Origin of the sequence: Pseudomonas lurida (assembly GCF_013522705.1) — a bacterium.
Taxonomy (GTDB): Bacteria; Pseudomonadota; Gammaproteobacteria; order Pseudomonadales; family Pseudomonadaceae; genus Aquipseudomonas; species Aquipseudomonas quebecensis.
Map to the genome: position 1 here is coordinate 1 of NZ_JAAMRE010000034.1, position 57,671 is coordinate 57,671.

The 57,671-nt window shown below is 62.0% G+C and carries 46 protein-coding genes and 1 pseudogene (1 of these 47 running past the window's edge); 24 read left to right on the top strand and 23 right to left on the bottom strand.

What is annotated here, in order from left to right; genetic code table 11:
- The first annotated feature begins 395 nt into the window (after window positions 1–395).
- The 5 genes from mrdA to G7025_RS23145 all read left to right on the top strand — a co-directional run bounded on the left by mrdA (window position 396) and on the right by G7025_RS23145 (window position 7,047).
- Complete coding sequence (gene mrdA / locus G7025_RS23125) at window positions 396–2,288, top strand: penicillin-binding protein 2 (protein WP_181081347.1); 1,893 nt, start codon at window positions 396–398, stop codon at window positions 2,286–2,288.
- 270 nt (window positions 2,289–2,558) lie between these two features.
- Window positions 2,559–3,014 carry an SRPBCC family protein gene (locus tag G7025_RS23130; RefSeq protein WP_181081348.1) on the top strand — a complete coding sequence of 152 codons (456 nt, stop codon included), beginning with the start codon at window positions 2,559–2,561 and terminating at the stop codon, window positions 3,012–3,014.
- A gap of 225 nt (window positions 3,015–3,239) precedes the next feature.
- Window positions 3,240–5,597 carry a DNA polymerase II gene (locus G7025_RS23135; protein WP_181081349.1) on the top strand — a complete coding sequence of 786 codons (2,358 nt, stop codon included), beginning with the start codon at window positions 3,240–3,242 and terminating at the stop codon, window positions 5,595–5,597.
- A 71-nt stretch (window positions 5,598–5,668) separates the two neighbouring features.
- Entirely contained in the window at window positions 5,669–6,301 is a 633-nt protein-coding gene (locus G7025_RS23140) for a glutathione S-transferase N-terminal domain-containing protein (RefSeq protein WP_181081350.1), read from the top strand.
- A 164-nt stretch (window positions 6,302–6,465) separates the two neighbouring features.
- Window positions 6,466–7,047, top strand: a complete 582-nt coding sequence (locus tag G7025_RS23145) for a DUF4174 domain-containing protein (RefSeq protein WP_181081351.1) — start codon at window positions 6,466–6,468, stop codon at window positions 7,045–7,047.
- A gap of 40 nt (window positions 7,048–7,087) precedes the next feature.
- On the opposite strand, the gene G7025_RS23150 is transcribed toward G7025_RS23145, so the two are convergent.
- From G7025_RS23150 to inhA, 13 genes are all read right to left on the bottom strand, one after another.
- Window positions 7,088–8,116 carry an acyltransferase family protein gene (locus G7025_RS23150; RefSeq protein WP_305437243.1) on the bottom strand — a complete coding sequence of 343 codons (1,029 nt, stop codon included), beginning with the start codon at window positions 8,114–8,116 and terminating at the stop codon, window positions 7,088–7,090.
- Between the two features lie 28 nt (window positions 8,117–8,144).
- The gene (locus tag G7025_RS23155; protein ID WP_181081352.1) at window positions 8,145–9,551 is read right to left on the bottom strand and encodes a lipid II flippase MurJ; all 1,407 of its coding nucleotides are present in this window, start codon (window positions 9,549–9,551) and stop codon (window positions 8,145–8,147) included.
- Entirely contained in the window at window positions 9,551–10,978 is a 1,428-nt protein-coding gene (locus tag G7025_RS23160; protein ID WP_181081409.1) for an O-antigen ligase family protein, read from the bottom strand. The genes G7025_RS23155 and G7025_RS23160 overlap by 1 nt, the downstream gene beginning before the upstream one ends.
- A 2-nt stretch (window positions 10,979–10,980) precedes the next feature.
- Window positions 10,981–12,084: a glycosyltransferase family 4 protein gene (locus tag G7025_RS23165; RefSeq protein WP_181081353.1), complete on the bottom strand. Its 1,104-nt coding sequence runs from the start codon at window positions 12,082–12,084 to the stop codon at window positions 10,981–10,983.
- The gene (locus G7025_RS23170; protein ID WP_181081354.1) at window positions 12,075–13,292 is read right to left on the bottom strand and encodes a glycosyltransferase family 4 protein; all 1,218 of its coding nucleotides are present in this window, start codon (window positions 13,290–13,292) and stop codon (window positions 12,075–12,077) included. The genes G7025_RS23165 and G7025_RS23170 overlap by 10 nt, the downstream gene beginning before the upstream one ends.
- A gap of 8 nt (window positions 13,293–13,300) precedes the next feature.
- On the bottom strand, window positions 13,301–14,629 hold the full coding sequence (locus G7025_RS23175; protein WP_181081355.1) for a GH39 family glycosyl hydrolase: 1,329 nt from the start codon (window positions 14,627–14,629) through the stop codon (window positions 13,301–13,303).
- Window positions 14,619–15,809: a glycosyltransferase gene (locus G7025_RS23180; RefSeq protein WP_181081356.1), complete on the bottom strand. Its 1,191-nt coding sequence runs from the start codon at window positions 15,807–15,809 to the stop codon at window positions 14,619–14,621. Before G7025_RS23180 ends, G7025_RS23175 begins: the two co-directional genes overlap by 11 nt.
- Complete coding sequence (locus tag G7025_RS23185; RefSeq protein WP_181081357.1) at window positions 15,809–17,800, bottom strand: GumC family protein; 1,992 nt, start codon at window positions 17,798–17,800, stop codon at window positions 15,809–15,811. Before G7025_RS23185 ends, G7025_RS23180 begins: the two co-directional genes overlap by 1 nt.
- A 15-nt stretch (window positions 17,801–17,815) precedes the next feature.
- Window positions 17,816–18,592, bottom strand: coding sequence for a polysaccharide biosynthesis/export family protein (locus G7025_RS23190; protein WP_181081410.1), 777 nt, complete (start codon window positions 18,590–18,592; stop codon window positions 17,816–17,818).
- 29 nt (window positions 18,593–18,621) lie between these two features.
- Window positions 18,622–19,533, bottom strand: a complete 912-nt coding sequence (locus G7025_RS23195) for a glycosyltransferase family 2 protein (RefSeq protein WP_181081358.1) — start codon at window positions 19,531–19,533, stop codon at window positions 18,622–18,624.
- A gap of 1 nt (window position 19,534) precedes the next feature.
- Window positions 19,535–20,995: a mannose-1-phosphate guanylyltransferase/mannose-6-phosphate isomerase gene (locus G7025_RS23200; protein WP_181081359.1), complete on the bottom strand. Its 1,461-nt coding sequence runs from the start codon at window positions 20,993–20,995 to the stop codon at window positions 19,535–19,537.
- Complete coding sequence (locus G7025_RS23205) at window positions 20,995–22,434, bottom strand: undecaprenyl-phosphate glucose phosphotransferase (RefSeq protein WP_181081360.1); 1,440 nt, start codon at window positions 22,432–22,434, stop codon at window positions 20,995–20,997. The genes G7025_RS23200 and G7025_RS23205 overlap by 1 nt, the downstream gene beginning before the upstream one ends.
- Before the next feature lie 547 nt (window positions 22,435–22,981).
- Window positions 22,982–23,662, bottom strand: coding sequence for an isonitrile hydratase (inhA, locus tag G7025_RS23210; RefSeq protein WP_181081361.1), 681 nt, complete (start codon window positions 23,660–23,662; stop codon window positions 22,982–22,984).
- Window positions 23,663–23,752: 90 nt separating this feature from the next.
- Between inhA and G7025_RS23215 the strand changes: the two genes are divergently transcribed.
- The gene (locus tag G7025_RS23215; RefSeq protein WP_181081362.1) at window positions 23,753–24,739 is read left to right on the top strand and encodes a GlxA family transcriptional regulator; all 987 of its coding nucleotides are present in this window, start codon (window positions 23,753–23,755) and stop codon (window positions 24,737–24,739) included.
- Window positions 24,740–24,963: 224 nt separating this feature from the next.
- Here G7025_RS23215 and G7025_RS23220 read toward each other — a convergent pair whose 3' ends face one another.
- Both G7025_RS23220 and G7025_RS23225 read right to left on the bottom strand, forming a co-directional pair.
- A complete protein-coding gene (locus G7025_RS23220; RefSeq protein WP_181081363.1) occupies window positions 24,964–26,790 on the bottom strand; it encodes a glycoside hydrolase family 15 protein in 1,827 nt (608 codons plus the stop codon).
- A complete protein-coding gene (locus G7025_RS23225) occupies window positions 26,783–27,583 on the bottom strand; it encodes a glucose 1-dehydrogenase (protein WP_181081364.1) in 801 nt (266 codons plus the stop codon). Before G7025_RS23225 ends, G7025_RS23220 begins: the two co-directional genes overlap by 8 nt.
- Window positions 27,584–27,750: 167 nt before the next feature.
- On the opposite strand from G7025_RS23225, the gene G7025_RS23230 reads away from it, so the two are divergent.
- From G7025_RS23230 to G7025_RS23255, 6 genes are all read left to right on the top strand, one after another.
- The gene (locus tag G7025_RS23230; RefSeq protein WP_181081365.1) at window positions 27,751–28,251 is read left to right on the top strand and encodes a sigma-70 family RNA polymerase sigma factor; all 501 of its coding nucleotides are present in this window, start codon (window positions 27,751–27,753) and stop codon (window positions 28,249–28,251) included.
- Window positions 28,252–28,277: 26 nt separating this feature from the next.
- Window positions 28,278–29,228: a FecR family protein gene (locus G7025_RS23235; protein ID WP_181081366.1), complete on the top strand. Its 951-nt coding sequence runs from the start codon at window positions 28,278–28,280 to the stop codon at window positions 29,226–29,228.
- A gap of 97 nt (window positions 29,229–29,325) precedes the next feature.
- Window positions 29,326–31,722: a TonB-dependent siderophore receptor gene (locus tag G7025_RS23240; protein WP_181081367.1), complete on the top strand. Its 2,397-nt coding sequence runs from the start codon at window positions 29,326–29,328 to the stop codon at window positions 31,720–31,722.
- 201 nt (window positions 31,723–31,923) lie between these two features.
- On the top strand, window positions 31,924–32,913 hold the full coding sequence (locus G7025_RS23245; protein ID WP_181081368.1) for a type III secretion effector protein: 990 nt from the start codon (window positions 31,924–31,926) through the stop codon (window positions 32,911–32,913).
- Between the two features lie 138 nt (window positions 32,914–33,051).
- Window positions 33,052–33,366, top strand: a complete 315-nt coding sequence (locus tag G7025_RS26875) for a type III secretion protein (RefSeq protein ID WP_253506358.1) — start codon at window positions 33,052–33,054, stop codon at window positions 33,364–33,366.
- A gap of 190 nt (window positions 33,367–33,556) precedes the next feature.
- Complete coding sequence (locus tag G7025_RS23255; RefSeq protein ID WP_253506363.1) at window positions 33,557–34,465, top strand: hypothetical protein; 909 nt, start codon at window positions 33,557–33,559, stop codon at window positions 34,463–34,465.
- A gap of 58 nt (window positions 34,466–34,523) precedes the next feature.
- Here G7025_RS23255 and G7025_RS23260 read toward each other — a convergent pair whose 3' ends face one another.
- Window positions 34,524–35,675, bottom strand: a complete 1,152-nt coding sequence (locus G7025_RS23260) for an MFS transporter (RefSeq protein ID WP_181081369.1) — start codon at window positions 35,673–35,675, stop codon at window positions 34,524–34,526.
- A 351-nt stretch (window positions 35,676–36,026) separates the two neighbouring features.
- Between G7025_RS23260 and G7025_RS23265 the strand changes: the two genes are divergently transcribed.
- The 5 genes from G7025_RS23265 (at window position 36,027) to G7025_RS23285 (ending at window position 43,159) form a co-directional block, all read left to right on the top strand.
- Complete coding sequence (locus G7025_RS23265) at window positions 36,027–37,013, top strand: diaminopimelate epimerase (protein WP_181081370.1); 987 nt, start codon at window positions 36,027–36,029, stop codon at window positions 37,011–37,013.
- Between the two features lie 317 nt (window positions 37,014–37,330).
- Window positions 37,331–39,379 (top strand): type VI secretion system tip protein TssI/VgrG, encoded by a 2,049-nt coding sequence (gene tssI / locus G7025_RS23270; RefSeq protein ID WP_181081371.1) that lies wholly within the window; start codon window positions 37,331–37,333, stop codon window positions 39,377–39,379.
- Window positions 39,379–40,212 (top strand): DUF4123 domain-containing protein, encoded by an 834-nt coding sequence (locus G7025_RS23275; protein ID WP_181081372.1) that lies wholly within the window; start codon window positions 39,379–39,381, stop codon window positions 40,210–40,212. Before tssI ends, G7025_RS23275 begins: the two co-directional genes overlap by 1 nt.
- Window positions 40,205–40,984 carry a hypothetical protein gene (locus G7025_RS23280; protein WP_181081373.1) on the top strand — a complete coding sequence of 260 codons (780 nt, stop codon included), beginning with the start codon at window positions 40,205–40,207 and terminating at the stop codon, window positions 40,982–40,984. The genes G7025_RS23275 and G7025_RS23280 overlap by 8 nt, the downstream gene beginning before the upstream one ends.
- Window positions 40,985–40,999: 15 nt before the next feature.
- Window positions 41,000–43,159, top strand: a complete 2,160-nt coding sequence (locus G7025_RS23285; RefSeq protein WP_181081374.1) for a lipase family protein — start codon at window positions 41,000–41,002, stop codon at window positions 43,157–43,159.
- 9 nt (window positions 43,160–43,168) lie between these two features.
- On the opposite strand, the gene codA is transcribed toward G7025_RS23285, so the two are convergent.
- The 4 genes from codA to G7025_RS23305 all read right to left on the bottom strand — a co-directional run bounded on the left by codA (window position 43,169) and on the right by G7025_RS23305 (window position 47,560).
- On the bottom strand, window positions 43,169–44,404 hold the full coding sequence (gene codA, locus G7025_RS23290) for a cytosine deaminase (RefSeq protein WP_181081375.1): 1,236 nt from the start codon (window positions 44,402–44,404) through the stop codon (window positions 43,169–43,171).
- A 161-nt stretch (window positions 44,405–44,565) separates the two neighbouring features.
- On the bottom strand, window positions 44,566–45,834 hold the full coding sequence (gene codB / locus G7025_RS23295) for a cytosine permease (RefSeq protein ID WP_181081376.1): 1,269 nt from the start codon (window positions 45,832–45,834) through the stop codon (window positions 44,566–44,568).
- Between the two features lie 213 nt (window positions 45,835–46,047).
- A complete protein-coding gene (gene queD, locus G7025_RS23300) occupies window positions 46,048–46,404 on the bottom strand; it encodes a 6-carboxytetrahydropterin synthase QueD (RefSeq protein WP_181081377.1) in 357 nt (118 codons plus the stop codon).
- Between the two features lie 76 nt (window positions 46,405–46,480).
- Window positions 46,481–47,560 carry a patatin-like phospholipase family protein gene (locus tag G7025_RS23305; RefSeq protein ID WP_181081378.1) on the bottom strand — a complete coding sequence of 360 codons (1,080 nt, stop codon included), beginning with the start codon at window positions 47,558–47,560 and terminating at the stop codon, window positions 46,481–46,483.
- A 193-nt stretch (window positions 47,561–47,753) separates the two neighbouring features.
- Between G7025_RS23305 and G7025_RS23310 the strand changes: the two genes are divergently transcribed.
- Genes G7025_RS23310 through G7025_RS23325 form a run of 4 tightly spaced genes read left to right on the top strand, consistent with a single transcriptional unit; the run spans window position 47,754 to window position 50,351 of the window.
- Entirely contained in the window at window positions 47,754–48,056 is a 303-nt protein-coding gene (locus tag G7025_RS23310) for a PepSY domain-containing protein (protein ID WP_181081379.1), read from the top strand.
- Window positions 48,056–48,367, top strand: coding sequence for a PepSY domain-containing protein (locus G7025_RS23315; RefSeq protein WP_181081380.1), 312 nt, complete (start codon window positions 48,056–48,058; stop codon window positions 48,365–48,367). The genes G7025_RS23310 and G7025_RS23315 overlap by 1 nt, the downstream gene beginning before the upstream one ends.
- A complete protein-coding gene (locus tag G7025_RS23320; RefSeq protein WP_181081381.1) occupies window positions 48,367–49,035 on the top strand; it encodes a response regulator transcription factor in 669 nt (222 codons plus the stop codon). Before G7025_RS23315 ends, G7025_RS23320 begins: the two co-directional genes overlap by 1 nt.
- The gene (locus G7025_RS23325; protein ID WP_181081382.1) at window positions 49,032–50,351 is read left to right on the top strand and encodes a sensor histidine kinase; all 1,320 of its coding nucleotides are present in this window, start codon (window positions 49,032–49,034) and stop codon (window positions 50,349–50,351) included. Before G7025_RS23320 ends, G7025_RS23325 begins: the two co-directional genes overlap by 4 nt.
- Window positions 50,352–50,395: 44 nt before the next feature.
- Here the strand turns inward: G7025_RS23325 and G7025_RS27195 are convergent, their stop codons facing one another.
- Both G7025_RS27195 and G7025_RS27200 read right to left on the bottom strand, forming a co-directional pair.
- On the bottom strand, window positions 50,396–51,151 hold the full coding sequence (locus G7025_RS27195) for a methyl-accepting chemotaxis protein (protein ID WP_370694768.1): 756 nt from the start codon (window positions 51,149–51,151) through the stop codon (window positions 50,396–50,398).
- A 102-nt stretch (window positions 51,152–51,253) separates the two neighbouring features.
- Window positions 51,254–52,543: pseudogene (locus tag G7025_RS27200) on the bottom strand (HAMP domain-containing protein); the annotation flags it as partial.
- A 252-nt stretch (window positions 52,544–52,795) separates the two neighbouring features.
- On the opposite strand from G7025_RS27200, the gene G7025_RS23335 reads away from it, so the two are divergent.
- A complete protein-coding gene (locus G7025_RS23335) occupies window positions 52,796–54,115 on the top strand; it encodes a Na+/H+ antiporter family protein (protein ID WP_181081413.1) in 1,320 nt (439 codons plus the stop codon).
- A 92-nt stretch (window positions 54,116–54,207) separates the two neighbouring features.
- A complete protein-coding gene (locus G7025_RS27285; RefSeq protein WP_181081384.1) occupies window positions 54,208–55,887 on the top strand; it encodes a methyl-accepting chemotaxis protein in 1,680 nt (559 codons plus the stop codon).
- Here G7025_RS27285 and trhP read toward each other — a convergent pair whose 3' ends face one another.
- Window positions 55,888–57,207 (bottom strand): prephenate-dependent tRNA uridine(34) hydroxylase TrhP, encoded by a 1,320-nt coding sequence (gene trhP / locus G7025_RS23345; protein WP_181081385.1) that lies wholly within the window; start codon window positions 57,205–57,207, stop codon window positions 55,888–55,890.
- A gap of 215 nt (window positions 57,208–57,422) precedes the next feature.
- On the opposite strand from trhP, the gene G7025_RS23350 reads away from it, so the two are divergent.
- A protein-coding gene (locus G7025_RS23350) for a DUF2790 domain-containing protein (protein WP_181081386.1) crosses the window boundary here: on the top strand, window positions 57,423–57,671 show its 5' portion. Its footprint extends 18 nt past the window's final position; only the first 249 of its 267 coding nucleotides appear in the window; its start codon is at window positions 57,423–57,425; its stop codon lies off the right edge, out of view.

The window sequence follows — 57,671 nt, forward strand, 5'->3', positions numbered from 1 at the left end:
GAAACGATGCATCGCCGATGGTAGTGTGGGGTTTCCCCATGTGAGAGTAGGTCATCGTCAAGATTAAATTCCGAAACCCCAATTGCGAGAGCAGTTGGGGTTTTGTTTTGGGCGCTCGAAAAGCGCCACGGGCGTCAGCGCGAGTACTGTTATCAGCCATTGCGCCTGCACACGCCTCGTCATTGCTGCGGCTTTACCGCTGTGGTCGACGTACGGTTCTCGGTCACGGCGATACACTGGTTTTCTCGTCTGATGAATAGGCACCGCCGAGTACCGTTGAAGAAATCGATGCAAAGTGTTTCTGCATTTTTGGTATGGTGCAGCACATTTTCACAGGGATTGATCTTTATCCGCAGGACGCGGCGTCGACCTTCTTCAAACGAGATGCTGTAGAAATGCCTGAACCCATACCTATCAAAGACCATGAAAAAGAGAATCGACTGGTCAACAAGCGCCTGCTCGCCTGCGCAGTGTTGGTCATGGGTATCACCTGCGCTCTGGTAGGGCGCATGTACTTCCTGCAAGTGGTGCAGTTCGACTACCACTCCACGATCTCTGAAAATAACCGTGTCCATGTGCTGCCCATCACTCCGACGCGTGGGTTGATTTACGACCGAAACGGCGTAGTGCTTGCCGATAACCGGCCCAGTTACAACCTGACCATTACTCGCGAGCGCACCACTGACCTCAAGAGTGAACTCGATGCCATCGTCAATTTGTTGCATCTACCCACTGAAGACCGTGCGTTGTTCGATAAGGCGCTCAAACAGGCGCGCCATCCTTTTGTCCCGGTGACACTGTTTTACGAGCTCACAGAAGAACAGATTGCCGTTCTGGCAGTGAATGAGTTCCGCTTGCCTGGGGTCGACGTCGAGCCACAGTTCGTCCGGCATTACCCCCTGGGGCCGCACTTTGCTCATTCCATTGGTTATGTAGGACGGATCAATGAGAAGGAGTCCAAAGCACTCGACTCGGTGGAATACCGCGGCACGCAGTCGATCGGCAAAACCGGGATCGAGCGCTTTTACGAGTCCGAACTCCATGGCCATGTAGGCTATGAAGAAGTCGAGACCAACGCTCAGGGCAGGGTGCTTCGCGTACTCAAACACACCGACCCGATCCCTGGAAAAAATATCGTCCTGAGCCTCGACGTCAAACTTCAGGAAGCAGCAGAGCAAGCCTTGGGTGATCGCCGAGGTTCGGTGGTTGCGCTGGACCCGCAAACGGGCGAAGTGCTGGCCATGGTCAGCAAGCCCAGTTTCGACCCGAACCTCTTCGTCACCGGCATCAGTTTCAAGGAATACGCTGCACTGCACGACTCCATTGACCGACCGCTGTTCAATCGTGTCCTGAGAGGCCTGTATGCGCCCGGCTCGACCATCAAACCCGAGGTGGCCATCGCCGGTCTGGACAGCGGGGTCGTCACCGCTCAAACGCGCGTGTTTGACCCTGGGTACTACCAACTGCCCGATTTTGACCATAAGTACCGCAACTGGAACCATAGTGGTGATGGCTGGGTTGATATGGATGCCGCCATCATGCGCTCCAACGACACCTACTTTTACGATCTGGCCCATAAGCTGGGCATCGACCGCTTGCATGACTATTTGGCCGAATTCGGCCTGGGGCAGAAAGTATCTCTGGATATGTTCGAAGAGTCAGCCGGTCTGATGCCGTCCCAGGCCTGGAAACGCGCCACTCGACGCCAACCATGGTTCCCGGGTGAAACCGTGATCCTCGGCATCGGCCAGGGCTATATGCAAGTCACTCCGCTGCAACTCGCCCAGGCAACTGCCTTGATCGCCAACAAAGGTGTGTGGAATCGCCCGCACCTGGCCAAAACCATCAACGGTGTACCGCCGGTAGACGAAAACCCCATGCCCAACGTCGTTCTCAAGAATCCGCGCGACTGGGAACAGGTCAACCATGGGATGCAACTGGTCATGCACGACCCACGCGGCATTGCGCGCGCGGCTGCGCAAGGCGCGCAGTATCGTATTGCTGGCAAGAGTGGTACTGCGCAAGTGGTGGCGATCAAGCAGGGCGAGCGCTACAACCGCGAGAAGACGCTTGAACGCCACCGTGATAACGCCTTGTTTGTAGGTTTTGCCCCGGCCGAACATCCGAAAATCGTCATTTCGGTCATGATCGAAAACGGTGAGGCCGGTGGTCGCGTTGCAGGCCCTGTGGTGCGGCAGATCATGGACGCCTGGTTGCTCGATCAGGAAGGGCACCTCAAGCCGCAATATGCGACACCGACAAAGGCCCCTGGAGATCCACGCGTCTGACTCATGCTTGCCATGTTTCCAATCTCTACGTCCTCATAGGCGAGCCATGGCCAGATGTGCGAAGTGGGCCTTACGCCTGGATCGTCGCTCCACCTTCAGATGTGACTTTTCAGGCTCCGCACTCGATAACGAATCCCCTTACAAAAGCAACTTCCATTCAGTGCGTCAGTCAGATCGTAGAGTCAGGTAATGGACGGGTCATCATCATTGCTTACAACTTGAGGTTGCGCATTGTTTGATGTCACCTAGGGTCAATGGAGGAGGTGACTTATGCACGTATTAGATCGCATAGAGCGAAAAATCCTGCTCAATGCTTCACGTAAAAAAGTATGGGACGCGCTGACGAACGCCGAGCAATTCGGCAAATGGTTCGGTGTCGCCCTCGAAGGCAAAACCTTCGTCGAAGGTCAGATCATCGAAGCACCTATCACCTATCCCGGTTATGAACACGTGGTCTGGAAGGCCAGCATCGAGAAAATCCTGCCACAAACGTTGTTCGCGTTCAGATGGCATCCCTTCGCCGTGGATAAAAATGTCGACTACGACAAGGAAACTCCGACCCTGGTGGAATTCACCATCGAGGACCATGCGCCGGGGATTCTGCTGCGTGTAGTCGAGTCCGGCTTCAATGCCGTACCTGAGGCGCGCCGGCAGAAGGCGTTCAAAATGAACTCCCGTGGCTGGGACGAGCAAATGGGCAATATCGAAAACTACCTCAAAAAATGACGCCGGCCATCGAGCCAACTACTCAAGCGTCTGACTAGGCAACCGTGAGCTATTGCCGGAATGATCACGACGGTCAACTGCGTTTAACAATGCGGGAACACCGAGTGGATGCGGCTTTAAGACGAGGTCAGGTATAAAACCTGCTCGTCATGAGCATTACTTCACGCCCTGAGCCCTGTGCCGCGTAGAATCACCAGCTAAAAGCGATTCCTGAGGTGCGGCACGGTGGAGTTACAGCAGGGTTTTGTCCTGACCCGGCATTGGCGTGATACCCCGGCGGGCACGGAGGTCAGCTTCTGGCTGGCCACCGACCAGGGGCCACGGTTTATTCGCCTACCCGTGCAAACCTCGGTGATGTTTATCCCCGAGGCGCATCGCAAACCGCTGGATTGGCTGCTCAAGGGCGAGCGCGATATCGAATTGCGACCACTGCAACTGTGTGATTTCCATCATCGTCCCGTCCTCGGACTGTATACCCGCCAGCATCGCCAATTGATGGACCTGGAAAAACGCCTGCGGGCCGCAGGTGTCGATGTGTACGAAGGCGATGTACGCCCGCCGGAACGCTACATGATGGAACGTTTCATTACCGCGCCCGTCTGGTTCGGCGGTACGCCGGACGGCACAGGCGCTCTGTCGGACGCGCAGATGAAACCCGCGCCGGACTATCGTCCGCCACTCAAGCTGGTGTCCCTGGACATCGAGACCACCGCCCAGGGCGACCTGTATTCCATCGCACTCCAGGGGTGTGGAGAGCGCCAGGTATACATGCTCGGGCCGCCCAACAAAAACGATGTGGTGGACTTCAAACTCGACTATTGCGACAGCCGCGCCCAATTGATCGAGCGTCTTAATGAATGGCTGGCAACCTACGACCCCGACGCCATCATCGGTTGGAACGTGGTGCAGTTCGATTTGCGGGTGCTCCATGAGCACGCCCAGCGCCTCAATGTGCCATTGCTGCTCGGGCGCGGTGACGAGGCCATGAGTTGGCGCGAGCACGGCAGCCGCAATCATTACTTCGCGGCGGCGGCGGGACGCTTGATCATCGACGGGATCGAGGCGTTGCGGTCGGCGACCTGGAGTTTCGAGTCCTTCAGCCTGGAAAACGTTGCGCAAACCCTGCTCGGCGAAGGCAAGGACATCTCCACCCCGTACCAACGCATGGACGAAATCAACCGCATGTTCGCCGAGGACAAGCCTGCCCTGGCACGCTACAACCTCAAGGACTGCGAACTGGTCACACGGATTTTCGAGAAGACCGAGCTGCTCAAGTTCCTGCTGGAGCGCGCCAGTGTCACCGGCTTGCCGGCTGACCGTAACGGCGGTTCCGTCGCCGCGTTCACTCACCTCTACATGCCGCTGATGCACCGCCAGGGCTTCGTTGCGCCGAATCTGGGCGACAAACCGCCCCAGGCCAGCCCCGGCGGATTCGTCATGGACTCTCGCCCCGGTCTTTACGAGTCGGTGCTGGTCCTGGATTACAAAAGTCTCTACCCGTCGATCATCCGCAGTTTCCTGATCGACCCCGTGGGCCTGATCGAAGGCCTCAAACACCCCGACGACAGTGATTCGGTCGAAGGCTTTCGCGGTGCACGGTTTTCCCGCACACGTCATTGCCTGCCGTCGATCGTCGCGCGCGTGTCCGAGGGGCGTGAAGTGGCCAAGCGCGAACACAATGCACCGCTGTCCCAGGCGCTCAAAATCATCATGAACGCCTTCTACGGGGTGCTCGGCTCCAGTGGCTGCCGGTTCTTCGACACCCGCCTGGCCTCATCGATCACCCTGCGTGGTCACCAAATCATGCGCCAGACCCGCCAGTTGGTTGAGGCCCAGGGTTATGAGGTGATCTACGGCGACACCGACTCCACCTTTGTCTGGCTCGGCCGCGCGCACTCACAGGATGACGCCAGTCGCATCGGCCAGGCGCTGGTCAGGCACGTCAACGATTGGTGGCGCGCGCACTTGAGCGCCGAGTTCGGCCTGCAGAGCGCCCTGGAGCTGCAATATGAAACCCACTTCACGCGTTTCCTCATGCCGACCATTCGCGGCGCCGAGGAGGGCAGCAAGAAGCGTTACGCCGGCCTGGTCGTGCACGGCGACGGCCGCGAAGACATGGTTTACAAGGGGCTCGAAACCGTGCGCAGCGACTGGTCGCCGCTGGCCCGACAGTTCCAGCAGGAGCTTTACCGGCGCATCTTTCACCGTCAGCCGCACCAGGCGTATATCCGCGATTACGTGCAACGAACCTTGAGCGGCGAATTCGATGAGCTGCTGATCTATCGCAAACGCCTGCGACGCCGGCTGGACGATTACGAGCGCAATGTGCCGCCCCACGTGCGTGCCGCGCGCCTGGCGGACGAGTACAACGACCGCCTGGGCCGCCCGCGCCAGTACCAGCGCGGTGGCTGGATCAGTTACGTGATCAGCGTCAACGGGCCTGAACCGCTGGAGGTGCGTCGGGCGCCCATCGACTACGATCACTACGTCACCCGCCAATTACAGCCGGTGGCCGATGCGATTCTGCCCTTTGTGAATGACGACTTCAGCACGTTGGTCGGCGGGCAGATGGGACTGTTCTAAAGCGCTTGCACTGAGCGGTCGCATGTCTGCACGCTTGGCCTTCTTCGACGCGCAATCAAGGAGAATTCCCGATGTACACGCTCTACGGCACCGACGAGTCCGGCTCATGCATGATCGAAATTGCCCTGCAGCGTTGCGCAGTGCCGTGGCATCGGGTGGACGCCAGCTCCTGGCACGAAGGTGAGGGCAGCGATGCCTTGGCGCGCATCAACCCCCTCAAGCAGATCCCCACGCTGGTCACGCCGGACGGCCAGGTGTTAACGGAAAGCGCAGCCATTCTGATCCACCTGGGCCTGGCATTTCCCGATGCGCACCTGCTGAGTGGCGACCGCGCGCAGATCATCCGCGGCCTGGTGTACATCGCGGCCAATTGCTACTCGGCGATTGGCATCATCGACTACCCGCACCGTTGGTTGGGCGACGCGCCGGACGCAGTGCAGGCGCAACTGGTCAGCGGCACACGGCGTCACCTGCATCAGGCCTGGGTGATATTTGCCGAGCAGTTCGCCGAGCAGTTGTTTGCCGACAACGGTGAGCCGAATGCGCTGGGCCTCATGGCGGCGACGGTGTCGCGCTGGGACGCGGCGCGAGAGGCGCTGAGCGCCCTGGCGCCAGGCTTTGCACAAACGCTGGCGCGCGTGGATGCCGACCCCGTCGTGGCCCCCGTGTTTGCCCGGCATTGGCCGCAGTGGAAGGTGTCGTAATGTTTCTGTAATCAAGCGAAACAATCGTCGTGACCCTCCTCAACCCCTTGCATCGCGGACGTCCTGACCTACGCTTTCTCAAAGTGCTGTAGGAATCATCCTTGAATTTGACGGTCGCAGACATGAAACTCAAGAACCCTGCATGGAATTCAAAGGAGGTGCGCATGCTCATCCGGTCGCTGACCCTGGCTACCTTGATGGCGTTTACGGGGCCGCTGTTGGCGGCTGACGATATCAACCCGCTCAAACAGGACCTGGGCAAGGCCCGCCCGCTGGTGGTGGTAGAGCTTGATTCCGGCAACGATACGTTGGCCAAGCTCAAGAAGGCGCTGGACGAGCCGGCCACCAAGCAGTCCTTTGAAGAACGCAGCATGGTGTTCTACACCGTCAAGTTCGGCAGCATCGGCGCCGAAGGCGAGAAGTTCGCCAAAGACCCTAAAGACAACAAAAAACTCACCCCGCCGGAAACCAACGCCTTGATCCGCGCCCTCAAACTTGGCGCCGGCAGCGGTACCAAAGTGATCCTGGTCGGCAAGGACGGCGACAAGAAGCTCGAGAAGACCGTGCCACCGGATACCCTCGACCTCAAGGAATTCTTCAGCGCCATCGACCAGATGCCCATGGCCGAAAAGGAAGCCGCGGCGGCACCTGAGCCGCAACCAGCGGCACCTGCCCCGACGCCGGCCAAGGGCGCCAAGCCTGCCAAGCACGGTAGCAAGCCAACTGCGCAGCCATTGGACGATTAACCTCGCAAGGAGCGAGCACGCTCGCTCCCCACACCTATTCCTAGCGCCTGCGCACCGGAAACGGAAAATAGAAAAACCGCAGGGCCGCCACCCGCTTGATCACTTCCCCGATCAGCAATGGCACCACCACGGCCACCACAAATCCGATGCACGCCGCGGCAAAGTCATGCAGCCCGAGGCGCACCAGCAGGTCCACTGTCTTGTGCTGGATCTCGCCATGGAAGATCAACAGGATCAAGGTGGACTGGCCAATGTAGGTCATCACCCGCGTCAACAGGAGCGACGCCATGATCACCTTCGCAAGTGCCCAGCACAGATACACGCCGATCACCGCCAGCAGGCTGGTCCACAGCCAGTGATCGTAGCGACGCTGCGCCAGGTCCATGGTGGCATGGCTATAGAGGAACACCGCGGCGAACAGCACCACCGACACCAGCAGTGTCAGCCAGGAACCGCCGTGGGTCCGCAGCCAATCGCGAAGTAGGTAACCATACACAAAACACGCACTGCTGATCAGCGTGATGTCCAGGCTGAACGGCAGGCCGGGCAGCACCCAGGTGTGCTCGCCGATCGTGACCGGCAGTTGCCAGAACCAAGGCAGCATCCAGATGCCCAGCAGCAGCGGGACGATCATTACGGTGCAGCTCAGCGCCAGCGACAGGCGCTGGATCAGCCGCAGCAGCACCCAGCTGAACACAATCGCTACCCAGAAGTGCGGCAGGAACCATAGCGCCTGCCACGGTATGGTGCCCACCGTGGCATACAACACGCCACCGATGTCCGGCAGCAAAGGTTGGCCGCGCAGCACATCGCGCACGATCACATACACCAGCATGGTGAAAAAAAATGGTTTGAGCAGGCCGTCCGCCTTGCGCACCGCCATTTCCATAAACGGCTGTTCCGGTTTGAAAAACACCCCGGACAGGAAGAAAAACAACGGCAGCACAAACGATGCCAGGATCGGATACAACACGTCCGGCGATGTGGCGACGAACCAGCTGTGGGCATACACGATCACCAGGATGCCGATGCCTTTGGCGATGTCCATTTGAATCCAGCGATGTTTCACCTCAGTGCTCCCGTTCGATGACAGCAACTCATGCTTTACGCCACGGCTTGAGCCACAGCCCCATACCCAGCATCACTCCCGCGCCGGCCAGCGTGCTCAGCCCCAGTTGCAGCCATACCCCAGGCACCGGGAACAGCAGCGCCGCCAGGCCCAGCAGCAGCGCACTGAGCAGCCAGTGACGAGCCCAGGGCAGAGCGTCGAGCAACGCCTGGCGCTGCATCAACAACAACGCCGTGCAGATCACGCCCGCCAGCGCGGCCAATGGGATGCCCGCCAGGCCAACCATAAACGGCAGGGCGCCCAGCAGCAGTACATTGACCAGGCTGCCCAGCAGCTCGCAGCGCAGCGGCTGGCGAGTGTCGCCGGCGGCGTAGGCGTAACGCGCGAGCAGGGCATTCCATGCGCCGAACACCAGCGGTACGGCAAACCAGGCCAGCAGCAGCGGCAGCGGCGAACCCAGCGATTGGCTGGGCAGCAGCAGCGCCACCAGGCTCGGCGCGGCGGCGACCAGGCCGACGCCCGCCGGCAGGGTCAGCACACTGGCGGTCTGCAGGCCGCGCTTGAGCAGGGCCAGGCGCTCATCGCCCTGGCGTCGGCTCATCATGCCCAGCAGCACCTGATTGAGGCTCATCAGCGCAATCAGCGGCAGGTTCATCAGCTTGCGCGCCAGGTTGACCCACGTCACCGCGCCTTCTCCCAGCAGCGACGCCACCAGGCGCTCGATCAAGGCCAGGCCCTGGCTGGCGCCGTTGCTCAGCAGCAGCGGGCCGATGCGCTGGCCCAGTTCCCGCAGCGGCGCAGCGCTCAGTTGCCAACGCCACGGGCGCCAACCCTGGCGCCAGATCGACGGCAGCAGTGCCAGCGGCATCAGCAGGCTGCCGGCCAGGCACGCCAGCGCCAGTGAGTGCGGCTGTGTGGCGCTGCCCGCGACGGCGAGGTAAGTCACCGGCGGCAGGTTGAACAACAACGAGCCCAGCCCCGCCAGCACAAAGCGTTCGCTGGCCTGCATGGGAATGCTGAACAGGGCGTGCAGCAGTAATCCCGGCACGCACCACGCGACGATCTGCAGGTTATTGGCGGCCAGAGCCGTGGCGCTGTTCGCCAATCCAGGCCCCAGCACCTGCACCAGCCAGGGTGCCAGCCACATCAACAGCAGGCTGGTCAGCAGCGCAATCAACAGCAGGGCCGGAAACAATACCGCCAGCCAGTCCAGTCGCTCGCGCTCCTTGCGCGCCAGGTACAGCGGCAGTGCGGCGGCGCTCAGCACGCCGCCGGCCAACGACATGCGCAGCGCTTCGGGCAGGAACAACGCGATCAGGAACGCATCGCTGCGCTCGCCGGCGCCCCACGCCGCCACCAGCAGCCACTCGCGGGCAAATCCCAGGCACAGGCCCAGCAAGGTTGCCAGGGTCAGCCACGCGGCGGAGCCGAGCATCAGAAGGGCGCACCATCAATCAGCGGTTTACCGTGCGCCACCCGCTTGACCTGCGGCACGCGCGCCGGGAACAGCCGCCGGGCCTCCAGCACATTGATCCCCACCATCAGCCAGAACAGCGCCACCATCACCACCGCGAAACTGAAGTAGTGGTCGAACAGGCCGCTGACCAGCGCCGACAGGATGCCGGCGGTGGTGCCGAGCCACAACGCATTGTCCTTGGTCAGGCGGATCGGGCCTTTATCCGGGCGTGCCTCGCGCCACCAGCGCATCGTCACCGCAACAAACAACAGCATGCCGGCCAGGCCGATCTTGTAGATGTAGTTCAGCCACAGGTTGGAGATCCCCAGCAGGTGCGAACCGGGCACCGGTGGGTCGGCCTTGAACCCGATGCCCAGGGGATAGGAGGCCACCGCCTGCGGGAACATGCGGTACTCGTCGAAGCGCACCTCGGTACTCGCATTGCTCGAGGAAAAGATGGTTGCCAGTCGGTCCTGCAGCGGTGGATAGGCGAGCACCAACGCCACGGTCAGCGCCGCGCCGATCATCAGCAGGCGCCCGGTGTACGGCACCCGTCGAATGGCCATCCACATCAACACCAATGCCAGGCTCACCATCGCCCCACGGCTGCTCGCCAGCAGCAACGCCGCCGCACCCAGACATGCCACGCCCAGGCCGAGCGCGCGTCTCCAACCTTGCTCGGTCATGCCGAAGCAGAACGCCAGCGGCAGCAGCAAGGCCATGATCCCGCCGATGGCATTCGGGTGGGTCCAGGGCGAACCCATGCGCGAGGACATGGCTTCCAGGCCGAACTTGAGCATGTCGAAGTTGGCGTAGTTGAACATTGCCAGAATCGACGCAATGCCGGCGCCGGAGCGGGTGCGCACGAACACTGCGATCGACAGCAGCAGCATCGCCAGGGTGCCCAGCAGCAGGGCGATCACCAGCGCCTCGCGGTGTTTACGTTCCACCAGCAGCCTGGCGGCGAGAAACACCCCTGACAGGTTCAACAACCAGCGCAGCCAGTTGGCCACGCCGCTGGTGTCGGCCTGGACGGTGACCTGCCCCACAATGAAGGGAAACACGCTGAACAGCATCAGCCACAGCAGCATATGGTCGGTGGGCCGCGTCGCCAGGCTCGGCGTGGCCGGCAGGCGTGACAGAAAGCTGTGCCACACAATCGCGCCCCAGGTCAGGGCCAGGATCGCTTCGCTGACCGTGCTGCGAATGCCGAGATTGACCGTGGAGTACGGCATGAACGTCGCCATCCCCGCAAACAGCAGCAAGCCCCACAGCGGGAACCGCAGGATGGTCACCACGCCCGCCAGGCCGATCACCGCCAGGAATGCCTTGGCCGGGGACAGCAGCAGGGCCAGGGCACCAAACAGCAGGCCGAAGAGAATCGCGACGAGACTGGCCAGGTTCACTTTCACTTCAGTTCCTCGATCAGTTCGCCCAGGCGCTGGCGATAGGCGTGGTGATTGAAACGCTCGGCCCACAGGCGGCGTTGTTCGGGCGATTCCTCGGCGGGCCGCTCGCTCAGGGTGAGCATCAACTGCATCAGCGCCGGACCGTCGGTGGGAGAAAAGCGCGGCGCAGTGGGTGGCGTGATTTCATCCAACGAGGTGCCGCTGGCCACCGCCACCGGGGTGCCCACGCTCAGCGCCTCGATCACCGGCAGGCCGAAGCCCTCGGCGTACGAGGGTTGCCACAGGCGTTCGGCGTGGCGATACAGCGCATGCAACTCGGCATCCGACACGCCGCTCAACGCCCGAATCCCCGGCAGTGCGCGCTGGGCTGGCGGCAAATGCTCAAGGCTGCCCACCAGCACCAGTTCCGGTACCGCAGGTGACTGGCGTCGCGCCTGCTGCCATGCCTCCACCAGAAACGGCACGTTCTTGCGCAACTCGCGGGTGCCTACCAACAGCCAGTAGCGCGCGGGCAGTTGGCGCGCCGTGAGGTCGGCGGCCAGCGCGCTAAACCCGTCGACCTGATTGGGCAGCACGCGAATCTTGCCGGAGGCCTTGGGGAACAGCCGCGCGGTCTCGTCCGCGCTGTACCGCGACGGCGTCCACACGCGGTCGGCACTGTGCACCGCGTAGGCAATCGACAGGCGATCGCTGGTCTTGTAGATCAGCGCCTTGAGACGATTGGCGTGGTAGTTCTGCAAGGTGATCTGGAACAGGTCATGCAGCAGCACCACGGTGCGCAGGCCTTGTGGCTTGGGCGGCAACGGCAGGCCCATGTTGAACGTGCTGATGTACAGGTCGATATGTTGCTCGCGCAGTGCACGCGGCAGAAATCCGGCCTCGAAGCGCAGGCGATTGTGCGGCTGGTGCATCGCGGTCTTCGCGCAGCCCCAGACCGGGCAGTGGGCCTGCAAGCGGGTTTCATCGCCCAGGGGCGCGACGGTGAAGCGCTCCAGTTCGATCTCCGGCAGCGTGTACAAGGCGCTTTCCAGCGCATACACCTGGCGACTGATGCCCGATTGCGGCGAGGTGCCAACGGTGCGGTAATCCAGGCCTACACGCATGCGGGCTCCTCGTGGGGGTGCGGCGCCAGGGCGGCATACACCTGCTCCAGCTGGCTGGCGGCAACGTTCCAATCATGGGCGCGGCGCACATAGGCGCGGCCCGCTTCGCCCATCGGCACGGCGGCTTCGGGGTGCTGCAGCAGACGCACCACGGCATTCGCCAGGCCGCTGGCGCTTTGCCCGCCGAGATAGTCCAGACCTTCCACCAGATCCAGCCCCGACACACCTTGCTCGGTGCTCGCCAGCGGCAGGCCGGCGGCCAGAGCTTCCAGCACCTTGAGCTTGGAGCCGCCACCGTGGCGCAGCGGCGCCAGGAACACCGAACAGCGAGATTGCAATTGCAGCAGGTCGGGCACAAAGCCTTGCCATTCGATACGCGGGTCCGGCCAGCGCTCGCGCCAGCTGCCGGGCATGCCGAAGCCGCACACGCTCATGCGCGCCTCGGGGCAGTGCTCCCAGACCTTCGGCAGAATCTCTTCCAGCGCCCACTCGATGGCATCCACATTGGGTGCATATTCATAGTTGCCCAGGAACAGCACACGCTGGGTCGCAGGGTCCGGGCGCGCGCCGGCGAAGTGCGCGCAGTCCACGCCGTTGACCACCACCGACAGCGGTTTGCCGGCGATGGTTTCCAGCACTTGGGCGTCGCTGGTGGTAACGGCCACCACCTGGGCGGCCTGGCGCATCACCCGTTGTTCCCAACGCTGGTAGCGCCATTGGTCATAGCGGATAAACGGCAGCGACCAGCGCGGCAGCCGGTCATAGGTGGCGGCACCGAGGGCCGACTCTACGTTGTGCTCGGTCAGCACGAAGGGTTGGCACTGACGCGCCAGCGCCTGTTCATAAGGCTGGAAGGTATAGGAATGTTCGATCTGCACCACGTCCCAGTGCTCGCTCAGTAACTGCTCGAAGCGCGCCTGCAGCGCTGCCGACAGCCCGTTGACACTGGCCAGCAGCGGGTAGGGTGCGAACAACCCTGCCAACAGGGTCGTGAAGCTGCGCAACGGACGGCGGGGCAGGATGATCACCTGTTCAAGAAACGCCTCCAGCACCTGGCGGTCGGCGGGCGCCACCGGGTGTTTGTCGTGCAGCAGCAGGGTGATCCGGTGTCCGCGCGCGGCCAGGCTGCGCAGCAGGTGGAACTGGCGCGTCTTGCCGCCGCTGGTGGCGGGCCAGGGCGAGTAGGGCAGGATCCATAAAATGCGCATGGCCGTTTCTAATCCCATAACAGAATTTGCAGGTTCGGCTTGACCGGTACGGTCAGCCCTTGAGCGCCGGTGACCGGGGTTTGGGTGCCGCGCAGCGGGTCGTATAACGTGGCGCGGGCCAAGCCGGGCAAGTGCGCGTTGCCGCCCTGGGCCGACCAGAAAAACCACAGCCTGCGCCCGTCGGCGCGCGTCCAGGCGATGCTGAACAGGCCGTCGGGCAAGCGGTCGGCGCCGGGCGGGTCGGCGGGAGTGAGCCTGGGCCCGCTGACGTCGAGGAAATTTTTCAGTGCGGTATAGACCGGCTTGGGATTGGCGTCGATGTCCAGCAAGCCGTAGGACTGGTCCCGCACGCTGGCGCGTTGGTCGAGGTCGCTCAGGGTAAACAGGAAGATTCTGTCGTAGTCCAGCGCGCTCATCAGTGCCAGGCGCCGCACCACGTAGTCGGCCTGGGCCTGCGGGCTGATGATGTCCTGAGCGTCCTTGGGCCCCTTGTAGGTCGACCAGCCCCACTCGGTGCTCCATAAAGTCTGGACCCCGCTGCTCCGCAAAGCCTGGTTGAGCTGGGTAGTCTTGGCGATAAAGTCGAGGTTGGCGGGGTCGTTGCCTTCGGGCAATTGGGTGTAGGGGTGGTAGGACATCACCGTGTTCAGGCTTGCCACCCCCAGCGCACCGAGCGCCTCGAGCATGGACTGGCCGTTGGGCATTTCACTGAAGAACGCCATGCCGGCGGCCACCACCGGTTTGCTCGGGTTGACCGTGCGCAGCGCCGTGGCGGTGACCGTCAGCAGCCTGGCATAACCGGCAGGGTCCGCCACCGGGCGCCAGAAGCCCAACAGGTTCGGTTCGTTCCACACTTGCCAGGCGTTCACGCTGGGGTAGCGCTGGGACAACAGCAGCATGCGGTTGGCGAATACGTTCGGGTCTTTGGGCGGGTATTGGTCCTGGTAGGGCGCGCCGGCCGGTGCAGTGGTCGCGAACGGCGCGGACCCGACGAGGTAGAACACCGACTTGAGCTGATTGGCCTGCAGCTTCTGCACCAACTGATCCAGGGTAGCTACCTGATATTGGCCCTCGACGGGCTCCAGCTGGTCCCAGTGCAGATCCAGGCGCACCCACTCCAACCCCAGCGCCTTGAGGCGATCGATCTGCTTCTGATAGCGCTCGGGGCTGAACCACAGGAACTGCGCGTTCACCCCCAGGAAATCCTTCCATACCACCACCTTGCCGGCCTTGAGCACATGGCTTTCGGCGTCCGCCTGGCGGCCCCAGAAAAACCCCGTCAGGCCAAGGGCGACGATCACGGTCAGCGTGGCGAAGTAGGTGCGTTTACGCGCCATGGCGAGCTCCTGCGATGGCTTGGTCAAACAGTTCGATGAATGTGCCGGCGGTCTTGGGCCACAGGCGCTCGCGCCCGATTTCGCCGGCGCGCTCGGCCCAGTCCCTGGCCAGCAGCGGTTGGCGCGCCAGTCTCAGGAGCTGCTCGCCCAGCGCGGCCACATCGCCTTCGGGGTAGATGGCGCCGTTGCCGCTGGCGACTTCCTCGGCAAACGCACGGGCATCGGAGGTGATTGCGCCGCGCCCACAGGCCGTGGCCCAGGACAGCGCGCCACTGGTGCCGCGCTGGCGCCCCAGCAGGCCGAGTTTTTTCGATTCGCGATAAGGCAGCACCATGACGTGGTGAGCCTGGATCGTCTGGGCGATCTGGTCAGCCGGCAGGTTCAGTTGCCAGTCGACGGCATCGGCCAGGCCCAGTTCGGCGATCTGTCCCTTGAGCTGTTCCAGGTAGTTGCCGCCCGCGCCGAAGGCCATTTCCGGCGCCGTGCCACCGGCCAGGGTCAGGCGCACCCGCTTGCGCAGCTGCGGGTCTTGATTGAATACGTCCGCCAGCGCCTGAACCAGGTCTTCAATGCCCTTGCCGCGGTAGATAAACCCGAAGTACAGCAGGCGCAGAGGCTCCAGAGGCGGCAGCGCAACCGGGTCGATGGCCAGATTGGCATGGTTGATCACCGCCACTTTGCCGGCGGGCAGTTGCATGCGCTGGCTCAGGCATTCGGCCCCCAGGCGCGTAAGGGTGATCAGCCGCGTCAGGCCCTGGGCGACCTGGCGTTCTTCGCGCAGGGTCAACGGATCGGCCAGCACCACCGCTGCCTGGGGCATCGGGCTGGGCAGGCGTTCGAGCAGGTTCAACGGAAACGGCAGTTGTTCGCGTCGCCACACCATCCGCTCTGGGTCGTGCACGGTGGCGGTCAGCGGCAATAGCGGACAGGCCTTGCGCAGTTCACGCAAGGCCAGGAATTCCCCCAGCCGGCCGCCGCCCAGCTCGGCATGGACCAGGTTCACGCTGTGCCAGTCAAAGGCGGCGATGGCCGACCTGATGGCCTCGCTGTTGCCCGCCACGCCCGCCAACGGTGTCAGCACCGTCACGCCGAGTGCTTGGAGTGCCGTGCGAAAATGGTTCGCGTAGTCGGCGATCCCGTTTTTCTCCGGCGGCAACGGCGCGAGCAGGGCGATACGCATCAGAACGCTCCCCGGTATTTGGCGATGGTCTTGAGCACCTTGGACGGCACCTCGAACTTGCGCCGGTTGATAATGATGCCGTCGACTTTGCCAAACGCAGTGTTGAGGATCGACAGCGCATGCTCGACCACCGGCACCGTGCTTTTCTGGGCTTCCACCACCAGTGCAATCAGGTCGGCGCGGCGCAGGGCGACAAACGCATCACGGTTGTCCAGCAGGGCCGAGGCGTCCAGCAGCACCACTTCACCGGGCGCCGCCGGTTCAGCACCGCCGACCCGCGCGTTGATGCCGTTCTCGTCCAGCAACTGACGCAGTTGTTCAACCACGAACGTCACCCCTTCGCCATGCCGTGCCGAGGTGAGCCCCAGGGTCAGGCCCTGTTCGGCGATGCGGTCTGGGCGCAACAGGCTGTACAGGCGGTAGATGCTCGCATTGAAGGCGTTGGTGCTTTGCGCGGTGCTGGTGTCCAGCTCCGGCAGGGTCGTCCACAGCGGCAGGCCGAACTTGCGCTCCACCAATCCGCCGTCGTGGATGCGTTGGTCCAACAAGTAGCACAGGTAGACCACCAGCAGTCCTACAACGATGGCGAATGGAATCGCCAGCATGAGCATTACCAGGGTTTTGGGAAAAATGCGCCCGGGGTTGAGGGTGGCTTCTTCGATTACGGCGATATTGCTGATCTGGCTGTTGTCCAGCTCACGGTCGATACGTGATTTTTCCAGATTGTCGACGTACAGCGCGTAGTTACGCTCGGTGGCGCTCAGTTCGCGGGCCAGACGGGTCAGTTCCGGTTCGATTTCCAAGGCTTGCTTGCGCTGGCCTTCGAGGTTGGCCAGTTGTTTCTGTTGCTGAGTCAACTGAGTGCGCAGGGCGCGGTTGTTGCTCGATTCATCCAGCAGCACCCGCTGCAAGTGAATTTCCAGCGTGTTCGGCGCGCGGTTCTCGGAGCTTTGCACCGTGTTGCTTTCGCTGGCGACCTGGGCCTGCATCGCCTTGATCGACGCATCCAGAGCTTTGACCGGCGGCGCGTTGTCGGTGTAGGTGCGCATCATGTCGGCTTTTTCCAGCAGCTTCTGATTGAGCAGGCGGCGCAGGTCCTGCTGCTGCGGGTTCAGTGCGATCTGGCGTACCGTGGTGACTTCCTTGGGCTGGCTCTTGAGCTGGTTGCGGGTGCTCTCGATGGCGCTGTCGGAAGAGGCGATCAGGCGCGTGGTATTGAACACTTCGCCACGCAGCACGTTGATGCGCTCGGACAAATCCTCCAGGCGATCGGTGATGCTCGCCGCGCCAATCTCATTCAAGTGCGTGAGAATCTGCTGTTTGTAGCTCTTGATTTCGGTGGCGCTGTTGGACACCTGCCCCTCGTAGAAGGCATACAGGCTCTTGCGCCCCAGGGCCTGGGTGCGTTCGTTGATGTAGGTTTCGACCCAGTGCTTGACCACCTCCTGTGCGACCTGGGGGTCACCCCAGGTAAAGGTAATGTCCATCACCGTGGAGCCGGCGGCATGGCTTACGTCAAAATTTTTCTCCAGGCTGGCGGCGAGGCGCTCGACCGGCGTGGTTTTCTCGACGACACCGACGGTTTCCAGCACCACGCGCAAACCGTCGAACACCGCGCCGATGGTGCTCTTGACGTAGTACTTGATGCGCTTCCAGGCACCTTCCGGCGGCGGCGCGTTGTCGAGCACTTCCAGGTAGTGCTCGGCCACGGCGCGCACGATCGGGCGGCCGGTCAGCAAGCGCTCTTCGTCGACGATCGGGTCGCGCTGGGTGCTGGGCATCACCAGGGCCTGGCGATTGCTGATCTCGATCGGCAACGTCGAATCACGCCCGGGCTTGACCAACAGGCGCGCGGTGGATTCGTACTTGGCCGGAAGCAGGAACGCCCCCAGCAGAATGATCACCAGCGCGGCGATGGCCGCCAGCTTGAACTCGCGGCGGAAAATGAAGAACAGGCGCAGAAGATCGCGAAAAGAACGGATCTCGATCATGGGATGTCGCTCCTTTTAATTGCTGCCGCCGCTGGTGCGCGTGTAGTTGTAGCCGACGCCAATGGACTTGGTGAACGGAATCAACTGGTTCAGGTAGGTATCCACGCCCTGGATGCGCTCGCCCACATTGGACTTGGGCACGAACACCACGTCGCCGCGTTGCAGGTGCACCGGTTTGCGTCCATTGGGACCGGTCTTGAGCAACTGGCTGAAGTCCAGGAAGTACGCACGGTAGGCGCCCTGGGCGTCTTCGCGCAGCAGGGCGACCATGCTGGCGTCGCCCGCCGGGTTGATCCCGCCGGCACCGACGATGGCCTGCTCCAGGGTGTTGGCCGTGGCGATCTGCACCGCGGTCGGGTTGTTCACCGCACCGCCGACGATCACCGAGTTGCCCGGCGCCTGGTTGATATTCACCGTCACGCGCGGCTCGCGATAGGTCGGCGCGAGCTTGTTGGTCAGCTCGGTGGCCAGCTCCGACGGTTGGCGCCCGGCGACCTGGATCGGCCCCAGGAACGGATAGTTGATCTTGCCGTCGGTTTGCACGGTGTACAGCGTCAACTCGTAGATAGTGCTGACATTGAACGCCGACAGCGTGGGCATCTCGCCCGCGTCGCGCACGATGCGCAACTGGTCGCCGATGCGGATGCGTTCCACCGCCGGCGGCAACTGCGCCAGTTGATCGAGGGCGCGCTTGCCGTCCTCGACGGTCTTGTCATCCGGGGGCTCGATGCGTGCCGGTGTATTGCAGGCGGCCAGGGCCATCACGGCCAGGGCGAGCACGGTGCTTTTCATCAAGGGGGACGTCCTGTGGGTCATGCTGCTCACCTCCAATACCCGGGAAACATGCTGATGCGTCGCTTGAGGGACACAGGCAGGTGCCGCTCAAGATGGCCCAGCCGGTAACCCAGCAATTTGAATGCACTGCGCACCAATACCTCGGGCGCTCTGTGAAGCGCACCGGCCTTGCGCAAGGCGGTCAGTTCCGCCATTACATAGCGCTTGCCTTCGCCGCCGGCGTCGCCAAAAGCTTGCCGGATCCATGGCTCGCGGCCATAGAACACGCCGATGTCGAAGTAGCGGTGAAACTCGTCCATGAGCGAGTAGTCGTGGGAGTGATATACCAACGACGTGGCCGCATAGCGCACCTTGTAGCCGTCGAGCAGCAGGCGCGCCGCGACGTAGGCATCTTCACTGCCGATGACGTCGACGGGGAAACCGCCCACGGCGTGCAGCGCACTGCGTCGGTACACGGAAAACGAGTCGGAGCTGAAGCAGGTCTTGATCCCCAGCTCCGGCGCGTCGGCCAGGCTCTTGCTGCGACTCAGGGGCGGATAGTTGAAGTGCCGCGACTGCGCCCCCAGCACACCGGCGTCGGGGTGCGGCAACTGGCGACCGTAGGCAACACCGTTAAGCGGGTCCTGGTGCAGCTCATCGAGCAGGTTGGCAAAGGTTTCGGCAGACGCGGGGATGGCGTCCTGGGTCATCACGATCAATGCATCGCCGCCTACCTGTTCGCTGGCCCAGCGCCGAGTGCCGCCGTGATTGAAGGTGCGCGCATCGATCACTTCGACCCGCGCGCCGAATGCGCGAAAGCGCGCCACGGTGTCATCGCTGGAGGCGCTGTCCACCACCAGCATCTCGTCCGGTTGCAGCGTCTGCATCTGGAGCGCCGGCAGCAACCGCGCCAAGTGACCGGATGCGTTACGGGTCGGAATGATCAGTGCGGTGCGCATGTCATTTTTTCACGTCGGCCGGGGCGCGGCCGTAAATATCATCGAAGCGCACGATGTCGTCCTCGCCCAGGTATTCGCCGCTCTGTACCTCGATCATCACCAGGTCGATGATGCCGGGGTTGGTCAGCCGATGTTTGTGCCCGGCGGGGATGTAGGTGGATTCGTTGGCGTTGATCAGGAATTCGCGTTCGCCATTGGTAATCTGCGCCGCGCCGCTGACCACCACCCAGTGTTCGCTGCGGTGGTGATGCATTTGCAGCGACAGCGAGGCCAGGGGCTTGACCACGATGCGCTTGATTTTGAAGCGGCTGCTTTCCTCCAGCACCGTGTAGGTGCCCCATGGCCGCGTGACGGTACGGTGCAGGCTGTACGCCGGATGATTCTGGCGCTTGAGTTCGGCGACGATGTAACGCACATCCTGGCTGCGGTGGGCGTCGGCGATCAGCAGCGCGTCGGGGGTGTCGACAATGATCAGGTCGCGCACGCCGACTGCCCCGAGCACACGCTTGGGCGAGTCGATGTAACAGTCGTGTACGTCATGCAAAATCGCTTCGCCATTGACTTGGTTGCCATGGGCATCGTTGGGCGTGAGCTGACGCAACGCCTCCCAGGAACCGATATCGCTCCAGCCGATATCACAGGGGATCACGGCCACCTTGGTGGACTTTTCCATCAGCGCCACGTCGATGGAAATATCCGGTGCATTGCCGAACGCGTCCGCGTCCAACTCACGCTGGCGCGAGGTGGTGTTCTGCAGGCTCTGGCTGTGTTCCAGCGCGGCGCGACCGGCGTGCAGCACATCGGGCGCGTGGGTGGCCAGTTCTTCCACCAGCGTGCTGGCGTTGAAGCAGAACATGCCGGCGTTCCACAGGTGTTGGCCGCCGTCGAGGTAGGCCTGGGCGGTAGCCTGGTCGGGTTTTTCGACGAAGCGTTTGACGCGGTTGCCATAGGTGAGCGCTTCGCCTTGCTCGATATAGCCAAAGCCGGTTTCCGCATGGTCGGGCTGGATGCCGAAGGTCACCAGGTAACCGGCGGTGGCCAGCTCGCGGGCCTGGACCACCGCCTCGGCGAACGCGACTTCATTGAGAATCAGATGGTCCGCCGGCATCACCAACAATTGCGCCGCATCGCCGAAATGCTCTTGCACATGCAACGCCGCCACCGCAATGGCCGCCGCCGTGTTGCGCCCGAAGGGCTCCAGCAGCAGGTCCAGGGGCAGGCGGGCCTTGTTCACCCCGCGATAGTCATCAAGGGTGCGAAACAGCAGGTCGCGGTTGGTCACCGTGAGCACGCTTTGCACGTCGGGCAGCCTGGCGGCGCGCTGGAAAGTTTTTTGCAGCAGGCTCTGGCCGTCACGCATGCGCATGAAGGGCTTGGGCATGTTCTGCCGCGACACCGGCCACAGCCGTGTGCCCGAACCACCGGAAATGATGCAGGGGATTAATCCGTTGAGGGTATTCATCAATAGACTTCCTTGGTGGAAAGGACGGCCGGGACCGTCATGAAAACGATGTACAGGTCAAACCACACCGACCACTTGGAGATGTATTCCAAGTCGTACTCGACACGTTTCTGGATCTTGAACAGGGTGTCGGTTTCCCCGCGATACCCATTGATCTGTGCCCAGCCAGTGATGCCCGGCTTAACGCGATGACGCGAACTGTATTCGCTGACCGCCACTTCGAAGGGAATGCCCGCCGCCTTGGTCGCCGTGGCATGCGGGCGCGGGCCGACCATGGACATGTTGCCCAGCAGCACATTGAACAGCTGCGGCAGCTCGTCGATGCTGGTCTTGCGGATGATGCGCCCCACGCGGGTGATGCGCGGGTCGGCGCGGGTGGTCTGGCGCTCGGCGGTGAAGTCGCTCTGGTCGGTATACATCGAGCGGAACTTGAATACCCGAATCTCGTTGTCGTTGTAGCCGAAACGGTTCTGGCGGAACAGCACCGGGCCCTTGGAGTCGAGCTTGATCGCAATCGCGGTTACCAGCATCACCGGCGACAGCGCCACCAGCGCCAGGCTGGCCAGCAGCACATCCTCGCAGCGCTTGATCACCGGCGACCAGCCGCGCAGGGGCAATTGCGAAGTGTTGAACATCAGGATACCGCCCACGTCGGTGATGCGGCTGTGGCCGTAGCGCAAGGCCGCCATGTCGGGCACCAGCATCACATTCACCGACATTTGCCGCAGACGGTTGACCAGGCCGTGGATACGTTGCTCGGCGGCCCACGGCAGGCAGATCATCACTTGGTTGACCTGCTCGGCGCGGATCAGTTTTTCCAGGTCGCGGGTATTGCCCAGCAGGGGCAGGTTGCTCAGTTCCTTGGGGATGCGCTCGGTGCGGTCATCGATAAAACCCACCAGGCCGGAGCGAATATCGCCGTTGCGCTGCAGGTGCTCGGCCACATGCACAGCGGTGTCGGTAAAGCCCAGGATCACTGTGCGTTGCAGGTATTTGCCCTTGCGCATCAGGTTGCGGTACAGGCGCAGCATCAACAGGCGTTCCAGGCAGAACAGCCCCAGGCTGGCGATGTACCACGTCACCAGGTTGCGCGGCGTCAATTGCGGAAACATCTGCAGGATCTGGTACATGAACAGCAGGATGCAAAAGGCCGCCGACCAGGCCTTGATCTTGGTTTTCAGGCGCATGCGGTTGCTGAACAATTCTTCGGAGTAGATACCCAGCGCCTGGAACAAAATGATGGTCAATGCCGCGAAGAACACCAGCAGGCCCAGAAAGTGCGTGCGCAGTTCAGGCGCCATCGGCTCCAGGAACAGCACCAGCACCAACGGCGGCAAGATGGCCGACAGACCATGGATCAATTTGACGAAAACAACAAAAAACTCAACGAAACCGGCACGCGTTAAAAACAGGCTGTCGACGGACGACTTCTCTCGCATAAAACATCCCTCATTGCACACCAGACGCAAGTATTCGGTGTTAAAGCAATGAGCTGCTTCAATGTAAAAACCGAACAACTGAACGCTGGTTAATACGCAACTATCAATTCAAATGAGGCTATCCATTTGAAGGGAATTTGCGGGCGTAACGACTAAAGGATTAATTCCTAAATATGCTGGTCAATGAATTGACGGTGGTGCAGAGCGGCATGCTAGACGTGTTAAGCAGTCTGATTTTCGACATTTTATTGACTTTCCTTGTCCGAAACACTCGTCTATTGGATGTGTTTTTGAGTGTAGAAACAAATGTGGGATTTTTCCTGCTTAACGGTAAAAGCTTTTTTAAGAGGAGGGGGGGAAGGGGGACAGAGGCAGGTATCTACACCGTTCTAAAACACTGAGACATAACTCTGTGGTGAGCCCGCTCACCACAAAAACCTCATTTTTCCTGGTCATGTTTTCACGGGTGGGTATATAGCGAAGGTGTCATTAAGAGGCTCGCTCGCCATCTTCGCGACAAGCGAGCCTGAGACACGCTGAGAAACCCTCAGCCCAGACGCGCAGCCGCGCGCGCGGTGATTTCGGCGCGGGTCTTGCGCGATTCGACGGTGCGTTTGTTGGCTTCGTCCAGCACCGCCTGCGGGGCGGTGTCCGGGCGGCCGGCGTTGAAGGGCGGGGCTGGGGCGTATTCAAGCTGCAACTGCACCAGTTGTGCAGCCGCCGGGCTGTACAGTTCTGCCGCCAGGGTCAGGGCGAAGTCGATGCCGGCGGTGATGCCGCCACCGGTCAACAGGTTGCCGTCGCGTACCACGCGACCCTGCACCGCGATGGCGCCGAGCGGGGTGAGCAGGTCGTGATAGGCCCAGTGCGTGGTGGCCTTGCGACCGCGCAGCAACCCAGCCGCGCCGAGCACGAGCGCGCCGGTGCACACCGAGGTCACGTAACGTGCGGTATCGGCCTGGGCCTTGAGGAAGTCCAGGGTCACCGGGTCTTCCATCAGCGCACCAACACCCGAACCGCCGGGCACGCAGATCACATCCAGGGCGGGGCACTCGGCATAGGTCATGGTCGGAGTGAACACCAGGCCGGTGCTGGAGGTGACCGGTGCCAGGTCTTTCCACACCAGGTGCAGCTTTACGTCCGGCAGCGAGCCGAGTACGTCATACGGCCCGGTGAGGTCCAGTTGCTGGATGCCGGGGAACAAAACAAAACCGATGTGCAGGGTCATCAAAAGCGCTCCGAGATAGGGGTGGACGGCTTCACTGTAGAGGCCTAGGCTTTGGCGAATACGCCATTGAACCCACTAATCACGCCAATCATGTCCAGAACCGTTCATGTTCTCGCTTTCCCCAATGCCCAAGTGCTCGATGTCACCGGGCCGTTGCAGGTGTTCGCCTCCACCAATGACCTGGCGCGCCAGCGCGGTTTGCCGTTGCCTTATGCCGTGTCGGTCGTCGCAGCTCAAGCGCAACCGGTGGTGACGTCCGCGGGCCTGGCGCTGGTGGCCGAGCCGTTGCCCGCCGCCGATGCACCGTGCGACACCTTGGTCATTGCCGGCGGCTGGGGGGTATACAACGCCGCCGATGACCCGGCGCTGGTGGCGTGGGTGCGCGACAAGGCGCGGCATACCCGGCGCATAACCTCGGTGTGCACCGGCGCGTTTCTGTTGGCTGCCAGTGGACTGCTCGACGGTTGCCGCGTGGCGACGCACTGGACGCGTTGCGAGGAGTTGGCGAAGCGCTTCCCGTCGCTGACGGTGGAGGCCAATCCGATTTTTATCCAGCAGGGTTCGGTATGGACCTCCGCCGGCGTCACCGCTGGCATCGACCTTTGCCTGGCCTTGGTGGAAGAGGACCTGGGGCGCGCCGTGGCGTTGGAAGTCGCGCGCCACCTGGTGGTGTTTCTCAAACGCCCGGGCGGGCAGTCGCAATTCAGCGCGACCCTGGCCCTGCAAGAGGGCGGCAGCCGTTTTGCCGAGCTGCATGCCTGGATCGCGGAAAACCTCACCCTCGATTTAAACATCGCGACCCTGGCCAGCCAGGCGGGCATGAGCGAGCGCAGTTTTGTCCGTCACTACCGCGCCGAAACCGGCCAGACTCCCGCACGCGCCGTAGAACTGATCCGCGTCGAAACCGCGCGCCGACAGCTGGCCGACAGCAACGCCTCGATCAAACGCATCGCCGTGCAGTGCGGTTTCGGCTGCGAAGAGACGCTGCGCCGCAGCTTCCTGCGTGCCCTCGACGTGACGCCCCAGGCTTATCGCGAACGGTTTTGTGCTGCCATCGACACAAATCTCAAAGGCTGAATTAAGTCTGTGGGAAACAGGCTTGCCGTGGTGAGCAGGCTTGCCCTGCGCCGGGCTGCGAAGCGGCCCCAAACCCAGACACCTCGGAGTATCAGCTGAAACCGCATCGCCTGGAATGGGGCTGCTTCGCAGCCCAGCGCGGGGCAAGCCCGCTCACCACAAGATTTAGTGGCTTGCCTTCCAGAGGGCCATCGGCAGGCAGGGCTGCCCACCCTCGCCGGGTCTTAGGGTTGCCACACGGTCTTTGCCCCACTCAACTTGCGGTCCAGGAATGTCGCCGCGCTGATCAAGGCCAAGTGGCTCAACGCCTGGGGCGTATTGCCCAGATGCCGCGCCTGGCTGTCGAACTCTTCGGCGTACAGACCCAAGGGATTGGCGTAGCGCAGCAGTTGCTCGAACTCCAGATGGGCCTTTTCCACCTGGCCGGCACGGGCCAGGCATTCGACGTACCAGAACGAACAGGCGGCAAAGGCGCCTTCGGTGCCCTGCAGGCCATCGATCTGGCTGTCGTCGTTGCGGTAGCGGTACACCATTCCGTCACGCACCAGGCTTTTCTTGATGGCTTCCAGGGTACTCAACCAGCGCGGATCGGTGGCCGCGACGAAGCGCACCAGCGGCATCAGCAGCATCGAACCGTCCAGCGCGGTGCTGCCGATGTACTGCACAAAATGCCCGCGCTCTTCGTTCCAGAAGTTGCTCCAGATATCGGCGTAGATCGCCTGGCGGGTCTGGTCCCAACGCGCGAACGGCGCCGGCAGCGAGCGCTTGGAGGCCAGGCGTATCGCGCGGTCCAGCGCCACCCAGCACATCAGCCGCGAATGCAGGAAGTGATGTTGTTCACCACGCATTTCCCAGATGCCGACGTCTTTGCGATTCCAGATTTCGCAGACCTGATCGGCGACCTCCACCGTGTGTTTCCAGCCCTCATGGGAAATGGCTTCGCCGTACTTGTTGACCAGGTACACCGCATCCATCAGCTCGCCGTAGATGTCCAACTGAATCTGGTCGAATGCCTCGTTTCCGATACGCACCGGCCTGGCGCCGCCATGGCCGCTGAAGTGCTCCAGTTCGCTCTCGGGCAATTGCTGGCGACCGTCGATGCCGTAGAGGATATTGATCTTGGTCGGCTGGCCGCAGCAATCGCTGACCCGCCCCTTGAGCCAGCGCATGTAGGCATTGGCCTCGTCGACAAAACCCAGGCGCATGAACGCATAGACCGTAAACGAAGCGTCGCGGATCCAGGTGTAGCGGTAATCCCAGTTGCGTTCGCCGCCGGGGGTTTCCGGCAGGCCGAAGGTCGCGGCGGCGATGATCGCACCGTGTTTGCGCGACGTCAGCAGCTTGAGCGCCAGGGCGGAGCGGTTGACCATTTCGCGCCAACGCCCACGGTAAGTCGATTGCGCGATCCAGCCGCGCCAGAACTTGAGCGTGTGGGCCAGCGCCAGGTCGGTGCAACCGCCGTCCACCCGTGGATCGTCCCGGCCACCGAGCACGAACTCGGCGCTCTCTTCCTGGTTCAGCGTGAAGCTGGCGACGGCGATGTTGTCCTCCAGTTGCAGCGCATGGCTGCCGGCCAAGCGCAGGCCCGGTTGGCCGTCAGCGGTAAAACACACCGTGCGGTTGTCGAAGGAGGCGTGGGTCGGGGCGCGTGCGTAGTCATGGCGCACCGCGCAACGCAGATGCAGGGTCGCGGTGCCGCTGACCACGCGCACGCGGCGTATCAGCAGGGGCAGTTCGTCGACTTCCTCGCTGATCGCCAGCAGATCGGTGATCTCCACCACGGCTTTGTCGCTGAGCCAGCGGGTTTGCAGCACGTTGGTGTCGGGCAGGTAGATCTGCTCGCGCCGGGCGTCGGGCAGGTCCGGAGTGAGCTGGAAGGTTCCGGCTTCGGGCGTGTCCAGCAGCGCGCAGAAAATCGACGGACTGTCGAATTCCGGCCAGCAGAAAAAGTCAATGCTGCCTTTGTCGTTCACCAGGGCTGCGCTGCGCATGTCGCCAATGATGCCGTGGGCATCGATGGCGCTTTGGGGTTCGTTCTTAAGATCAACCATTGCCGCGAAACTCCGGGTAAAGGCTCATGCCGCCATCGATAAACAGGGTGCTGCCGACCACGTAGTCGGAGGCATCGCTGGCCAGCCACACCACGGCATTGGCCACATCCTCCACGTCACCTACGCGACCGTAGGGAATCAGTTTGAGCAGCTCTTTTTCGGCCGCGCCTTCGGTGGCGGCGCGGTTGATCGCCGTACGAATCGCCCCCGGCGCGATGCCGTTGATGCGAATGCGCTGTTCGCTGACTTCCTGGGCGAGGGTGCGCATCAGCATCTCCACGCCGCCTTTGGAAGCGGCATAGTTCACATGCCCGGCCCAGGGGATCAGTTGGTGCACCGAGCTCATATGGATGATTTTTCCGGCGGCCCGCGACACGCCTTCACGCACGCCCTGACGATTGAAAATCCGCACCGCCGCGCGGGCACAGAGGAATTGGCCGGTGAGGTTCACGCCGATCACGGTGTTCCAGTCGTCAAGGCTCATGTCGACCACGGCGGCGTCCTTTTGCATGCCGGAGTTGGCGACCAGGATGTCCAGGTGCCCGAAGGCATCGAGGGTCTGGGCGAACAGGCGCTCGACGTCAGCCTCCTTGGACACGTCTGCGCCAACGGCAATCGCACGTCCGCCCTCAGCATTGATCTGCGCCGCCAAGGCTTCAGCGGGGGCTGCCTGGGCGTTGTAGTTGAGCACGACCGCAGCGCCGGCCTGCGCCAGGGCCTTGGCGGCACCGGCACCGATTCCGGAACTGGCGCCGGTCACCAGCGCCACTTGTTGTTCCAACGAGATATGCATGGACAGCCAGCCTCTGATTCGTGAGTTCAAGTAGCTGACTGGCGGCGCATTGGGGAAGTTCAGATGCCTGACGGCGAGTGCACGCGGCCGCGACGGCCGACGGGAAGCAATTGCCGCGCTTAATGGGAAACATTACTATTCACGCCCCGCCTAACAGTGCTCCCGCGATGATCCCTCCGCCGCCCCGCAGAACAGGCTTTTTCGAGCACTACGAAGAGTTGATCGGGACGTGGACACGTCGTCTGAAAAATCGTCAGCAGGCCGAAGACCTGGCCCATGACACTTTTGTGCGCGTGCTCGAATCTGAACCCGCTCAGGTTCAGCAACCCCGTGCATATCTGCATCAAACCGCGCGCAATATCGCAGTGGACGCCTACCGTCGCGACGATCGACGCGACGCTATGCTCCAGGACGCCGGCGATCAGCGCGCCTCCCACACCGGCGACCCTGAGCACCTCATGCACGCGATACAGTTGGCGGAGGCTATTGAACGGGCGCTGGCCGAATTGCCGCTCAACTGCCGGCGGATTTTCATCTGGCAGAAGATCGAAGGGCTCACCCAGCAGGAGATCGCCGATCGCCTGGGTTTGTCTAAAAACATGGTGGAAAAGTATATGATCCGCACGCTGCGGCATCTGCGTGATCGCCTGGACGCACCGGCACCATGACTCGTATCGAAACAGGATCTGCCACGATGGATAACCGTGCCCGTGATGAGGCTGCCCAGTGGTTCGCGCGCCTGCAGGACGGCGAACTGAGCCCCGAGCAAACCCGGCGCTTCGAGGCCTGGCGCGCGGAACACCCGTCCCATCAATACGAGTTCGATGTGCTGCAAGGCCTGTGGCGCGCCGCCGACCTGCTGCCGCGGACGCGCTGCCAGGTGTTGTGCCAAGCGCCCGCCGAGCGGCCGCGCCGGTCTGCCACCTGGCGTTATGCGGTGGCGGCGAGTGTGGTGGCAGGCGCGCTGGGGTTGGGGTTGTTCAGCAGGCTCGATCATCCCAAGACCTTCCATGCCCAATTCAGCACCCGCCTGGGCGAGCATCGTCAGGTGACCCTGCCCGACGGTTCCTTGATGGATCTCAACAGCCGCAGCGTCGTCACGGTGACGTACGAGGGCGGTCGGCGCGGCGTGGCGCTGCAGCAGGGCGAGGCGATGTTCAGCGTCGAGCATGACGGCAGCCGTCCTTTCGTGGTCGATGCCGGCGTCGGGCAGGTCACGGTCACCGGCACACGTTTCGATGTGCGCCGCGATAACGATCAGACCCGTGTTGCCGTCCAGGCAGGCACGGTCAACGTCCAGGGGCGAGGGCCGGGCCAGCACGTCGTGCTGACCGCCGGGCGGGGCACCCATATCGACAGCCAGGGCGCGGTGGCGGCGGCCTACGCGGTGAATGCCGAGGAACTGACGGCCTGGCGCAGCGGCAAACTGGTGTTCAACAATGCCACCCTCGGCGAGGTCGCCCGGGAAGTGTCGCGCTACCGCGAGCAGCCGCTGCGGGTCAATCTGCCCGCTGTGGCCAACCTGCGCTTGACCAGTGTGTTCAAGGCCGACGACACCGATGCCTTGCTTAAAGCGTTGCCGCGCATTTTGCCGGTGGCCCTGCGCACCTTGCCGGACGGTAGCCAGGAAATTATTTCGCGCTGAAATTCAGGTTTTTTTCGAGTTCTTCGTCTTCTCCTGCAACTGCAACTGGTTTGCATTAACGGCCGCGTACTTTTGCGCTCACAGGACAAGGTTCGACGTGAACAATTTCTCCCGCCACAACAATAAGAACCGCCGCTGGGTACCGCTGGCCCTGGCCTACGCTGTCAGTGCCTCTGCCTATGCCGACGACGCGATTCATATCCAGGCCCAGCCCCTCGGCACTGCGTTGAGCCAGCTCGGTCAGCAGACGTCCCTGCAACTGTTCTTCAGCCCCGAACTGGTTGCCGGTAAACACGCGCCCGCGGTGGACGGCAACCTCAGCGCCGAGCAGGCCCTGCGCCAAGTGTTGCAAGGCAGCGGCCTGGACTACCAGATCGAGGCGGGGTCAGTGACCCTGCGCCCGCACCACAGCGGCAGCGGTGAAGCCGGCTCGCCGATTGAATTGGGCGCCACCGATATCAAGGTGGTCGGCGACTGGCTCGGCGATGCCAACGCCGAAGTCGTGCAGAACCATCCCGGCGCACGCACGGTTATCCGTCGCGAAGCCATGGTGGAGCAGGGTGCGCTGAACGTCGGCGAGGTATTGCGCCGCGTGCCAGGCGTGCAGGTGCAGGAAGCCAACGGCACCGGCGGCAGCGATATTTCCCTCAACGTGGGTGTACGCGGGCTCACGTCACGCCTGTCGCCACGCTCCACCGTCCTGATCGATGGCGTGCCGGCGGCCTTCGCGCCGTATGGCCAGCCGCAACTGTCGATGGCGCCGATTTCCGCCGGAAACCTGGACAGCATCGACGTGGTGCGTGGCGCCGGTTCGGTGCGCTACGGGCCACAAAACGTCGGTGGCGTGATCAACTTCGTGACCCGCGCAATCCCCGAAACGTTCTCCGGCGAGGTCGGCACTACCCTGCAGACGTCCGCCCATGGAGGCTGGAAACATATCGAAAACGCCTTTATCGGCGGTACCGCCGACAACGGCATCGGCGCCGCCTTGTTGTATTCCGGGGTCAACGGCAACGGATACCGCAACAGCAACAACGGCAATGACATCGACGACGTGATCTTCAAGACCCACTGGGCGCCGACCGACCAGGACGACTTCTCGCTGAATGTTCATTACTACGATGCCAGCGCTGACATGCCGGGCGGCTTGACCCAGAAACAGTTCGACGCCAACCCATACCAGTCGGTGCGCGATTGGGACAACTTCAGCGGCCGCCGCAAGGATGTGTCGTTCAAGTACATCCGGCAGATCGATGACCGTACCCAGGCCGAAGTGTTGACCTATTATTCCGACAGTTTCCGTGGCAGTAACATCGCCAACCGCGACCTGAAAACCATCAGTTCCTACCCGCGCACCTACTACACCTTCGGCATTGAACCGCGGGTGTCCCACGTCTTCGATCTGGGGCCCAGCACGCAGGAAGTCAGCGTGGGGTATCGCTACCTCAAAGAAGGCATGCACGAGCAGGCCACCAGCCTCAACCTGGTCAACAACGTGCCCACGCCCGGTGGGCAGAACGACGGCCATGTGTACCAGGACCGCACCGGCGGTACCGAGGCCAACGCGTTCTATATCGATAACAAAATCGATATCGGCAAATGGACCATCACCCCAGGTATTCGCTTCGAAAACATCCGCACCGAATGGCACGACCGCCCGGTGATCGCCCTCAATGGCACGCGCACTCCGGAAAAGCGTCGTGAGGTGCACAACAACGAGCCGCTGCCGGCCCTGAGCGTGATGTACCACGTTTCCGACGCCTGGAAAGTGTTCGCCAACTACGAGACCTCATTCGGTAGCCTGCAGTATTTCCAGCTGGGGCAGGGGGGGACCGGCAACCAGACCGCCAACGGCCTGAACCCGGAAAAGGCCAAGACCTACGAAATCGGCACGCGTTACAACGACGCCGTCTGGGGCGGCGAAGTGACGCTGTTCTACATCGACTTTGCCGATGAGCTGCAATACGTCAGCAACGACGTGGGCTGGACTAACCTCGGCGCCACCAAGCACGCCGGTGTCGAAGCGTCGGCGCATTACGACCTGGCCAATCTGGACCCGCGCCTCGATGGCTTGACCGCCAATGCCGGGTTCACTTACACCAAGGCGACCTCCGAGGGCGATGTGCCCTTCAAGGGGCGCGATCTGCCGCTGTACTCGCGCGAAGTGGCGACCCTGGGCCTGCGCTACGACATCAACCGCTGGACCCACAACCTGGATGTGTATGCCCAGTCCGGCCAGCGTGCCCCCGGTACCACCAGCACCTACGTCACCCAGGGCACCGCCGATGGCCAGTTCGGCGATATTCCCGGTTATGTGTCGGTCAACGTACGCAGCGGTTATGACTTCGGCGCGTCCTTGTCGAACCTGAAGTTGGGCGTGGGGGTAAAAAACGTCTTCGACCAGCAGCACTACACGCGCTCCAGCGACAACAACGCCGGGTTGTACCTGGGCGAACCGCGTACGTTCTTCGTACAGGCCAGCGTCGGATTCTGATCCTTGATCCCTTGGAAAAATGTCGCAGCTCTGTCCGGGGCTGCGATTTTTTTTGCCCGTTTCCTACAGGCTCGGCGTGCATCTTATTGCCCGAGCAGGAACCGATTCCGACATCCCCGCCACAGATGAGCCAGCTGTCGCGCTTCGACGCGATGTCGCAGCGGCAGGCTGACTATCACGCCCATTGTGTTGGAGAACACTATGTCGTTATCGACACCCGATACATCCTCAGCGGCTTCGTCTGCGCTTGACCGTTTCCAGGACAGTGCCAAAGCCGAATTCAAGGCTCGTCGCCCGGCGCCTGGTGCCTTGTCTTTCAACGACGCTAATACGGCAAACGTCAGTTTCTCTGTGCGAGAAGACAAGGCCGGTCCCGTGTTCGGCGATCTGCACGCACCGACAGAGCGCCATCACCCTGCTTATCCCGGCATGCCCGCCAGGCATCCAGGTTTTATGGACACGTTCAGACAGTGGATGAACGCGCACTTCGGTTGGCACCGGCCGCCGCGGCCTCATCCGTGCTGCAGCAACCCGCCGCCAAGGCCGCAGCCTGGGTACGGTAACCCGCCGCCTCGTCCCGATCCCACTATCGGCAAACCCTATCCCACGCTGCCAGGCAGGCCCGATCCGCAGTACTCGCTGAAGAACAATGAACAATTGGCAAGCCAGTTGAGCAAAAACTTCGACGCCTTCATGGACCCCAAAAAACCCGGTTACGTCAGCATCGACAGTATTTATGCGATGGCAAAAAGAGGGTGGTCGTCGGATCCGCGCGTTAACGAAAACATTCGCCTGGCCAAAGAAATGCTGCGCCGTCCGGACCTGCTCGGCGCCCTCGACCGGCACAGCTCCACCGGTGCGCTGGATGGCCTGATCGATCGGCAGAATGTGAACCGGGTCATCCATGGCGACAATTACTTCAAATACAACACCGATAAAGAACTGGTCGGGGAGCTGTATGAGCATTTCAGCGTCTTGAAAGACGGACCAGGGTCAGCGGACATCAGCATTTCCGATTTGAGGAACCTGGCGCGTGAACCTCTGACAGGCGATTCGCCCAAAGACCACCTGGTGCAGTTGGCGCAGGAACTTCTCAAACGCAGCGACCTGGTCACGAAGCTGGATAACCTGGCAAGCCAAAACGGTGACGGGCGGATCAACCTGCGCGCGCTTTTACTATTGCTTCGCTGACAGAACGGCACCGCAACCCGGTTGCGGTGCCTTCCACAACCTTGTAAGGAACTGATTACGTTGATTTGCCACATAGGAAATACCTGCCGGTGTTGATCGAACCGGCTGCATTTGGGGCTCCGAGCCAGGGCAAATACAATGACTTCGACCTCGTTTCAATCTCCTCGTCACGGTTGTCCTGAACCGTTTCACAGCGTCCGCGATGCTGATCCGGCGCTCTCACCGGGCATCTCGGCATCGCAGGATGTGCAGCCGCCCCCGGATTTGCATGTCGCCGAAGCTCGGCGCATGAAAGCCTTCGCCGGTCAGCGGCAGTTTCAGGCGCCGGTCGCCGATGATTTTTCCCGCGGCATGCACGCAGCCGGGCAGCCTGCCAATGATGCCTCCAAGCTAATCAAACCTGCGGGGCTTTTCGATGGCTTGGCCACGTGGTGGCGCCGCAGGCTCGGTTGAGCCGGTCGGGTGGTAGGTTCCTCAACTCCAGTGGTTACAAACGCTCAAATTTTACTGCGCTCGACGCGGCGTCCTTGCTGGAACCAGGGTTTTCCAAGCGCCACTCACTCTGCGCCTGTTGATTCAGGTGCGTGACTGATCGACCCGGCAAGGCTCGATCCACGCAATCTAACGCTGCTGGAGAGAAACAATGGCTGACTGGCTGAATAATTTGAGGCACATGCCGCCTGGGCTGAACCTGAACACAGGCGATGGCCATGCCCGTCTCGGCGTTGCTGAACGCGCGGTGGGCAAGGCGCTTCCCCCGCAAGGGCGTCAGCTTTTCGATAGCCGATTTCCGAACAATGGGCAGGTGCATTTTGACGCCCAAGGCTTTTATTCAGGTGGTTCGCAGGTAGGCAACCCGTTTATCAGCTCGGATGACCACCTGCTGGCGACCCAACTGAACAACGTTTTTTCAATGCTGGGGGATTTCAAGAAGGATGGCCGCCTGACGCTCGCCTCCTTGGAAACGATAGCCAAAGAGGACCCCAAGGAGAGCAAGGTACTTGAGCGCACAATCATGCTTGCCCGAGAAGTACTCAATCGGCCGCGGCTGGCCGATGCGATTGTTGCAAAGGGCGGTGAGATAACACCGACCAGTCTCGAAAAAGTCGCCAGTTATACCATTGGCAATACCAACCCCAACACGCAGAGTGCCGACCCTTTTCATTCCAAAACCGACGCCCAGGTGGTGCAGGCGTTCAAGGGCATGTTTGATGACTTGCGCGACAAGTCGGAAGACTCCACTTTCTTTTTTGAAAAGCACCGCTATGTCAAAAAAGACACGATTATCGAGATGAGCAAGGACCCCGATGAAACAGATAAACACGGTCAGGTAGTACGCGACGCATCCAACGGTTTTCCCAAGAAAAAATACAGCGAGCTGCAGGTCTACATGGCCAAGAACCTGGTCGAGCGGCCAGGCCTGCTGGCGTCGCTGGACAGCACCAAGGCAAACGGGACTAACATCTTCGGCAGCCACAACGATGACGGTTGGTTGAAGAACTACAGCATCGACCGCTGGTTGAAAAACGATAAGGAAGAAAAGGGCAGGTAACGTCACCTGCCTTCTATTGGGCTTCTTGATGCACGCTGGAAGCCCATGATGCAGTCATTCACACCCGCAATATTTTTCCACCGGCGGCCACCGCCACCAGCAATATGCCAATCAGCAAGAAGGCCGTGGCCAGGCTGCTGCCATGGGCAATAAAGCCGATTGCGGCAGGCCCGGTCAGGATACCGGCGTACCCCAGCGTGGTAATGGCCGGCACCGCAATGTGCTCCGGCATGACGGTCTGCTGGCCGACGGCGGTGTAGAGCACCGGTACGATATTCGAACATCCCGCTCCTACCAGCGCGTAACCGAGCAATGCAATCTCCCAGGCCGGCGACAGCGTAGCCAGGAAAATACCGCTCGCGGCCAGCGCGCCGCCCACGATGATCACCTTGGTCGCGCCGAGGCGCCGCACGATGGCATCGCCGGTCAGGCGTCCGGCCGTCATCGTCAGGGCGAAGGCGGCGTAGCCCAGGCCGGCGTATGCTTCGTCCAGGCCGCGCTCGTCACTCAGGAACACCGCGCTCCAGTCCAGCACCGCGCCCTCGGCCAGAAACACCACGAAGCACAGGCAGCCGATAAACAGCACCACGCCATGAGGTATCGCAAACGCGGGTCCCGAACTTTCGCTGCCGTAAGGCAGTAGATGCGGGCCGGCTTTGAGCAGCGCCGCGAGTGTGATCACGATCACCACCAGTGTCGCCTGAAGAGGCGACAGGCCCATCCCCAGCAAACCGGCAACGCCTGCCGCGCCGACGATCCCGCCCAGGCTGAACAAACCGTGGAAGCCCGACATCATGGTTTTGCCGCTGGCCCGTTCGACGATAACCGCCTGCAAGTTAACCGTGGAGTCCACCGTGCCCAGCCCGGCACCAAACAGGAACAGCCCGACGATCAGCAACGGGATCGAGCTGACCGTAGCCAGCAGCGGCAAGGCCAGGCAGATCATCAGAGTGCCGGCCGTGAGCACGCGTCGGCAACCAAACCGCGATGCCAGCGCACCTGCCGCCGGCATCGCGATAATCGAGCCCACCCCCAGGCACAACAGCAGCAGGCCCAGCGTCCCTTCACTCAGCCCTGCGCGAGCCTTGGCATACGGCACCAGCGGCGCCCAGGCGGCGATCCCGAAGCCGGCGATGAAAAAAGCGATGCGGGTCGACATTTGCTCCAGTCGCCCGGGAACCACGGGGGCTGAGGTAGGGATGGCAGTCATGAACAAATCCTTGGTTTTGCGTTCAACGAACGATGTCCGGCGCGACATCCTTGCACATCAGGCCTTGGTGAGCGAGCCGGGTTCCCTTGGTGTGATCGGACGTGAAGTTTATTTTTACAATCCTGGAACCCATTCGGCGCAGGCAACCACAGAGGTGCAATCGCCTGTGTGTAGGAGGCGGTCTGGAAGGTGCGTAATCCCTGTGGCAAGCGTTGAACCCCAGGGTTTCTGCGGTGGATTACCACCTTCCAGGGCGCTTTCCCCAAACAGGGCGTTCTGTAATACGCTGCTCACCCAATGTGTAGGCGCGCGGGCGGGCAAACCGATGAAAATGTACAGGCAGGCGACGCAATGACCCTGTTCTATGACGCGCGGGGCAATATTTACGGGGTGGTCAGCCCGGCATTTCTGCGAGACCAAGGCATCCCCGTGCCAGAGAGCGCTGCCCAGGCCGCGCTGACGCGTAAAGCCTGGGCCGTCGACGCTGTCGCATCCGAATGCGCCTGGGAGCCGACGCAACGCCCGGTCAATGCCAAGGCCCATCGCTGCGATGGTTTGTTGGTCGGCCCGTTTCAGTTCGAGGCACCGTTCGACCTGCTGATCGTCAACACCGACGGCTCATTGGCCGAGCGCAGTGGCAATGGTTTGACGATTTTTGCCCAGGCCCTCACGGATCAGGGCTTGCTGAGCGCGGCTTGTGAATTACGCGTGCACCATGACCAGCCCCAGGGGCCATCGCCGGTGGCGACAGGGATCGAGCCTGCCGTGTACGAGCACCTCGCAGGGTTCTGGCTGGACCTCGGGTTGCCGGAGTTCGGGCCATCGGCCGTCGGCGCGCAGGGGGTGGAACACGCCTCGCTGGGCCGCGCCGAACTGAGCCATGTGCGCGAGCTGGCGGCGATCAATCCGCACTGGGCGCACAGTCAGTTCGTGCGGGTCGGTAACCCCCATTGTGTGACGTTGGTCGAGCAGGTCGCAGCCCTGCCGGATAACCGGCACATGCAGCACTCGGCACTGTTCGACTCGCTGCGGGCGATCGCCTTTGCGCCGCCGGTGGGGGGCGGTAAACCCTGCACGGCCGGGGTCAATTTGCAATGGGCCACGATGCTCGGCCACAACCGCATCGCGGCGCGGGTGTTCGAGCGCGGAGAGGGGCCCACTGCGTCTTCCGGCACCAGCGCGAGCGCCGTGGCCTGCGCCGCTTGGCGTGTGGGCTGGGTCGAAGGTGGCGAGGTGGCGGTGGTGATGCCGGGTGGCACGGCGCCGGTGCGTCTGCATGCCCAGGACGATGCGCTGCTGAGCGTCAGCCTGTTCGGGGCCGCACACCGTCAGGGTTGAGTCTCTTGGATGCTGGCGTCCCCATATAGGCGTCAGTTGTTTCTTTATCAAGTAACTATGTATTCGCAAGTTTTCGTAGGGCATTTCATATGTTTATGAAATAGCGCTGTGCCTCGATTTTTATTTTTTAAAAGACGCTTCCATTATCTTCGTACGAAACTTCTTTTTTACTTTCCAAGCATCGATTTTCTCCCGTAATCGCTAAGCTTCAGGGCGCGAGTTTGCACTTTGCCTGCCTGGATTTTGCCGATGTTGCGGCGGCGGGATAAAAGTTCGATCACTATTTCAGTCGGGTAATAAAGGGCGGGTAACAACGGATGGTTAACGCGTTTGCATCGTCAAGTTTCAAGTTGATACTTCCAGGCATCCATAACGACTTCAAAGTGCTGGCATTCAAAGGTCAGGAGGCTCTGGATCAACCGTTTTTCATTCAGGTACAAGTGATCAGCGAAAACCCGGACCTTGACCTGGAGGCTTTTCTTCACCAGGCGGCTTATCTGGATCTAGGCGACGCCGAAGCGGGAGTGCATGGCCAGGTCTATGCCATTGGGCGCGATGACCCCGGTCGACGTTATACCCGCTACCATCTGACATTGGCGCCGCGCCTGGCCTACCTGGCCCATCGCCGCGACCAGCGGATTTTTCAGCAACGCAGCGTTCCGCAGATTGTTGCCGCCGTGCTCGAACACCACGGCATCCTCGCCGATGCCTACGTCTTTGAGTTGGGGCCGGTGATCTACCCGCCGCGAGCGTTCTGCGTGCAGTACGCGGAAACCGATCTGGACTTCATCCAGCGGTTGTGTGAAGAGGAGGGCATTCATTACCACTTTCGCCACAGCGAAACCGCCCACGTGCTGGTGTTCGGCGATGACCAGACGGTGTTCAATCGTCTGCCGGCGCAAGCTTATTGCGCTGCCGGTGGGCCGCAGGCGCCGATGCGCAGTGTGCAGCGGTTCGATGTGCGTTTTTCCATTCGCAGCCAGCGAACGGTGCGCCGTGACCATGATTTCGAACATCCCTCCCTGCGGCTGCAGGACAGCGCAGACGCAACCCGCGCCCAACCGCTTGAGGATTATCGCTACCCCGCCGGTTTCAGCACTCGTCTGCGCGGCCAACAGCTCGCGCGACGGGGGCTGGAGCGTCATCAACGGGATCGGCATCGAGCATTGGGCAGCAGCGATCAACCGCTCCTGCGCAGCGGACATTTTCTTGAACTGCACGATCATCCCGACCCTGTCTGCAATGACCTGTGGTTGATCACCTCGGTACGTCACGAGGGCTATCAGCCCCAGGTGCTGGAAGAAGCGGTGGTCGAGTCCGATCGACTCCAGGGCTACCGCAACCGTTTTACGGCGACCCCCTGGCGAGCGACGTATCGACCGCCGCTCAAGCATCCGAAACCGACCATCAACGGTAGCCAGACCGCTACCGTCACCGGCCCCGCTGGCGAAGAGGTGCATTGCGATGCGTACGGCCGCGTCAAGGTGCGGTTCCATTGGGATCGCCGGGATCAAGCCGACGACAAAAGCAGTGGTTGGGTGCGAGTGGCGTCAAGTTGGGCGGGGGATGGGTTCGGCGCCACGCTCATTCCTCGGGTGGGCATGGAAGTGCTGGTGACCTTTCTGGAGGGCGACCCGGACCAGCCATTGATCAACGGCTGCTTGCCCAACGCGCTGCACATGCCCAGCTATCCATTGCCGCAGCACAAGACGCGCAGTGTGCTGCGCAGCCGCAGTTCCCCGGACGGCAGGGGCTTCAATGAACTGCTGGTGGAGGATCGTCGCGGCGATGAACTCATTTACCTGCGCGCTCAACGCGACTTCGAACAGCATGTCGGCCATGACAGCCGCCTGGAGGTGGCGGGCGAGCGGCACGAAACCATTCGCGGCTTGAGTTCAAGCCGCTTGGGTGACCAGGCGCACCAGCACATTGCCGGCGAACGCAAGGTGGTGCTCGAGGCCGATGACCACCTGCGCGTGCACGGTGGCAGCCAGGTCCATATCGGCCAGAGCCTGGTGATCGAAGCGGGGCAAGAGGTGCACGTCAAGGCGGGAGCCAGCCTGGTCATCGATGCCGGGGCACAGTTGAGTTTCAAGGCCGGGGGTGAACATCTGTTGATCCAGGCGGGCGGCATATTCAGCAGTCGCCCCATTACCGTCGGCGGCAGCCCTGCCGCCGTTCGTCCCGCCTTGCCCCTGGCGCCGGGTGATAACGTCGCGGCAGTTGCTGAGCGCGTGAATAACGTGCAGCTATCGACCGTCCAGAGCCAGATCATGGATTGGGCCAGGCAATGGGGGGCTGACTTTTGCCCGCTGTGTGAACGCTGTCGAGACAACGCGTGCGCTATCGATGGGAGGGCGGCGTGATGGACGACCTTGCTCATCACTGGATGGCCAGGCAACAGCAGGCCGGTCAGCGGTTGTGCTTGATACTCGACGGCGGCCATCAAGCGTGCGAGCGGCTATTGGCGGTGCGCGGCGTACCGCAATATCGCAGCCTTTATGCCCAGACACCGTTGGCGCAATTGGTGGCGGGGCCTTTGATCCTGCTGCTCGAGCACGCCGGCGAGCCCGCGCTGCTCAGCCTTCTGCAGCATCCGCAGACGAACTGGGGGTGGCTGGGCAGCCTGGCAACCCCCGACCTGACGGGCGTGACGCAGCACTGGCGCGATCGGCTGCTTGTGGGGCCGCAGGGGGATCAGGCGCTCTATCGCTTTCACGACAACCGTACCTTTGCACGCGCCCTCGAGCATTTGGCGCCGCAGCATTGGCCGTCGTTTCTCGGGCCGCTGGTCAGCGTGTGTTATTGGCACGCGCAACGCTGGCACAACGTGGACAACCCGGCACCCGGCGAGTACCCGGCCCCCGATCCCGCTCCCTGGCTCAATACACCCAACCCCCAGGCCAACGCGATCCTGCATGCCAATATCCTGCGTTACCTGCTCGCCAGGCACAGCGAGGACCTCACGGCATTGGTCGAATTCCAGGATGCGAGCGCCTGGCTTGCCCATGTGCTGGAGCAGGCACGTGCCTGGCAATGGAACCGGCCGCAACAGCTTGAATTCCTGGTGGTCCGCAGGCTGGAAGAAGCCACTCGCACCAGCGTGATTCACTGGCCGCCCATGACCGGCGAGGCACCTGAAGAACACTTTCAACGCGTGCTCGAACAATGGCGCTCAGTGGAGAAGATCGATGAATAAACGAGGGTGGCACGCAGGGTTCTTACTGGGCATGGCGGGGTTGACGGGGTGCACGTTGAAACCAGTGGACAGCTTTACGCTGGAAGTGGATTTGCCCGCCCAATTCGAACTCAAAACCGCGGCCAACTACGGACCCGCGACGGGCGAAACCTGCACCTTGCCCAGGCGTCGAGGTAAACGGCCTGAGCGAAAGGTATTTTTTACGGAATACAAGGCTGTGGCCAGCCGGGTCAGTTATGAGTTGCCGTTGAGTGAAAGGGTGGAGGGGTGCCCGTTGGTATTGCGCAGTGTGGAGTTTGGTTTTACTGCGAAATGGGGGGCGAGGAGTACGGATGTCGGGTTGGATAGTGGAGTCATTGGTATTCGAGACCGGTTGGAAGGAAACATGCCGGGTATGCCTGACTCGGGTGTTCAGGAACTGCGAGGGGAATGTCACTGGCTGTTTCGAACGGCAGGTTCGCAGCACGCAATTATAAAAATTCTCAAATGTAACGAGTTGGACGCCAATCATCAACTGTTGCAGACGCAACCTGGAGGCATTGCGCAACGAGATCATTTAAGGGGAAGAACACTGAGATTTGGGATGACGCTGAGTGAGAAGGAACTGCCGGCGATTAGTGACAACTGGGTCGCTGTACCCGGCGGTTGGAAACGGTGCAGAGGGGTTAACTTCGAAGATCGTTACGCTTTCTGCAATGGTGATTTCACTCATTTCAAACCTATAAAGATGCCGGATGGCCGCACATGTGATGTGTATCCATCTTGCAATTAACCAAGGAGCCGGCTCATGAGTCTGGATGCACGGAAGCAACCATTTTTTAATAACAGCAGACCTGCTTGCCCGTTGCGAGGCGATTGGGTGAGCTTTCGCCTGGTCGATGAATTCGGAGTAGGAAGTGGCTATGGCGGGTTGCCCTTCACATTGCATGACAGCGCAGGGCAAAGACACGAAGGCAGACTTGACGCCGACGGATTCGTCAAACTGGAAGATATTTATTGCGGCCCCGTGGTTGTTGTTTTCGACGCTCTCTATACAGGCGTTGATCAGCTGTATCGGCGGTTAATGGCGCGAAGCAGCTATCCGTTGCCTATTACCGAACTTCAGTTTCGGGCGGAACACACTCGATTCGCCACACCTGGCGGTAGTCGCACTGACAATAATCCTGCTCGACAGCAGGCGAACAAGTTTTATCAAGTTGAGGTGCGCGATTTAGTTCGACATGTTGCTCATTTACCACCGCCGGCCCCTCGGGCGCATCATCCCCAACGGCATGCTCTGAAAATGTTGTCTGATCTGGGGTTTGGTGCGCCCCAGCCTGTTTTGTCCGGGATCGTATTATTTCCCAACAACTACACGGTGTTGGAAGTGCGCCCGCTGCGCGCTTTACGTCCAGTCCTCTCCAGCGACGACAGCTTTAGTGCTTTGAATCTGTATCAGTTGTCATTGATGGCCGCTCTGAGTTATTGCGATTTTGGTCAGGAACCGCCAGTAAAACCCTTAGATCAGGTCCACTTCCCTCTGAGTCCAAGTGTCGGCAATCTGTTTGCGGAACAGCTATCCAACTACGCAGAAGCATGGAAAATCGATCCAAACCAGACACAACGTTTTTACCCGCTGTATGAAGACGTTCCTTATTCGCGACGATTTGAGATTCTTCCTTTTGACCCGCAGTTGTATCCACAAAATCGTCCCGAGCTCGGCAAAGAGCAGCAGCACCCCGAAAGTTTGCACTTCTTTGATGACGAAAAATTTGGGACTGACACACAAGCTTTCATCACTCACCATGATGAGGTGATCTTGATTTCCGTGCGAGGGACGTTCAGTAATGCCGATGCGTTACGGGACGCAAATGCCCACCAGGTACCTTTCGCGGATGGTATCGGTAAGGCGCACGAAGGCTTTTATCAGGCCTACCGGGCCATGCGCGACTTTGCGCTGAGCTACCTCAGCCAGTTTCATATGGAGCAGCGAATAGTTATTTGCGGACACAGCCTGGGCGGTGCAATTGCATTGCTGCTGGCGGAGGGCTTACGCCGTACTGCTGATCGTGACTACAACATCCTCCTCTACACCTACGGCGCCCCCCGCGCCGCCGATTCCGAATTCGTCGCCGGTGCTTCCGCCCTGGTCCATCACCGTATCGTCAACCACAACGACCCGGTCCCCAGTGTTCCGGCACCGTGGATGAACACCACCGCCAAGCTGTGGGTTCCCGGTGCGGTTACCGTGTTCAGCGCGCCTATCCCCGGTGGGCTGTTGTTCGCCACGGGGCTGGTGCGCGTGGGTGGCAATCCTTACCAGCACCATGGCGAGCAGCAACACTACATGCCGATCACGTTGGCCGATGGCACCCAGTCTTCGGTGCTATGGAAACCTGGTTGCGAGTCCATCCAGGAGGCTGGAGCCAACCGTGCACTGCAACTGCAGGGCGATACGCCCTTGCGTGAGAACTTCCTGAGGCAGTTGTTCCAGGCAAGCCAGCACTTTATGACTGCCAGTTACATCCCGGCCGCCTGGGCCACGCTACGGCGCTGGCAGCAGACCCTGGAGAACCAGAGCTCGCTGGTGACACACAGCGAATACGAACAACTGGATCGCGCGTTGGAAAGCATGCGCCAGCAATTGCGCGACAAGCGACGTGAGCTGGACCGTCGTCCCGCGCCGAATGGGCGCAGCCATGTACCTGAGCACTATCATCAGGCGTTGAATGCTGAGATCGATCGTTTGCATACCAGCCGCCGGCGCCTGGAAAGTCTGCGCTGGCGCCGCCTGGATGCGCGGGATGTGTACGGCAGCCACGCCCAGGCCGCGCACCTGCAACCCAGCCTCAAGCGCTGGTTCAGTCATCGCGAAAACCGCGAGACGCCACCGGCGGCGAGCATTCCACCCGCCACGTCCAGTGAGCGTGGGAAGGCGCAGCCACTGGATATCGACTCGATTGTCTGAACCGCCCGCTTACATGAACGCCACTTGCGCGGGCTGGCGTTTCATCAACACCTTGCCGTTGCGGATCGAATAGAGCGGCAGGCCCTGGCTGCGGATCACCTCGTAGTCGCTGTCTGCCGAGAGGATCAACAGGTTGGCCGGGCGCCCCGGCTCCAAGCCATAGCGCTCGCCCAACGCCATCGCCTTGGCGCTATTGTCGGTGACCAGGTCGAGGGCGCTTTGCAGGTTGCGATAACCGAGCATATGGCAGATATGCAGACCGGCTTCCAGCACGCGCAGGATGTTGCCGTTGCCCAGGGGGTACCACGGGTCGACGATGGAGTCCTGGCCGAAGCACACGTTCATGCCGGCTTCCAGCAACTCGTTGACTCGCGTCACGCCACGACGCTTCGGGAAGCTGTCGAAGCGTCCTTGCAGGTGGATGCTCTCGGTAGGGCATGAGACAAAACTGATACCGGAATGCCCCAGCAGGCGGAACAGTTTGGCGCAGTAGGCATTGTCATAGGAGCCCATCGCGGTGGTATGGCTGGCGGTGACGCGTGCACCCATGTCGCGGCTGCGGGCTTCTTCGGCGAGCACTTCAAGGAAGCGCGAGTGGGGGTCATCGGTTTCGTCGCAATGCACATCCACCAGGCAGCCGCTGCGTTCGGCCAGGTCCATCAGGAATTTCACCGAACTCACGCCCTGATCGCGGGTGTATTCAAAATGCGGAATGCCGCCGACGACATCGGCGCCCATGCGGATGGCTTCCTCCATCAGTTCGCGGCCATTGCGGTAAGACTCGATGCCTTCCTGGGGAAAAGCCACGATCTGCAGATCGATCAGGTGCGCGCTTTCTTCGCGCACCTGCAGCATGGCCTTGAGCGCGGTGAGCTGCGGGTCGGTAACGTCGACGTGGGTGCGTACGTGCTGAATGCCGTGGGCGGCCAGGGCCTGGATGGTCTTTTGCGCGCGTGTGCGGGTGTCTTCCTGGGTGATCGTGGCTTTGCGTTCGCCCCAGCACTCAATGCCCTCGAACAGCGTGCCGCTCATGTTCCAGCGTGGCTCGCCGGCGGTCAGGGTGGCATCGAGGTGGATGTGCGGTTCGACGAAGGGTGGGATCACCAGGTTGCCGGCGGCGTCCAGGTCGTCGGGCCCCAGGGCCGGCACGCTGGTTTGTGCGGTGATGCTGGCGATCCGGCCGTTTTCCAGGTGCAGATCATGCAGGCCTTCACGGTGGCGCAGGCGAGCGTTGATGATGTGCATGGGCTAGTTCCTCTTGGCAAAAAATATCGGGCAGATTGCCGCCGGACTCTCGGGTCGACGTTCAGGCGGTCATGGCGGTTGGTCCGCGTCAGGCCGCGAGGCTCTGGCGCGGTGTCGCAGCGGGTTCTGCCGGTGAGGTTAGCATTCCTGTGAAAGCAGGTTCATGCCTGGGCGTCAGCCAGCGGCGCACGCACACGCAGGAGGGCGATCAATAGGATGTAGGTCAGCGATGCCGCACCAATTCCCACCAGCGGCGCGACCCACGGCGAATTGAACGCCAGCACGGTGCCCACCCCATAGGCCAGCAGCCCCGGCCAGTTGAACGCGGGCAGGCGTGCATCCGCCAGGCGCGGGTAATGACCGCGGTAGCGGTAGAAGAAGTCCGCCATGATCACGCCGCCTATCGGTGGGATTACCGTGCCCAGCAGAATCAGGTACGGCACCAGCATGTCGTACATGCCCAGCAATGCCAGCAGGGTGCCGATCACCGCGCCGGCCAGGGTCACGGTCTTGCGGCGTCTGGTGCGCAGGAGGTTGCAGCCGGCCACGGCGAAGTTGTAGATGGTATTGTCCTGAGTGCTCCAGATATTGAGCAGCAGCATGGCCATTGCGGCCATGGCAAATCCCTGCAGCAGCAACACTTCCACAACATCGGGCTGTTGATAGACGATCGCGCCATACGCCCCGATCAGCACCATCAGCCCATTGCCGATAAAGAAACCGATCAGGCTGGCCAGCACCGCGACCTTGGCCGAGCGGGAAAACCGTGTCCAATTGGTGGCCTGGGTCGCACCGCTGACAAAGGTGCCGAACACCAGGGTAATCGCCGTGGAAAGGTCCAGTTGGCCGGTCGGCTTCACGGCCAGCAGGCCATCCAACCCACCGATTTTCACCGTAGCCACCCACATCGACAGCACCAGCAGGATGCCCATGGCCGGCACCGCGATGTAGGACAGAATCTCCAGCCCGCGATAGCCCACGTAGGCCGTGGCGCAGAACACCAGCCCGAACAGCACCATCAACCCCAGCACGCTGCCCTGGCTCAGTTCGAAATATTTACCGAGCACCACGGCGGCGGTGGCGGTGCCCCAGGCGTACCAGCCGATCTGGGTAAACCCGAGGATCAGGTCGCTGAGCTTGCTGCCCACCTCGCCAAAGCAGAAGCGTCCCATCAACACCGAGTTCAAGCCGCTTTTAAAGGCGATATAGCCCAGGCCTGCGGCGTAAATACCCAACAGCAGGTTACCCAAGGCCACGACGCCGAGCATCCCGGTGAAGCTGAACGCCACCCCCAGTTTGCCGCCGGCAAACATGGTCGCGGTAAAAAAGGTAAAGCCCAGCAGCACCATGGCGGTGGACGCCAAGCCTTTACGTGCATGCATCGGGACTTCGCTCAAGGGGTAATCGTTGCCCGGTTCGTGCTGCGTCATGTGACTTGCTCCCTGAATGAGTGACGCAGGCCTGCTGCACCACGCGTGCCAAACGGGCAGCAGTGCGGAAATCGAGGCAGGAACGGAGCAAAACAGGCGGTTCGCGATGCCCTTGAGGGACGAAAGCGGTGCAGCAGTGACACAAAATAGATCAGCCGGACGGCCCTGTGACGAGGAGCAGGTGTCCTCGCCACAGTGTGTGTTTACTGGCGGTTATTCACCGCGATAGATGCAGCCGCTGGTGCAGGTTTCGTGGATACGAATCGCGCTCAGCTCCGGCAGCAGCGGTTTGAGTTCAGCCCAGATCCATTTGGCCAGCACTTCGCTGGTGGGGTTTTCCAGGCCGGGAATGTCGTTGAGGTAATTGTGGTCGAGGCGTTCGTAGAGCGGCTTGAAAATCGCCTTGATCTCCGAGAAATCGCGAATCCAGCCGGTGTGGGGATCCAGGTCGCCGCTCAGGTGGATCGCCACCTTGAATGAATGCCCATGCAGGCGCCCGCATTTATGGCCGTCCGGTACGTGCGGCAGGCGGTGGGCGGATTCGAATGTAAATTCCTTAAAGATTTCCACGGTATTTTCAGCTCGGTCAGGTATCTGGCAGCCGGCGAGTTTAACAGCTTGCTCCCTCGCCGCGCATACCGCTCGGTCAAAGCGCCTGCAGGCGCTCGCCTAGCCCACCGTTATCGGCCAATTGCAGAAACTCATCCCCCAGCCGCCGGCTCTCGCTCATTGCGGCCTGCCAGTACTTGTTGCGACTCGGATCGTCGCCCATGAAACGCTTGAAGTCGCTGCGATCCGGCAGTTTGCCGTGGGGCAGGCGCGCCAGATACTCCCTGGAGGGCGCGAGCAGCAACACATCCTGCAAGCCTTGCGGATTGCTGCGCCGCCAGGGCAGACCTTTGTCGAACCAGCCGGGGATGACCCGATCGGTGAAGTGCGGGTACAGCACGATGTCGTCGCCGTGGTAGGGCAGGTCGAGGTGGTAGTCCAGCAGGCCGCCGTCGCGGTAGGTACCCTGGCCGGCGCCGGGCAGGTCGCGCACGCCTTGCATCACCATCGGGATCGAGCCGGATGCCAGCAATGCCTGGCGCAGGTTGCCCACGTCCAGATCGAGAAAGCGCGACGTAAAGTCCTTGAGCGGATGGACCGGCGGCGGCTGGCGCGGGTCGTGGACGATCAGGCGTTCGAAGTGCCGCGCCAGCCGCGCGCGGCCGCGCAGGTTGTCGGCAATCACCGACGAAAGGCCCAATCCCAGGCGCCCGCGATGGTCATCGGCGAGCAGCCCATGGGTCTTGACCACCATGATGTTGAGCCGGTAATCGGGGTTGTCCAGCACCCGCGCATCGCGCCCGGCCAGTAGATCGTCGAGCATGCGCACGCAGCTCTGGCTCACCTGGGCCATGGTCACGCCCTTGGCGAAACGTTGCTCGTTGTACAGGCGGCCGAGGTCCAGCAGACCTTGCACCGGGTCCGGCAGGCAGGCGCTGGCGAAGCGCCAGGAACCAATCGACGCACCGATCAGCGCGCGTTGCCGTGGTGCGCGGGGCAGCCAGTCGCCGAACAGCGCCAGGTCAAGGCCCTGGATGCCCAAGGCCTTGGGCCCGCCGGCCGCGCCTGGGAGTATGCCGACATCCGCAGGTGCAAGGCCCCGCTCACGAATGCGCAACAGGGCGCGTTTGCCGGCCTTGAGGGTCAGCGCGGGGAATTTGATATGGATGGCTGTCATACCGATCTCTGGTCAAGCGAGGTGTAGGCGCACATGCGCTCGCGAAAAGTGTTAACCATACCGCGTGAATCCTGAATAAACACCGTTGTTTGTGGCGCCGGCTCGGAATTGCCATGGTGGCAATTCAGTTTCAATTAAGTTGCGACGGCTACCGTGACCGACGTAGGAAAACATCGTGTTACGGAGACTCATCATGAAGAGCCTCACAGCTCTATTCGCCGTCGGTATGATCGCCTGCATGGCGAACCAGGCCGGCGCCGTGGATCCCGACAAACCACTGACTGTGCCCGCCACTGTTACAATCGTCGCTTTTGATCAACTGGAAGCTGCGGCGCTGGCCCTGCATCCCGGTTCGACGTTGCTGGACACCGACCTGGACGAGGAATACGGCAAATACCTGTATCAAGTCGAACTGGAAGATGCCCACGGCGTTGAATGGGACATTGAATTGGACGCGCTCACCGGGCTGGTTCTCAAGAATCATCAGGATACGTAATGAAGGTAAATTTACGCGCCGGCGGCCGATGGGCGCTGGTGCTCATGGTGTTCTGCTCGGGCCTGGCGGCGCGCGACCTCAACCAGGATGAAGCCCTGGCGCTGCGCCAGCAGGGGGTGATCCTGCCGCTGGAGCAATTGCTGCAGCAGGCCATGGCGCGGCATCCCGGCTCGCGTCTGCTGGAAGCCGAGCTTGAAAAGAAACACGGGCAATATGCTTATGAAGTGGAGCTGGTAACCACCGATGGCGTGGTGCGCGAAATCAAGCTGGACGCCACCAGCGGCGTGCTGATCAAAGACGAGGAAGACTGATGCGCCTGCTCCTGGTGGAAGACAACGTACCCCTGGCCGACGAACTGCTGGCCGGCCTGCAGCGACAGGGCTATGCCGTCGATTGGCTGGCCGACGGGCGCGACGCCGTGTATCAGGGCCGCAGCGAACCTTACGACCTGATCATTCTCGACCTGGGCCTGCCCGGCCTGCCGGGGCTCGAGGTGCTGGCGCAATGGCGCGCGGCGGCACTGGCCACCCCGGTGCTGGTGCTGACCGCCCGTGATTCCTGGGCCGAGCGTATCGAAGGGCTCAAGGCCGGTGCCGACGATTACCTGAGCAAACCCTTTCACCCCGAAGAGTTGCACCTGCGCATTCAGGCGTTGCTGCGCCGTTCCCACGGCCAGGCCAACCAACCCACCCTGCACGCCGCCGGCCTGCACCTGGACGAAGGGCGCCAGTGCGTACTGCGCGACGGCGACGAAATCCAGCTGACTGCCGCCGAGTTCCGCCTGCTGCGTTATTTCATGTTGCACCCTGAGCAAATCCTGTCCAAAAGCCATCTGGCCGAGCATCTGTATGACGGCGAAACCGAGCGCGACTCCAACGTACTGGAAGTGCACGTCAATCACCTGCGTCGCAAGTTGGGCCGCAGCGTGATCGAAACCCGACGGGGCCAGGGCTATCGGTTTGGCGCCGGCGCGGCATGAAGTCGATTCAACGACGCCTGAGCCTGGGGCTGGTCAGCGTAATGGTGATCGTCGGGGTAGTGCTGGCGCAAACCAGCCTGTGGTTGTTCGAAGCCGGGCTGCAACGTTACCTGGAGGCGGGCTTGCGCAATGACGCTGAGAACCTGCTGGTGGCGTTGGTGCGTGGGCCCAATGGCGTACAACTGGACGAACACCGTCTGTCGCCGGCCTATCAGCGGCCATTTTCCGGGCATTATTTCCGTATCGATTTCGCCGACACCCATTGGCGCTCCCGCTCCTTGTGGGATCAGGAACTGCCGCGCCTGTCCGAGGCCGGTCTGAAAGGCAATCTGCAACTGGGGCCTGAAGGCCAGCAATTGCTGGTCCTGCGCTCGGACTACAAGCGCTTCGGTCATTCGATCTCTATCAGTGTGGCGCAGGACTACACACCCGTGCGCGAAAGCTTTCGCATGATGCGTCGGATCGGTCTGGTGCTGGGGCTGGCGGCGTTACTGCTGGTGCTGGCGCTGCAGCGCATCACCGTGCGCCGCGCCCTGCGCCCGCTGGAAACCGCGCGCAACCAGATCGCCCAATTGCAGCAGGGCCAACGCTCGCAGCTCGACACCCAGGTGCCGCTCGAACTGGAACCGCTGGTGGCGCAGATCAACCACCTGCTGGCCCACACCGAAGACAGCCTCAAACGCTCGCGCAATGCCCTGGGCAATCTCGGCCACGCCTTGAAAACCCCGTTGGCGGTGTTGCTGAGCGCGGCGTCCAGCGAGGCGCTCAAGGACCGCCCCGAGCTGAGCCAACTGCTGCGCGACCAGTTGGAGCACGTGCAACAACGCCTCAACCGTGAACTCAACCGCGCGCGCCTGGCCGGTGAAACCCTGCCGGGCGCCTTGTTCGATTGTGAACAGGAACTGCCGGGTCTGCTCGCCACCCTCAATATGATCCATGGCGAACACCTGGACCTCAGCTACCGCACACCTCCCGGTCTGCATTTGCCATGGGATCGCGAAGACCTGCTGGAATTGCTCGGCAACCTGCTGGACAACGCCTGCAAATGGGCGGATGCCGAGGTGCGCCTGACCATCAGCGAAACGCATACACATTACCTGCTGGCGGTGGAAGACGACGGCCCCGGCATTCCCGAAGCCCAGCGCGACCAGGTATTGAGCCGTGGCGCGCGTCTGGATGAACAGGTCGACGGTCACGGCCTGGGATTGGGCATCGTGCGCGATATCGTCGAGGTGTGGGGCGGCGTGTTGCAGCTGCAGCAGAGCGAGTGGGGCGGTTTGAAGGCGCTGATCGAATTACCCAAACGCCATGCGTGACGCATGGCGATCGGGAGTACGCCTCGTTGAAAGGTCTTCAACCTTCACACCCGGAACTGATCCATCAACCCCTGCTGCTGATTGGCCAGACTGTTCAACGCCTGGCTCACCCGCGCCGATTCATTGGCCTGCTCCGACAGCGACTCGGTCACGTCGCGAATGGTCGCCACGTTGTTGTTGATCTCCTCGGCCACCGCGCTTTGCTCTTCGGCGGCACTGGCGATCTGCAGGTTCATGTCGCTGATCACGGTGACCGCGTCGCCGATCTGGCGCAGCGCGGTAACGGCCTGGCCGACCTGTTCGACACTGCCCTGGGCCTGGCGATAGCTGTTGCCCATGGCGCCCACTACGTCGGTGGTGCCGCTCTGCAGGTGTTCGATCACCAGGCGGGTTTCTTCCACCGATTCCTGGGTGCGTTGCGCCAGGTTGCGCACTTCGTCGGCTACCACGGCAAAGCCACGGCCGGCCTCACCGGCACGGGCGGCTTCAATCGCAGCGTTAAGCGCCAGCAGGTTGGTCTGCTCGGCGATGCCGCGGATCACCTCCAGCACCGAACCGATTTTTTCGCTGTTGGCTGAAAGGCCTTCGACCCGCGTCATGGCCGTGCTCATGTCCGCCGCCAATTGGTCGATATTGGCGGTGGTGCGGTCGATCACGGTGAGGCCGGCGCGGGTGGCCCGGTCGGCATCGCGCGCGGCCTGGGCCGCCTGTGCCGCGCTGCGGGCCACGTCCTGGGCGGTGGCGCTCATTTCATGGGAAGCGGTGGCCACCTGGTCGACCTGGCGATACTGCTGCTCCATGCCGGCGCTGGTCTGGGTGGCGATCGCGGCGGATTGGTCGGCGGTGCCACGGGCGTCCTGCACCGAGCGTTTGACCTCGGCGATGATCGGCTGCAGTTTGTCGAGGAAGCGGTTGAACCAGCCGGCCAGTTGGCCCAGTTCATCGCGTTTGTCATAGGCCAGGCGCCGCGTCAGGTCGCCTTCGCCGCTGGCGATGTCTTCAAGCATGCGCGCAACGTCCAGGATCGGCCGGGTCACGCTGCGGGCCATCAACCACACCAGGATCAGGCCGATCACCGCCGCGAGCAGGCCCAGGCTCAGTTCCAGCAGGGTGCCACGGCTGTTGTGCGCGTCCATCTGCGCCTTGAGGATTTCGGCGGGGCCTACCAGGACTTTTTCCGGTACTTCAAGCAACACCCCCCACGGTTTGCCGCCGGGGATCGGCGCAAACGGCGCCAGTACCTTCAGCTGATGCTCGGTGCGCAGGCTGCTGATGCCCGTGCTGCCGGCCAGGGCACCGATCAGCTGCGCGCCGCTGTTGCGGTCGACCTGGTCCAGGCGCTGGCTGAGTTTGCCGGCGTCCGCGCTGTGCCCGGCGAGCAAGCCGGTGGGGCTGAGGATGCTGACCTGGGTCTGGCCGTCGTACAGCTTGTGGCTGGCCTGTTGGCTCACGGCCTGCAGACTGTTGAGGTTGATGTCCACCGACAGCGACGCGATGACCTTACCGTTGACCATCAGCGGGAACACGATGCTGGTCATCAGCACGTTCTGCCCGTTGATCACATAAAAATAGGGTTCGATCACGCACGGCTTGAGGGTGGTGCGCGGGCAGGTGAACCAGGCGTTGGCCTTTTCACCGCTGGGGCCGACGGCGGTGTCGGTCATGTCGCTTTCCGGCAGCGCCATCGAGGTCAACTGGCCGGGCGTCGGCTGCGACCAGTACAGGGCAAAGCGGCCCTTGTCGTTGCTGCCCAGCTCGGCTTGGCTCGCGAACAGTTCATCCTTGCCGTCCAGCGCATTGGCTTCGAATACCAGCGAAAGGCCCAGCAGGTCCGGGTTGGCCTGCAACGCGGCCTTGACCTGGCGGGTCAGGTCTTCGCGGGTGTCGAAGGCGTCCAGAAAGCGTTTTTCGGCCTGTTCGCGCAAGAACAGTACCTGGCGGGCAAAGCCATGACCATATTGGTAGGCGTCCATGAACTGCCGGCGAATCCCCAGCGCCTGCACCTCACCCTGGGCTTCGATACGCGCCTGGGCCGCTTCGTCGAGCATTTGCATGCTGGACGCTTTGACCTGCTCGGAATTCTGCGCCATGCGGTACAGCGACAACCCCACCAGCAGGCTCACGATTCCCAGCAGGCAGAGGCCGGCGAGCAGGGTGATTTTCCATTGAATGGAGAGTTGTCTAAGCGACATCGGACATCCTTACCTGAAAACACGAAGAGCCTGTTTATCGGCGGCTCTGACGGTTTCTTTATTCAAACGATCAATTTAAATCTGCCGGGAGCGCGCGTGCCTTAGCATCGGTTTTTGACATGCGGCCGCGCCTGCTGCAAAGTGCCCGCCCTCTAATAAGACCTCCTTGAAGCCTGCACGCCGGCCGCCCTCCCAATGGGCCGCCGGGGCGCGGGCATGCCTGTTTTTCTGTTTCTGCTTGAGGTAACCATGATTAACGCAGTCATCGCCGCGGTCGGCACCATGCTGGTGCTCAGCCTGTCCCGCGTGCATGTGGTCATCGCCATCATCGTCGGCGCGGTGGTGGGCGGTCTCACCGGCGGCCTGGGCATCGAGGCCACCCTCAGCGCTTTCAACGGCGGCTTGGGCGGCGGCGCGACGGTGGCGTTGTCCTACGCCTTGCTCGGTGCGTTCGCGGTGGCAATCGCCAAGTCCGGCCTGGCCCATGCTCTGGCGGACAAGGCGCTGCTGCTGGTGGACCGTCAGGAGGCCACTGGCGGCAGTCACGTCAAATGGTTGCTGATCGGCCTGCTGTGGGTGGTGGCGATTGCGTCGCAGAACATCCTGCCGATCCACATTGCGTTTATCCCGCTGCTGGTGCCGCCACTGTTGTACGTGTTGACCAAGCTGCAGCTGGACCGCCGCTTGATCGCCTGTGTGATGACCTTCGGTCTGATCACGCCGTACATGTTCCTGCCGGTGGGCTTCGGCAATATCTTCCTCAACCAGATCCTGCTGGCCAACGTAGCCAAGAGCGGGGTGGATATCAGCCAGGTCAACGTGACCCACGCCATGAGCCTGCCGGCGCTGGGCATGGTGGTCGGCCTGCTGGTCGCGGTATTTATCAGCTACCGCAAAAAACGCGTGTACGACCTGGAAAAAATCGAGCGGGTCGAGCAGGTGGCGGTGCAGTACAACCCGCTGACCCTGCTGGTGGCCGGTGTGGCGATTGCCTCGGCGTTTATCATTCAGTTGTGGCTGGACTCGATGATCATCGGCGCACTGGCCGGGTTCCTGATTTTCTCGGCTTCGGGCATCGTGCGCTGGCGCGAGACCGACGACCTGTTCACCGAAGGCATGAAGATGATGGCCATGATCGGCTTCATCATGATCGCCGCCTCCGGGTTCGCCGAAGTGCTCAAGGCCACCGGCGATGTGCGTTCGCTGGTGGAAACGTCGGCTGCGTTCATCGGCCACAGCCGTGGGGTCGGTGCGCTGTTGATGTTGCTGGTGGGGCTGCTGGTGACCATGGGCATCGGCTCGTCGTTTTCCACGGTGCCGATCCTGGCCGCCATCTTCGTGCCGCTGTGCGTGCAACTGGGCTTCAGCCCAATGGCCATCGTGTGCATCGTCGGCACGGCGGGGGCGTTGGGGGATGCCGGTTCGCCCGCGTCGGATTCCACCCTCGGCCCGACCTCCGGCCTGAATATCGACGGCCAGCACCACCACATCTGGGACACCGTGGTTCCTACGTTCCTGCACTACAACATCCCGTTGCTGGCGTTTGGCTGGCTGGCGGCGATGACTCTTTGACCCTGTCACTGTAGGAACGGGCGCGCTCGCTCCTACAGATAGTTTTCCATCGGCCGATACGCTCTCAAGTCGCCCAATAAGAGAGAAAAGCCATGCGTCTGAGCCTGAAGGCCAAAGTCCTGTCCCTTGCCGTCGTGCCGGTGTTGCTGTTCGCGGTGGTCATCAGCCTCACCACGGTGTGGATCCTCCAGGGCCAGGCGCGCAGTGAGGTGGATGAAACCCGCCAGCGCCTGCTCAATAACGCCAAGGCCACCCTGCAAAGTTATGTGGAAGTGGCCATGAGTACCATCAAGCCGCTCTACGATGCCGCCGCGCCCGGCGATACGGCGGCGCGGGCCGAGGTGGTCAAGCTGCTGTCCAACACCAGCTATGGCAAGGACGGTTATTTCTTCGGCTACGACTCCGAAACCATCCGCCTGTTCAAAGGCAACAGCCCCGACGGCGTGGGCAAGAGCTTCAAGGACAACCGCGACCCCAACGGCGTCTATGTCAATCGCGACCTGGTCAAGGTCGGCAAGGACGGCAGCCATTACCTGCAATACAGCTCGACCCAGCCGGGGCAGACCGAACTGGTGCCCAAGCTCGGCTACACCGAGTACCTGCCCAAGTGGGACATGGTCATCGGCACCTCGGTCAACCTCGACGGCATCGAAGCCCAGGTGGCGGTGGTCGAGGCCAAGGTCGAGAAGCGCATGGAAGGCGTGCTGCTGAGCATCCTCGGCGTGGCGGTGGTGGTGTTGCTGGTGATTGCCGCCGTGGGCATGGTGCTGGCCAATACGATTCTGCGCCCGCTGCATTTGATGAAAGCCAACCTCGACGATATCGCCGCAGGCGAGGGCGACCTGACCCGACGCCTGGCCATCACCAGCCAGGACGAACTGGGCGAGTTGGCCGGCGCGTTCAATCGGTTTGTCGACAAGATCCACGGCCTGGTGCGCCAGATCACTGAAATGACCGCGCAGCTCACCGGTCTGGTCAGTCAGGTATCCGACCAGGCCCAGCGTTCGGAGCAGGCCATGGAGCGTCAGCGTCACGAGACAGATCAGGTTGCCACCGCCATCAATCAAATGTCGTCCGCCGCCCAGGAAGTGGCGCGCAGCGCCCAGGGCGCCTCGGTGGCCGCGCAGCAGACCGACGCCGAAGGTCAGGCGGCCAAACGCGTGGTAGACGGCAGCATCGTGCAGATCCACGCGTTGGTGAACGATATCCGCAGCAGCGGCGTGTCCCTCGACAGCCTGCAACAGGACGTGACGTCGATTGTCAGCGTGTTGAGCGTCATCCGCTCGATCGCCGAGCAGACCAACCTGCTGGCCCTCAACGCTGCCATCGAAGCCGCGCGGGCCGGGGAGGCCGGCCGTGGTTTCGCGGTGGTAGCCGACGAAGTGCGCGCCCTGGCCAGCCGCACCCAGACCAGCACCCAGGAAATCCAGGGCATGATCGACCGCCTGCAAACCGGCACCGAGGCGGCCGTGCAAGCCATGCGCCGCTCCAGCGACGCCGGCGACGGCACCTCGGCCCAGGCCAACCAGGCCGGCGCATCGCTGGATACCATGGCCCAGTTGATCGCCACCATCAATTCAATGAACGCCCAGATCGCCAGCGCCGCCGAAGAACAGACCGCCGTGGCCGAAGAGATCAACCGCAGCGTGCATCAGATTGCCTCGGCGGTGGACAGCGTGGCCGATGAAACCCAACGGGGCGCCCAGACTTCGCGCAGTCTGGCGGAGCTGGGCCAACGCCTGGGGCAACTGGTCGGCCAGTTCAGGATCTGATCAGACGTCGCGCATCAACAAGCCAAAGCGCAGGTCCATCTCAACGGGCAGCGGTAGATACACCGTATGCCCGTCCCCCGGCGCCACGTCGATGGCTTCGTCCTTGGCGTTGCGCAGGCCGGCCAGATCGAAGTGAAAATTGCCGGTGGGCGTCATCAATTCCAGATGATTGCCCACGGCGAAGCGGTTCTTCACCTTGACCTCGGCCAATTCGCCCCGGCGCTCGCCGGTCAGCTCACCGACAAACTGCTGGCGCTCGGAGACCGAGCTGCCGTTCTGGTAGTTCTGGTATTCGTCGTGGACGTGGCGGCGCAGGAAACCTTCGGTGTAGCCGCGCTGGGCCAGGGACTCGAGGTCCGTCATCAGGTTGCGGTCGAACGCGCGACCGGCCACCGCATCGTCGATGGCGCGGCGATACACCTGGGTGGTGCGCGCGCAGTAGAAGTGCGACTTGGTGCGGCCTTCGATCTTCAGCGAGTGCACGCCCATATGGGCCAGGCGCTCCACGTGCTGCACGGCGCGCAGGTCCTTGGCGTTCATGATGTAGGTGCCGTGTTCGTCCTCGAAGGCGGGCATCTGTTCGTCGGGGCGGTTGGCTTCCTGCAACAGGAACACCTGATCGGTGGGCGCGCCGATACCCAGGGTCGGTTCCGGCGCGTATTGCTGGACGATCTCGCCGGTGGCGTTTTCCACCGCCGGGGTGGCCTGGTATTTCCAGCGGCAGGCGTTGGTGCAGGTGCCCTGGTTGGCGTCGCGCTTGTTCATATAGCCCGAGAGCAGACAGCGCCCGGAATACGCCATGCACAAGGCCCCGTGTACAAACACTTCCAGCTCCATGGCCGGCACGTGCTCGCGGATTTCGCCGATCTCTTCCAGTGACAATTCCCGCGACAGGATCACCCGGCAGATCCCTTGCTGTTGCCAGAACTCGACACTGGCCCAGTTCACCGTATTGGCCTGCACCGACAGATGAATCGGCATCTGCGGGAAGTGCCGGCGCACCAGCATGATCAGTCCCGGATCGGACATGATCAGCGCATCCGGGCCCATGGCGATCACCGGCGCCAGGTCCTTGAGAAAGGTTTTGAGCTTGGCGTTGTGCGGCGCAATGTTCACCACCACATAAAAGCGCTTGCCCTGGGCGTGCGCTTCCTGGATGCCCAGGGCCAGGTTGGCGTGGTCGAACTCGTTATTGCGCACCCGCAGGCTGTAGCGCGGTTGCCCGGCGTACACCGCATCGGCACCGTAGGCAAAGGCGTAGCGCATGTTTTTCAGGGTGCCGGCGGGGGCGAGCAGTTCGGGGGCGATAACAGTGGGCATGGCGTAGGGTCGCAAAAAGGCGCGAGGGTAGTGCAGGGCGGATGAGGGCTTATTGACCCAGGTCATTTTTGTATCGCTGTGTATCTCCAGGCGCTGTGGATACGTACCGAGGGGCGCGCGGCGATTTTCGACACAGGCGCGATACCTGCGGCGCTTTTAATCGGTTCCAACGAGGCACACCGCCTCGCTTCGACCCGAACCTGGAGCCTATCGCCATGAACCACAGCAAAGCCCTCTACGCCGCTTGCCTGTTCGCCGCCCTCAACCTCTGCACGCTGTCGGCGCGCGCGCAAGCCAGTGCCAACGAGCAGACCTACACCTACGGCACGCATCTGGACATCCGCAAAGTGCTGTCGATCACCGAAGACGCCGGGCCGTCCTGCGGCGTGGTGGGCGCGCGGATGACCTACCTCGACTCACACGGCACCGCACAGGTTCTGAACTACCAGAAAGTGTCCGACACC

What these genes read in the sequence shown, in the direction of transcription:
- mrdA (WP_181081347.1), top strand. Translation starts at nt 396, where the DNA reads ATGCCTGAACCCATACCTATCAAAGACCATGAAAAAGAGAATCGACTG.
- G7025_RS23130 (WP_181081348.1), top strand. Translation starts at nt 2,559, where the DNA reads ATGCACGTATTAGATCGCATAGAGCGAAAAATCCTGCTCAATGCTTCA.
- G7025_RS23140 (WP_181081350.1), top strand. Translation starts at nt 5,669, where the DNA reads ATGTACACGCTCTACGGCACCGACGAGTCCGGCTCATGCATGATCGAA.
- G7025_RS23145 (WP_181081351.1), top strand. Translation starts at nt 6,466, where the DNA reads ATGCTCATCCGGTCGCTGACCCTGGCTACCTTGATGGCGTTTACGGGG.
- G7025_RS23155 (WP_181081352.1), bottom strand. Translation starts at nt 9,551, where the DNA reads ATGCTCGGCTCCGCCGCGTGGCTGACCCTGGCAACCTTGCTGGGCCTG.
- G7025_RS23165 (WP_181081353.1), bottom strand. Translation starts at nt 12,084, where the DNA reads ATGCGTGTAGGCCTGGATTACCGCACCGTTGGCACCTCGCCGCAATCG.
- G7025_RS23170 (WP_181081354.1), bottom strand. Translation starts at nt 13,292, where the DNA reads ATGCGCATTTTATGGATCCTGCCCTACTCGCCCTGGCCCGCCACCAGC.
- G7025_RS23175 (WP_181081355.1), bottom strand. Translation starts at nt 14,629, where the DNA reads ATGGCGCGTAAACGCACCTACTTCGCCACGCTGACCGTGATCGTCGCC.
- G7025_RS23180 (WP_181081356.1), bottom strand. Translation starts at nt 15,809, where the DNA reads ATGCGTATCGCCCTGCTCGCGCCGTTGCCGCCGGAGAAAAACGGGATC.
- G7025_RS23185 (WP_181081357.1), bottom strand. Translation starts at nt 17,800, where the DNA reads ATGATCGAGATCCGTTCTTTTCGCGATCTTCTGCGCCTGTTCTTCATT.
- G7025_RS23190 (WP_181081410.1), bottom strand. Translation starts at nt 18,592, where the DNA reads ATGAAAAGCACCGTGCTCGCCCTGGCCGTGATGGCCCTGGCCGCCTGC.
- G7025_RS23195 (WP_181081358.1), bottom strand. Translation starts at nt 19,533, where the DNA reads ATGCGCACCGCACTGATCATTCCGACCCGTAACGCATCCGGTCACTTG.
- G7025_RS23200 (WP_181081359.1), bottom strand. Translation starts at nt 20,995, where the DNA reads ATGAATACCCTCAACGGATTAATCCCCTGCATCATTTCCGGTGGTTCG.
- G7025_RS23205 (WP_181081360.1), bottom strand. Translation starts at nt 22,434, where the DNA reads ATGCGAGAGAAGTCGTCCGTCGACAGCCTGTTTTTAACGCGTGCCGGT.
- inhA (WP_181081361.1), bottom strand. Translation starts at nt 23,662, where the DNA reads ATGACCCTGCACATCGGTTTTGTTTTGTTCCCCGGCATCCAGCAACTG.
- G7025_RS23215 (WP_181081362.1), top strand. Translation starts at nt 23,753, where the DNA reads ATGTCCAGAACCGTTCATGTTCTCGCTTTCCCCAATGCCCAAGTGCTC.
- G7025_RS23220 (WP_181081363.1), bottom strand. Translation starts at nt 26,790, where the DNA reads ATGGTTGATCTTAAGAACGAACCCCAAAGCGCCATCGATGCCCACGGC.
- G7025_RS23225 (WP_181081364.1), bottom strand. Translation starts at nt 27,583, where the DNA reads ATGCATATCTCGTTGGAACAACAAGTGGCGCTGGTGACCGGCGCCAGT.
- G7025_RS23230 (WP_181081365.1), top strand. Translation starts at nt 27,751, where the DNA reads ATGATCCCTCCGCCGCCCCGCAGAACAGGCTTTTTCGAGCACTACGAA.
- G7025_RS23235 (WP_181081366.1), top strand. Translation starts at nt 28,278, where the DNA reads ATGGATAACCGTGCCCGTGATGAGGCTGCCCAGTGGTTCGCGCGCCTG.
- G7025_RS23245 (WP_181081368.1), top strand. Translation starts at nt 31,924, where the DNA reads ATGTCGTTATCGACACCCGATACATCCTCAGCGGCTTCGTCTGCGCTT.
- G7025_RS26875 (WP_253506358.1), top strand. Translation starts at nt 33,052, where the DNA reads ATGACTTCGACCTCGTTTCAATCTCCTCGTCACGGTTGTCCTGAACCG.
- G7025_RS23255 (WP_253506363.1), top strand. Translation starts at nt 33,557, where the DNA reads ATGGCTGACTGGCTGAATAATTTGAGGCACATGCCGCCTGGGCTGAAC.
- G7025_RS23260 (WP_181081369.1), bottom strand. Translation starts at nt 35,675, where the DNA reads ATGACTGCCATCCCTACCTCAGCCCCCGTGGTTCCCGGGCGACTGGAG.
- G7025_RS23265 (WP_181081370.1), top strand. Translation starts at nt 36,027, where the DNA reads ATGACCCTGTTCTATGACGCGCGGGGCAATATTTACGGGGTGGTCAGC.
- tssI (WP_181081371.1), top strand. Translation starts at nt 37,331, where the DNA reads ATGGTTAACGCGTTTGCATCGTCAAGTTTCAAGTTGATACTTCCAGGC.
- G7025_RS23275 (WP_181081372.1), top strand. Translation starts at nt 39,379, where the DNA reads ATGGACGACCTTGCTCATCACTGGATGGCCAGGCAACAGCAGGCCGGT.
- G7025_RS23280 (WP_181081373.1), top strand. Translation starts at nt 40,205, where the DNA reads ATGAATAAACGAGGGTGGCACGCAGGGTTCTTACTGGGCATGGCGGGG.
- G7025_RS23285 (WP_181081374.1), top strand. Translation starts at nt 41,000, where the DNA reads ATGAGTCTGGATGCACGGAAGCAACCATTTTTTAATAACAGCAGACCT.
- codA (WP_181081375.1), bottom strand. Translation starts at nt 44,404, where the DNA reads ATGCACATCATCAACGCTCGCCTGCGCCACCGTGAAGGCCTGCATGAT.
- codB (WP_181081376.1), bottom strand. Translation starts at nt 45,834, where the DNA reads ATGACGCAGCACGAACCGGGCAACGATTACCCCTTGAGCGAAGTCCCG.
- G7025_RS23305 (WP_181081378.1), bottom strand. Translation starts at nt 47,560, where the DNA reads ATGACAGCCATCCATATCAAATTCCCCGCGCTGACCCTCAAGGCCGGC.
- G7025_RS23310 (WP_181081379.1), top strand. Translation starts at nt 47,754, where the DNA reads ATGAAGAGCCTCACAGCTCTATTCGCCGTCGGTATGATCGCCTGCATG.
- G7025_RS23315 (WP_181081380.1), top strand. Translation starts at nt 48,056, where the DNA reads ATGAAGGTAAATTTACGCGCCGGCGGCCGATGGGCGCTGGTGCTCATG.
- G7025_RS23320 (WP_181081381.1), top strand. Translation starts at nt 48,367, where the DNA reads ATGCGCCTGCTCCTGGTGGAAGACAACGTACCCCTGGCCGACGAACTG.
- G7025_RS23325 (WP_181081382.1), top strand. Translation starts at nt 49,032, where the DNA reads ATGAAGTCGATTCAACGACGCCTGAGCCTGGGGCTGGTCAGCGTAATG.
- G7025_RS27195 (WP_370694768.1), bottom strand. Translation starts at nt 51,151, where the DNA reads ATGGAGCAGCAGTATCGCCAGGTCGACCAGGTGGCCACCGCTTCCCAT.
- G7025_RS27285 (WP_181081384.1), top strand. Translation starts at nt 54,208, where the DNA reads ATGCGTCTGAGCCTGAAGGCCAAAGTCCTGTCCCTTGCCGTCGTGCCG.
- trhP (WP_181081385.1), bottom strand. Translation starts at nt 57,207, where the DNA reads ATGCCCACTGTTATCGCCCCCGAACTGCTCGCCCCCGCCGGCACCCTG.